Genomic DNA, 56,616 nt, shown 5'->3' with positions numbered 1-56,616 from the left:
CCCTGACGCCGCTGGCGGCGGTCGCGGCGTTTGTGTTTGATGGGATATTCGTTGGCGCCACGGCCAGCCGCGACATGCGCAACATGATGGCGGTTTCGGCGGCGATCTATGCCGTGGCGGTTCTTGTTCTGGCCCCGGCGTTTCAGAACCATGGGTTGTGGGCCGCGCTGATGATCGCCTTTGTTGCGCGGGGGGTGACGATGGCCCTGCGATATCCGTCAGTCCTGCGGGGAGCCGAGGCTTACAGCCAGTCGTTGCGCCCGGTGCCCACGGCATCGGCGACCGAGGAAAATCCGTCGCGCTTTAACAACAGGTCCAGCCCCCGGACGATGTCACTGACCAGCGACAACCCGCCATAGACCAGCGCGGTGTAAAGCTGCACCGCTGTGGCTCCGGCGCGGATCTTGGCATAGGCCTGATCCGCCGAGCCGACACCGCCGACGCCGATCAGGGGAACCGCGCCGTCGGTGAGCGCCGACAGCCGGGCCAGAACCCTTGTTGAGCGGTCGAACAACGGCGCACCCGAAAGCCCGCCTGCCTGACCCCTGTGCGCAGAGGTCAGACCTTCGCGGGACAATGTGGTGTTGGTGGCGATGATCGCGTCGACCCGGGCGGCCTGTGCAACCTTGGCCAGATCGCTCAGGTCGGTATCGCTCAGGTCCGGGGCGATCTTCAGGAACACAGGGATGGGCCGGTCCAGCGCGGCACGGGCGCGCATTACACCCTCCAGCAGCGCCGCCAAAGCCTCGGGGCCTTGAAGATCGCGCAGGCGTTCGGTGTTCGGCGATGAGACATTGACCGTGGCGAAATCCACATGGGCGCCACAACGCGTCAGCACGGCAGCGAAATCGGCGGCGCGATCGGCGCTGTCCTTGTTCGCGCCAAGGTTCAGCCCCACGGGAATACCGGGAGAGCGTTTTGCAAGGCGCGCGGCAATAGCGTCGGCACCGTCATTGTTGAACCCGAACCGGTTGATCGCCGCCTTGTCTTCGGTCAGGCGGAACAACCGGGGGCGGGGATTGCCGGCTTGCGGGCGCGGGGTGGCTGCGCCCATCTCGACAAAGCCGAAACCGGCGCGCGACAAGGGGGCAATCGCCTGGGCGTTCTTGTCAAACCCGGCGGCCAGACCAACCGGATTGGCAAGGTGCATCCCGGCCAACGTCACCGCCAGACGGGAAGAGGTGATCGGCCCGGGTCTTGGCCCAAGCCCGTATTGAACGGCCTTCAGCGCAATTCCGTGGGCCGTTTCCGGATCGATCTGCCGCAGCGCCGCAAGTGCCGCGCCTTCGGCAAAGCTCACACCACGCCTTCGGGCAGAGTGTGATCGTCACCGATCGGGCGCTGCCATTTGACATCGGCCAGCGACAACCCGCTATACAGGTGCGGAAACAGCGCGCCGTCGCGGGCCGGTTCCCACTTCAGGCTATCGCCCATCGCGTCGGCCTCCAGCGCCAGCAACCGCAGCCCGGTTTCTCCGGTAAAGTGGGCGTCCAGTGTTCCGGGCACCTGTTCGGCGGTGGAAAAGTGGACAAAACCATCGGCGACATCAACCGGCGCACCGGCAGTTGTTCCGATCTCGGACAGGGCCGCCCATTCGTCGGCCCTCAAAATCTTGTAAATTTGCATGGGGTGCATGTGCCTTGTTCGCGGTCCATGGTCAAGCGGTCAGGAACGATCATCCGGCCTGACGGTCTTTGTGGCGTCCATTCTTCTTTGACAGGTGGCCTGCGCCGGGCCAATCTGAATTTCAGAACGTTGTAACCAACTCTGGGGAATATCATGAACCTTCGTCTTTTGTCATCCGCCGCGATCCTGGCGCTGGGCGCCGGTGCGGCCAACGCCGAATATTCGCTGACCGTCCTGCATACGAACGATTTTCATGCCCGTTTCGAACCGATCAGCAAATACGACGCGGGATGTTCCGCCGAAGACAACGCCGGGGGCGCGTGTTTTGGCGGATCGGCCCGTCTGGTCACTGCAATCGCTGATGCGCGGGCGCGGTCGAACAACGCGATTCTGGTCGATGGCGGGGATCAGTTTCAGGGCACGCTGTTTTATACTTACTACAAGGGTAAGCATGCCGCCGAGATGATGAACAAGATGGGATATACCGCGATGACCGTGGGCAACCACGAATTCGACGATGGTCCCGAAGTGCTGCGCGGATTTGTCGATGCGGTCGATTTTCCGATCCTGATGTCGAACGCCGACTATTCGGGCGAACCGCTGTTGAAAGACGCGATCAGCAAATCGGTGGTCATCGAACAGGGTGGCGAAAAGATCGGTCTGATCGGTCTGACACCGCAGAACACCGATGAATTGGCCTCGCCCGGGCCGAATGTGATTTTCACCGATCCCGCCGAAGCTGTGCAGGGCGAGGTCGACAAACTGACCGAGCAGGGCGTCAACAAGATCATCGTGCTGTCCCATTCCGGCCTGAACGTCGACAAGGCAGTGGCCGAAAACACCACCGGCGTCGATGTGATCGTCGGTGGCCACGACAACAGCCTGCTGTCCAACACGATTGAGGGTGCCAAGGGCCCCTATCCGGTGATGGTCGGCGATACGGCCATCGTGCAGGCCTATGCCTATGGCAAGTTTCTGGGCGAATTGAATGTGACTTTCGACGATGCGGGCAAGATCACCGAGGCCATGGGCGAGCCGATCATCATGGACGGCACAGTGGTCGAAGACGAAGCCACCGTGGCGCGAATCAGTGAGGCGGCGATCCCGCTTGACGAAATCCGCAACGAAGTGGTTGCCGAAGCGACAGACGCCATCATCGGCGACCGCGAGGTTTGCCGGGTCGAGGAATGCGCCATGGGCAACCTGATTGCCGACGCAATGCTGGCGCGGACCGCCGATCAGGGCGTCACCGTCTCGCTGCAAAACAGTGGCGGTGTGCGGGCCGGGATCGACGCGGGCGAGGTGACAATGGGCGAGGTTCTGACCGTGTTGCCGTTCCAGAACACCCTGTCGACCTTCGAGACCAGCGGTGCAACGATCGTCGAGGCGCTGGAGAACGGCGTCAGTCAGATCGAGGATGTTGCCGGGCGCTTCCTTCAGGTGGCAGGGATGACCTATGCGTTTGATGCTTCTGCCGAAGTCGGCAGCCGGATCAGTGACGTGATGGTCGGCGGTGCGCCAATCGATCCGGCGGCGACCTATGGCGTGGTATCCAACAACTTTGTGCGCAACGGCGGTGACGGATTCTCGATGTTCCGCGAGGCCGAAAACGCCTATGACTTCGGACCGGATGTGGCCGATGTGCTTGCCGAATATATGGCGGCCAGCGGCCCGGTATCCCCGGTGATCGAGGGACGTATCGTCAAGAAATAATACCGTCACGCGCCCCGGGCCAGCTGAGGTTCGGGGCGCGATCCATCCTGTTTTGACCTTTCACGCCCGACATCGGGCGCGTGCTGACCCAAGGTGTCCCGATGTGCGGACGTTTCGCAGTCACCCTGCCGCCTGATGCGATGGCGCAACTGTTTCAGGCCGTGCCGGGCAACGACCTGCCCGATGTGCCGAATTACAACATCTGCCCGACCAACCGGGTGCATGTGGTGGTGTCGGATGACAGTCGCCGCCTGACCGCCATGCGCTGGGGGTTTTTGCCGCATTGGTACAAGGCAGAAAATGACGGTCCGTTGCTGATCAATGCCCGGGCCGAAACCATCGCCGAGAAACCTGCGTTCCGTGCCGCCGTGCGGGAAAGGCGCTGTTTGATTCCGGTGACAGGGTTCTATGAGTGGACCAAGGACGCCGAGGGTAACCGCCTGCCATGGTATATCCACGCGGCTGAAGGCGCCCCGCTTGCCTTTGCCGGTATCTGGCAAATGTGGGGGCACGATGATCCTGTTGCGACCTGCGCCATCGTCACCACCGCAGCCAATCAGCCGATGTCGGCGATTCATCACCGGATGCCGGTGATCCTGTCACCCGGTGACTGGCCGCTCTGGCTTGGGGAGGCGGGTCATGGTGCGGCGCCGCTGATGCGGGCGGCGCCCGACGAGCTTTTGGCTTGGCACCGGGTGGACCGGGCGGTGAATTCGAACCGCGCCAGTGGGGCTGAGTTGATTGCTCCCAACGGCGAGGGAGCAGGCGGGCATTTGTAACCCGCTTGGATCTGGTCAAAAAAAAGCCGCACCGAAGTGCGGCCTGTCCAGTCAGGGAGGAACTGGGTACCACATTTGCCCACCGGGCAAAGCGACGTGAAACCAATCTTGCACTGTCCGAATCTGCTGCGGTTACCGGATCTGTGCCCGCATTTCCGCTGCGTCGATCTGATGACGCCTTGATTTCAGGATAGCGCGAAAATCGTTTCCAAAACAAACACAGGGTGCAAGAGGCGCGATTTTCGGGCTTCGGTCTGGACCTTCCGCCGGATTTGGTGCGAAACTGCCACACTTTTCCCCTGACCGGAGCCTGACGATGACCGAACGATCCCTTGCTGCCCTCATCGACACCGCGCGAGGGATCACGCCCTGCGATCTGGTTCTGCGCGGTGGGCGGGTGTTCGACGTGGTCACTGGCGCGCTGATTTCCGGAGATGTGGCGATCACGGCCGGGTGCATCGTCGGGATCGGCGCGGATTATGACGGGACCGAAGTTAGGGATGTGGCCGGGTTGATCCTTGTGCCCGGGTTTATCGACACGCATCTGCATATCGAAAGTTCGCTTGTCACCCCCTATGAGTTTGACCGCTGCGTCGCGCCTTTGGGGGTCACCACGGCGATCTGCGATCCGCATGAAATCGCCAATGTATTGGGCGTGCCCGGGATTCAGTATTTTCTGGATGCGGCACTTGAGACTGTGATGGATATCCGGGTGCAACTGTCGTCCTGCGTGCCGTCAACCGACATGGAAACCTCGGGCGCCGAAATTTCCGCAGCCGAGCTTTTGCCGCTGCTTGAACATCCGGCGGCGCTGGGTCTGGCCGAATTCATGAATTACCCCGGGGTGATCCACCGAGATCCGGGATGTATGGAGAAACTCGAAGCCTTCGCAGGGCACCACATCGACGGTCATGCGCCGCTGTTGTCGGGACGCGATCTGAACGCCTATGTCGCCGCAGGCATCCGCACCGAACACGAGGCGACCAATGCCGCCGAGGCGACGGAGAAAATGCAAAAAGGTGTGCGCATCCTGATCCGCGAAGGTTCGGTGAGCAAGGATCTGGCCGCGCTATTGCCAATTTTGAACGATGCGACCAGCGCATATTGCTGTTTTTGCACCGACGACCGTAATCCTTTGGATATCGGCGAACAGGGGCACCTTGACTATATGATCCGCACCGCGATTGCCGGGGGCGTGTCGCCGCTGGCCTGTTACCGGTCCGCGTCGCTGTCGGCGGCCGAGGCGTTCGGGCTGAAGGATCGGGGTCAGATCGCTCCGGGCAAGCGTGCGGATATCGTCGCCATCGGTACCCTGGAAGCCTGCGATGTGCAGGCGGTGTGGTGCGAAGGTGTCGAAGTCGGCGAGGCGGCGTTCGCGGGACGCCGGGTGATCGACCCGATCGGGCGCCACTCGGTCAAGGCGCCGGCAATCACGGCGGCATCGTTTCGGACCTCGTCGAACCGGGAACAAAGTGATGTGATCGGGATACTGCCCGGCAAGATCATCACCGAACATCTGCATTTCGACATTCCTGTGGTGAACGGCGACAAGGCACCCGATATTGCCCGTGATCTGGCCCGCATCACGGTGATCGAGAGGCACGGGCGCAACGGCAATATCGCCAATGGGTTTGTGCAGGGGTTCACTTTAAAGGCCGGAGCGATCGCTTCGACCGTCTGCCACGATCACCACAACATTGCGGTGGTCGGTGTCGATTATGACGATATGGCGATTGCGGCGACCCGGCTGGGAGAGATCGAGGGCGGGTTCGTTGTGGTGCGCGATGGCGTCGTGCTGGCCGAACTGGCGCTGCCCATGGCGGGATTGATGAGCCTTGAGAGCTTTGAGCATGTTCGCGCGCGGCTGGTGAAACTGCGTGAGGCTGCGGTTTCGCTGGGTGTAGAGCTTGAAGAGCCATTCCTGCAACTTGCCTTTGTCGCGCTGCCGGTGATCCCGATGCTGAAGATAACGGACCGCGGCATGGTCGATGTGACCCGGTTCGAGATCATCGCGGGCTGACCCGACCCTGGCCCCCACCGCTGCCGGTGGGGCGGTTTCGGTTTGGCGTGGTTGTAGATTTTGCGCAATTCTGATCGATTTCGGCGCAAATATCGATCCACACCGGCACTAATCCCACATTTCGGGAGATCAGCGTCCAAAAGCTGCGCGGTGTCCTGAGCCGAGATCCGACCCCGGCAATCCAATTGGATGTGGCATGTCTGGCTGTTTTGCCACGCGTTAATCGGACGCATCACGCGAACTGATTTGACAATGCCGCCTCTTGGCCTTTGATGCCCGGGGGAGAATGCGCCATGAAAATTGTGATAAACGGATTTGGCCGGATCGGCCGCACCATTCTGCGGGCGCTGGCCACCACGCGCGCGGGTGAGCCTGTCGAAGTCGTGGCGATCAATGATATCGCCGCGCCTGATTTGTTGGCGTATCTGTTTCAATACGACAGTGTTTTCGGCCCCTTTCCCGGTGATGTGACGCTGGATGGCAATATCCTGACGGTAAACGGACGGGCGATCAGTATGTCGCGCTCGGACAGCCTTTCGGGTCTTGATCTGACCGGGATTGATCTGGTGCTGGAATGCACGGGCAAGGCCGACGACCGCGAAGTGGCGATGCGCGGATTGCGGGCCGGGGCGGCGCGGGTGCTGATTTCAGGCCCGTCCGATGCGGCGGACGTCACCGTGGTGCTGGGTGCGAATGATGCGGCGGTCAACGGTCAGGAAATCGTCAGCAACGCGTCCTGTACCACCAATGCGCTGGCACCGCTTCTGGCGCTTCTGGACGGGGCTTTCGGTATCGAGCAGGGGCATATGACGACGATCCACTGCTATACCGGCAGCCAGCCGATGATTGATGCGCCGCGCGGCGATCCCGCCCGTTCGCGCGCCGGGGCGTTGTCGATGGTGCCGACGACGACCAGTGCGACACGGTTGATCGACCGGGTTCTGCCGCAACTGGCAGGCCGGATCACCGGTGCCGCGGTGCGGGTTCCGGTGGCGAGCGTGTCGGCTGTTGATCTGGTGGTGCGATTGCGCGGCGATCCGGGGCCGGATGAGATCCGCGCGGCGCTGCGTCAGGGCTGCGGGCCGATTTTGGGCTGGACCGATCTGCCGCTGGTGTCGTCGGACCTGCGGGCGCGACCGGAATCTCTGGTCATTGCCGGGCCCGAACTGATCGTTCAGTCGGGCGGAATGGCGCGGGTGTTTGGCTGGTATGACAACGAATGGGGCTTTTCGAACCGGATGATCGACCTTGCGCTGCGAATGGTCTGAGCAAGCGCCAGCACAAGGTTCGGCAATTTGGGGAATTTGCCACGGGGTTGCCGGAATTACAGGTTGCATCAAATCGTGACTGCACAGTCCTTCGCAGGCCTGTTAAACGCGGAATGTCGCAATGATCGGACCCCAGTTGAACGAACCTGTCGCCACCACAGCCGCACCGGAGGACGGTCCGGAAGAATGGATCGCCTGCCCGCAATGTGACGCGCTGTTCACCGCGACGGTTCCGGCGCTGGGCGAACGGGCCTGTTGCACACGCTGTCAGACCGTTCTGATCGCGCCACGGCGTGGCGCGTTTCTGCGGGTCATTGCCTTTGCGATCACCGTGATGATCCTGATGATTGGCGCCACGTTTTTTCCGTTTCTGCAGGTCCGGGTGGCTGGGATGAGAAACGCGGCTTCGGTGTTTGACGCTGTTCTGGCCTTTGTCGATGGGCCGATGGTTGCGCTTTCGGTTGCGGTGGCGGCGCTGATTGTGCTGATTCCGGTGATGCGCGCTGCGCTGGTGGTTTACGTTCTTTTCCCTCTGACGATTGGCCGCGCGCCGTATCGCGGTGCGGCCTGGGCATTCCGGCTGGCCGAAGTGCTGCGCCCTTGGTCCATGGCCGAGATTTTCGTCATCGGTTGCGCGGTGGCGCTGGTCAAGATTTCCGATCTTGCCCATGTCGATTACGGTCCGGCATTCTGGATGTTCGGATCGCTGGTGGTGGTGATCGGATTGCAGGACAGCTCGATGTGCCGCTGGACGATCTGGAAAGCGCTGGACCCGGAGACAAGGGCATGACCGGCACTGATGTCGTCACGGCCCGGGATCGCGGGCTGGTTGCCTGTACCCGCTGCACCCGCGTCTGGCCGATGGATACGGAAACCTGCGCGCGTTGCGGCAGCACTCTGCGGTCGCGGCGGGACAGACACCTGCAACGGGTCTGGGCCTGGCTGTCGGTGGGGATCGTCTGTTATATCCCTGCAAACCTGTATCCAATGCTGAAAACCCGCACATTGTTTGTCGAACAGGACAGCACGATCATTGCTGGCGCTGTCGAAATTGCGCAACACGGCGGGTATGGGATCGCTCTTGTCATTCTGGTTGCGTCCGTTTTGATTCCGATCGGCAAATTCATCTCGATCGCCTATCTGGCGCTGTCGCTGAAACGTCAGGTGAAAATGTCGCGCCACCGCCGTCACCAACTGTACGAAGTGGTGGAATTTATCGGCCGATGGTCGATGATCGATGTATTCGTGGTGGCAATTCTGAGTTCACTTGTGCAATTAAGTGCAATTGCGTCGATCAATCCCGGACCCGCGGCGATCACCTTTGCGCTTTCGGTGATCTTTACCATGCTGGCCGCACTCAGCTTTGACCCCAGAATGATCTGGGATGGCCCGGAGGACAGACAAGAGTGACCGACACGCCGCCTAACCCCGACGTCAAGCCTGCGCGCCGTTCACTGCGCGACAGGTTCTCTCTAGTCTGGTTGGTGCCGATCGGTGCTCTGGCGATATCGCTGGGGGTCGTCTGGCACAGCTATAGCGACCGGGGGCCGCTGGTCCAGATTGCTTTTCCCAACGCTTCCGGGGTCAAAGCGGGCGAGACCGAGCTTCGCTACCGCGATGTCGTGGTCGGGCTGGTTGAAAACGTGACCTTCTCGGAAGAGCTGGCCGATGTGGTGGTCCAAGTGCGGCTGGACAAGGAAATTGCCGCCTATGTAGATGCCGACTCCCAGTTCTGGGTGGTGCGACCCGAGGTTTCGGCGCGTGGCGTGTCGGGGTTGCAAACCGTGTTGTCGGGCGTTTTCATCGAAGGCAGCTGGAACACCACCATCGACGCGCCTGCTACCCGGTTTGATGGATTGGACAAGCCGCCGCTGGTCCGGTCGGGCGAGAAGGGCACAAGCATCATCCTGCAATCCGCAAGCATCAAGGGGCTGAGCGAGGGAACTCCGATCCTGTATCGCGGGATCGAAGTGGGCAACGTCGCCAACCTTCGCCTGTCGGAGGACGGGATATCGGTGATTGCCGACGGTTTCATCCGTGCGCCCGAGGACCGGCTGATCACCACCGCCACCCGTTTCTGGGACACGTCGGGGTTCAAATTCTCGTTCGGGGCGCAGGGCGCGCAGCTGGATGTATCATCGCTGGCGTCACTTGTATCGGGTGGCGTGGCCTTTGACACCATCGTTTCGGGGGGCGAAGCGGTTTCGCAGGACACCGGTTTTGAACTGTTCGTTGATGAAGATTCAGCGCGCAACAGCGTCTTTTCGTCGGGTTCTACCGGGGTGACTGTCAATATGTCGGTGGTTTTTGAAGGATCCGTGTCGGGCCTGACCGCAGGAGCTGCGGTGGAATTTCAGGGGATCAATGTCGGTAAGGTGACTGCAATCACCGGTGTCGTTGACGAGGCGCGGTTCGGTGACCGGGCCGTGCGACTGCTGGCCACTCTTGGTCTGCTTCCAGCCAAAATGGGGCTGGATTCGGAATCGAGCGAGCAAGACGTGCTGGATTTTCTGGACGACGCGGTGCAGCGGGGCCTTCGTGCCCAGCTGCAGAACGCATCGATCCTGACCGGCGGATTGAAAGTGGCGTTTCTTGTGCCCGATTCCATCGGCCCGCAACTGCCCGTGACCATCGACCGGAACGCCGATCCTTATCCGCAAATTCCCAGCGTCACGGCAAATCTTTCGGATTTCAACGACACTGCCGAAGGTGTGTTCAACCGGATCAACGAATTGCCGGTCGAAGAATTGCTTGGATCGGCGATCAGCGTGATGGACAGCGTGAACCGACTGCTGAACGACGATGGCACTACGGGCACCCCGTCGCAGGTTCTGGCGCTGATCGGCGAAATCCGCACCCTTGTCGGATCGCCGGGCGTGCAGGGCATCCCCGATCAGGCGGCGGGTGTCATGGAATCGTTGCAAACCAGCGTTGCCAGCCTTGAAAACCTCATGGGCAAAATCGAAGAGGCGGGCGCGGTCGACAGCCTTGTCGCCGCTCTGGACAGCGCCAGTGCCGCAGCAGATGCGGTCAGTGCGGCTATGGTGGATGTACCTGACCTGATCGTCAGCATCGAACAGGCGGCAATCAGCGCCGAAACCCTGATGAACACGGCCAACGATCTGCCTCTGGCCGATCTGATGGCACGGGCGGAAACCCTGTTGAGCAGCATCGACGCTCTGGTCACTGCACCCGCGACCCAAGCCCTGCCGGGCGAACTGACCGCCACGATCGCCGAGGCACGCGGCGCCATCGCCGATCTGCGCCAAAGCGGCGTGATCGAACAGGTCTCGACGACGCTGGACACCGCCAAGACGGCAATTGGCGATGTGACGGCGGCGCTGACTCCGGTGCTCGAGTCGGCGCGGGGGGCTGTGGATTCAGTCAATGCATCGGTTCAGGGCGTGCCGGAACTGGTTGCCCAGCTTGAAACCATAGCCACCAGTGCACAGGCCCTGCTGACCTCGGCCAATGCGCTGCCACTGGAGGATCTCGTGGCGCAGACCAGCGCGGTGATCGTGAGCGCCAATTCCATCCTGAATGATCCGGCGACAAAGGCACTGCCGGCACAGGTTGGCGCGGCGGTCGATGCGGCCCGGGGCGCGGTCGAGGATCTGCGTGCCAGCGGAGTGATCAACAACGCCGATGCGACGCTCGATTCTGCCCAGGCCGCAGTGACGCGGATCACCGAAGCGCTGATGCCGGTACTGGAATCGGCCCGCACCGCCGCCGACAGTCTGAATGCCGCCACCACTGACCTGCCGCGGATCGTTGAACGGGCCGACTCCATCGCCGCCCAGATCGAAACGCTGGTGGCCAGTGCCGCCGAAATTCCGCTCGAGGAACTGGCCGCCCGCGCCGGTGCGCTGATTGACAGCGCCAATGTACTGCTCGCTTCGTCGGACACACAGGCGGTTCCCGGCGCGCTGAACTCTGCCCTTGCCCAGATCGAGGGCGTGCTGGCGGACATGCGCGCAGGCGGGTTGATCGACAATGCAAACGCCACGCTGGCCGCGACTGGCAAGGCGGCAGATGCCATCGCCCGCGCCAGCGACGAATTGCCCGCGCTGGTCGCCCGGATGAACCGCCTGCTGGCCGAGGCGGAAGCCGTCGTGGGCGGATATCGCACCGACGGGACCCTTGGCAGCGAGGCGAAATCCACCCTGCGCGATATCAAGGCCGCCGCGAAATCCGTCAGCTCGCTGGCCCGACAGATCGAGCGCAACCCCAATTCCCTTCTGTTTGGACGTTGACATGAAACTTGTGCCCTTTGCCGTTGTCCTGATCGCCCTTGGCGCCTGCTCCACTGATCCGACGCTGCGCTATCCCGTGCCGGCACCGGCAAGCACTGAAAAGATCGGGATTTCGGTTGGTTCGGTCGAAGTGCGCGACGTCAACCTGCCGCTCTACGCCGAGCTTGAGACGATATCGCTTGAAGGGGCGGGCGGCGAACTGACCACCGACAAAAATATGCTGTGGGCAGACGATCCGGTGCGGGCCGTCACCCAAGGGTTGGCCGACGCATTGTCGGGGCTGACCCGGGCGCAGGTCGCTGCCGAGCCATGGCCGCTGAGCGATTCGCCTGCCGCAAGGGTCGAGGTGCGGTTTTCCCGGGCGCTGGCCGGTGCCGACGCACAGTATCGCATGTCGGGCCAGTATTTCGTCGCGTTCCCCGATGGTGCCCGGCGCGACGTGGCGCGAAGATTCGACATAGCGGTGCCGTTTGCAGTGGCGAGCCCGGCAGGCGTGGCCGCAGCGCAGGGGCAGGCGATCGCCGAACTGGCCCGCAAGATCGCCCGCGACGGGCTTTGACGGCTGAGCGCATGTTGCAGGGTTGGGTTTCGGCCTATCAGCGCTAAACGGCGCGATCTGTCCTCGTGGTCAGTGCGGGATTGAGTATTTTTGCAAAGAAGAAGCCGCAAGAGCAGTGACAGGCTGAACGGGTCCGGGCGGCTTTTGAGCAGCTTTGATCCGAAATTGTCCTGCGCCTGCCTGCCATTCGTGCAGGCAGGCGCATGGAATTCGCGCACTTCGGTTTCGGGGTCTTCCCCCCTTCGTGATACGCGACCGGTCCTGATTTCCGACCGGAGACATCCGGATTGTCCGGGTGGGTCAGTCATAGTCCGGTGACAATGAAATCTTAGTTAACCGCTTTGGAATCGAGCCAGATCGTGACCGGTCCGTCATTGATCAGCGCCACCTGCATGTCGGCGCCGAACCGGCCCGTGGCCACGGCGATGCCCTGCGCCTGCATTGCGGCGGCAAAATGGAGATACAATCGCTCGCCTTCGTCGGGTGGGGCGGTGGCCGAGAATCCGGGGCGGTTGCCCCGCGATGTATCGGCGGCCAGCGTGAACTATAATACGACCAAAGCGGCTCCGCCGGTATCGCGCAGGCTCAGGTTCATCTTTCCCGCGTCATCGCGAAATATCCGCAACTTGGCGATCTTGGCGGCCAGTGTATCGGCGGTGGCTGTGGAGTCGCCCTGCATGGCGCAGATAAGGATCATCAGGCCGGGGCCGATTTCACCAAGGACGGCGCCATCGACGCTGACCCGCGCCTCGGCCACACGTTGGACCAGCGCCCTCACAACTCGGCGCGGGTGGGCGGGTTGGCTCCGGCGCGCGACACGGTGATCGCGGCGGCCTGCACGCCCAGTTGCAGCGCCTGTTCGACGACTGCATCCGGCAGGTCGGACAGCGCGGATTTGCTCAGCGCGCCGGCATCGTCCAATGCGGCCAACACGCCTGCGTTGAACGTGTCGCCCGCGCCCACAGTGTCGACCACAGAGACGCGGCGCGCGGCAACGCTGACCTGTCCCCGCGCGGTGTATCCGGTGGCCCCCTTCGCGCCTTCGGTGATGCAGACCAGGCGCGGACCGGTGTCCAGCAGCCCGCGCGCCAGATCGGCCATATCGCCCGGACCGGCCAGCCAGTGCAGATCGTCGTCCGACAGTTTCACGATATCCGCCGCCGCCATCATCCGGGCAATCCGTGCGCGATAGGCGGGTTCGTCGGTGATGAACCCGGGGCGGATGTTCGGGTCGATCATCACCACCCGGTCGCGTGCCGCCCGGAGCGCCAGCGTTTCATAGGCATGGCCGCAGGGATCGGGCACCAGCGAGATCCCCCCGAAGAACAGCGCCTGCACGTCGTCGGTCAGGATCGGCAGATCGTCCACCGAGAGCATCCGCCCGGCGGTATTTTCATCATAGAAAGCATAGGTCGCCTGCCCATCCACCAGTTTGACAAAGGCCAGCGTGGTGGGGCGCGAAGACCGGTGCGCGGGCGCGGCATCGACACCCGATGCGGTCAGGGTTTCGGCCAGAATCTCGCCGAACAGATCGTCGGACAAACCGGTGAAGAATCCCGTATCCGCCCCCAGCCGCCCCAACGCGATGGCGGTGTTGAACACCGCGCCGCCCGCGTGGGGCGCGAATGCCGGTTCGCCCGTCGCAGTTTCGCGCGGCAGCATGTCGATCAGCGCTTCTCCGCAGCACAGGATCATGTCGGTTCCCCCCTATGACGACGCTCCGTTGTTACCGGTAACGCGATCAATTTTCCAGCCTCAACTGTTCTGGGCATAGACAAAGCCAACGGCCGCCGCGACAATCAATCCGGCAATCACCGCCAGTGTGACCTTGATCTTCGACCATGGGCGTTCGCCCTGCACCCGGCCCGATTGACCGTTGACGACAAAGCGGTATGTCTTGCCGTTGTATTTATAGGCGGCCAGCCAGACTGGCAGCAGCACATGTTTGAATGTCACATCCGACAGTTGGGTCTGCACATCATGCACCCGCTGGCGGTCGCCGCCGATGTCGAACCGCACGTCACGCTCGATCACCCGGTCCATGATCGCGCGGGCTTCGACAAAGCCCTCTTCCAGGGGCACCTGATATCCCTCGGCGCGGAATCCGGCAAGAAATTCGGGCGCATAGGGGGTCAGCGCCGACAAATCCCAAGGGGCGAGCCCATCGGTAAAGGTCTTGGGCAATGATCGCGACGCCAGGACCAGCACATCGTCGAAAAACCGTGCCACCCGGCCCGAAACGCCGTTCCAGCGGACCTTTTGCACCTGTACTGTCTGGCGCTTTCCATCGCGCACGACGGTTCTTGATTCGTAATATACCGTGCCCCGTTCGCCGCGGTAACCGCTGCGTGTATCGGCGTCGAACGTCCAGAACGGCACATAGATGCCCTGCATCCTGCGCCCTTTTCGGGCATATTCCTTCAACCCGTTCGGGGCGAACCACAGGTTGCCGAGCCAGTCAGTCATTGCCTTTTTCGCCGCCCCTTCATCCATTGCAAAGGGCATGACGCCGCGCGGTTTGATGTGGCGGTGTTCGCCGGTATCGGTGACCAGCGGCGTCGCGCAGAATGGGCATTCGGTGGCATGGACATCACGGCTGATCTCGATCTGGGCGCCGCAGTTGGTGCATTGGGTGACGCGGGTGATCTCGATCTCGGAGTCGGGCAGTTTTGCGTCGATGGCGGCGCGGAAGTCCAGCTCGCGGATCGGTTGCAGCGTCGGGTGGGGGGTGGTCAGCGTTTCTTCGTTGCCGCAGAAATCGCAGATCAGTTTTCCCTGCGCCGGATCGAACCGCATGTCAGCCCCGCAGGTGTCGCAGGGAAACCGATGTTCTTCGGTGATTGGCGTGTCAGTTTCGGTCATCGCTGCGGTCCGTGCAATTCGCGCGTCGGGGTCATCGAGTCACGCCAGAGGTGGGCGCACAATGTCGCTCCTTTGGGGGAAGAGCAAGCGGGCAGTCCGGCCCGGATAAGGCTAGGGGGACGGCCCCGTGGTGTCGAAGGCAGCGGTGCAGCGACCGGGGTGCAGGAGCAGATATCCGACACTTCTGGCAGTTCCGAACGTCGGCGGGAGCCCGTGCCGCCCTTTGGTTCGTGCAAGACGCCGTGGAACCGGATCAAAATTTACCGCAAGCTCGGCGAGGTTTCGATCTGGCCTTTTCGAGATAAGGTCATCTCGCGTCAGACTCCCGGCGGTGGGGGTGGCGGCATGACGGTGAACAATTGCGCGAGTTCCGCCACATCGCCTGCGGGGATCCAGCCGTCCTGACCTTGGGTCCAGACCATGGTTTCGCGCTGCAATGCGCCATCCATCACCATTCGGCCCATGGAGGCGCGGGAGAACGGCCCCTTGGTCGCGCCATTTTCGGCGATGTGCCAGACATGTTCCACGGGCGGAGGCGGCGGAGGTGCCGCAGCGGCAGGGCGCGGGCCCCACGGGCCGGACTGTGCCATCGCCCCGCCCATGGTCATGCCCAGCCCGGCCCCCATGCCGGTGGCCATGGCGTTTCCGGCGGCGCTGTCGGCGCGGCCAAGCGCCTCGGCTGCTTGAAATTGAGTGTAGCGGTTCAGATCGCCCACCACGCCCATCGATGTGCGCTTGTCCATCACGGCCTCGACCTCGGCCGGGAGAGAAATGTTTTCGACATACAACTCGGGGATCGTCAGGCCATAGCCGGTGATCGTCGCGCTGATCTGTTCGGCCACCAGTTTGCCCAGATCACGGGTGTTGGCGGCCATGTCGAGCACAGGGATCCCGGATGTGGCGAGCGTGCGCGAAAATTCCTGCACGATGATGTTGCGGATCTGAAAGCTGATTTCGTCCATCGTGAACTCACCGTCGGTGCCGACGATTTCCGACATGAACCGGGCCGGATCGCTGACCTTGACGGTATAGGTGCCAAAGGCGCGCACGCGGGTCGGACCGAATTCGGGATCGCGCAGGATGATCGGATTCTTGGTGCCCCATTTCAGATCGCCGAACCTTGTGGTGTTGACGAAATAGATCTCGGATTTGAACGGGCTTTTGAAACCATGATCCCAATGTTGCAGGGAGGTCATGATCGGCATGTTGTTGGTTTCAAGCATATAAAGGCCGGGGGTGAACACATCGGCCAACTGGCCTTCGTGCACGAACACCGCCGCTTGCCCTTCGCGCACAGTCAGTTTGGCGCCGTATTTTATCTCGTGGCCCTGACGTTCGAACCGCCAGACCATGGTGTCGCGGGTGTCATCCGTCCAGTGGATGACATCGATGAATTGACCCGAAAGGAAATCGAAGATTGACATGGCACCCGCCGCTTGTTGATCGCTTTGCGCGAGTGAACCACGAAACACACCGTGGGAAAAGGGCCGCAGCGCAATCCTGCCCCTGACAGCAGCGGCAGAAAATCAGCTTTCGCCGCCCAGCAGTTCGGACGCGATGATCTGGGCCTGCGCGCGGGCCTCGGGTTCGGACATGCCGGGGCGCATGCGGGGGTCATAGAGCATCCGCAGCAGCAGTTCGTCGTGCGAGGTCAGCAGCGCGAATTCCTCGTCGTCATTAAAGATCGAGGGACGGGCGGCGGGGCTGTCGTTGGACAGGCCCAGCCCTTGGGCGACTTCCTCGTGAATGCAGGACAGGCGCAGCAGATCGGGGTGTTCGGCGCGGATCACCGCCACCGCCTGACGATAGGCGCCGTCGCTGCCGCCATCCAGCGCGAAGACCAGACAATAGGACGATTGCGGCATGTCGGTCACCGTGCGCACAGCCAGTTCGCTGATGCCGGGAACCATGCGGCGCAACCGAGGCCCCAATGCGCGACGCTCGTTCTCGTTGACGATGAAAACGTTAAAGTTGCCGCCCGAGGTCACCTGCCGGATCGGCAGGCCAGTGATGCGCGACAATCGCGACGCATAGCCGGTGACGGCGGCGCGATCCGTTGCCTGCTTCTCCGGCGATACCGTGGCGCCGAATTCCAGTTGCATCGTGATCGGGCGTTCCCAGCGATGCAGACGGCTGGCCGTTGCGCGGGCGACAAGACTGCCGCCAACGCTGGAGTATTCCTCATACAATGCGATGCGGATGAAATTCTCGACCAGCTGCCGGGTGCCAAACGGCGCGTCCCGTATCCCACCGTCGCGACGCAACAGGCCCTGCGCCAAAAGTCCGTTTTGCACCCGCTGATAGTATTTTTGCAGCTCGAGGCTTTGTTCCGACCGCACCACAATAGGCTTGATCACCGGTTTCGGCTTTGCCAGAGCGGCAGGGCGCGCCAGTGGGCGTTGAACCGGATCGACGGCGCTCACCGGAGCTTCGCATGCAGAAAACGCGATGCTGGCCGTCAGGGCTGCGATCCAACTGATCGGGCGCCGCATGGTTCAGCCGTCGATCTGCGCGCCGGCCGCGCCCTGCGTCGGGGCCGGACGGCGTGCACTGGCTGACGAGAGCGTTTCCTTCAGCTCGGACTCCATCCGCTTCAGATCTTCTTCGGCGGCGGCGCGTCTGGTCTTGCCCTCATCGGCAATTTGCAGACTTTCCTGAATTGTCGCGATCAGGTCGGCGTTGGCGGCTTTCACGGCTTCGATGTCGAACACGCCACGCTCCATTTCTGTGCGAATCACCTTGTTGCTGTCGCGCAGGTTCTTTGCATTTGCCGTCAGCAATTCGTTGGTCAGATCGTTTGCCTCGCGCACCGCTTCGGCGGCTTCGCGCGACCGCTGGATCGTGACGGCCTGCGCCAACTGGGTTTCCCACAGCGGAACGGTATTCACGAGCGTGCTGTTGATTTTGGTGACCAGTGACTTGTCGTTTTCCTGCACCAGCCGGATCGAGGGCAGCGATTGCATCGTTACCTGGCGGGTCAACTTCAGATCATGGACCCGGCGTTCAAGATCGTCGCGGGCGGCGCGTATGTCGCGAAGTTCCTGTGCGTCCATCACGCCGTCCTGCTCGGTGGCGGCGGCGACTCCGGCCTCTTTCGCGGGAATGTCGGTGGTATCCAGCCGCTTCACTTTTTCCTCGCCTGCCGCGATGTACAGCGCCAGTTCGTCATAGAACGCCAGCGTTTTATCATACAGCATATCGAGCGATCTGATATCCTTCAGCAGTTTATGCTCATGGCCCAGAAGGGTGTCGGTAATACTGTCGATCTGTTCCTGCACATCTTCGAACCGGGCAACAAATTTGGCCATCGGCGCGGCGCGGCCGAGCAGTTTTTCCCACCAGGACCGGTCACGGCGCACGTCTAGTTCCGACACCGAAAACCCGCGGATTGTGGTGACGATCTGGCGCAGGCTGTCACCCGCAGGGCCAACATCCTTGTTCCGGACATCCGCTAACATCGCTTGGCTGATCTCTTGCAATTCGCCTTGGGCGGACGAACCGAAGGACACGATCGAATTCGTGTCGGACATGTTGATTTCGGCGATGCGTCTTTCAATCTCGGCGGCGACGGGGGCTTCGGCCATTTCAAAGGGTACCACTTCGGCGTCAGGCTCGGACAGGACAACGGCTGCGATCTCGTCAATTTCGGTCGCGTTGCGTTCGGCCGTTTTGCGGGTTGTTTCGGACATGGTACGTCAGTCTCCCTTGCGGATCGGCGTTTGCCTGTTTGGTCTTTTGCCACTGTGGCCGTTACTCTGCGACTACTCCTGTTGCGATTTCGACGCCAGCCCCTCGCGTGCCAGACGGTCGCGCAACACGTCGATTTCCACATCCAGATCGGAGCGGTTATCGATCAACAGCTTTTCACGCCGCAGCGTAAATCCCTGTTCCAGATCATCAAGCAGAGCCAGATAGTCGGTCCGCGCTCCGGCGTCGCGGCTGCGGGCATAAAGATCGGCAAATTTCACCGTCGCGTCCCGTGCGCCCAGAAGATAGACACCCAGATACTTGCGCGCGGCGCTTAAATCACGCGGGTCTTCCTCGACCGTGCGGCACATTTCACGCGCGGTGGTTGTAAAGCTTGCAACACGGTCGGTGATTTCGCGATCCTTGGCCCGCAGAATGGCGGCGTTCATTTCGCCCAAGTGTTTCTCGGCCTCGTCAACCACACGCGCAACACGGTCGGCCTGAAACTTGTCTACACCCTCGGCTCCCTTGTCGCTCAGCGGGTCGGGACCGAAAGACATCAGGTGCAGACCGGCGCCCAGAACAGCAAAGATCGCCGGGGCAAGAAATCCGTCACCAACCAGCCCGGCCACGGCCAGACCCAGCCCGGTCAGCGCCGCCGCGAACAGCTTGCGCGGGATGGCAGGGCGGCGGGCAACCTTGCGGGCGTCATAGGCTTCGTGGGCGATCACACCTTCCCGGGTCAGCCAGGCGGCCAGCATGAGAATGCCGAATGCCGTCAGGTTCAGACCAAGCCCGACCGGATCTTTGAAAAACGCCAGCGGCAACAACGGAAATGGCGCGACGAACAATGCGTTGACCCGCCCACCGGCGCGGGCGCGCTTGCGCCCAGACCAGCCGCCCGCCGATGCATTGCCGCTGGTTTTTGTGCTGTTCGCTGACTTGGGTCCGGAATTCTGGCCCGGACTGTGTTCGCCGCCAAAGCGCTGCGCCATATCAGGCGCCTCCCCAGACCGAAACATAGAGGATCAGTGCCACCAGCAGCATAAAGGAAAGCTTTTGCATCGTCCGGTTCCCCAATTCCGCCTGGGCGACCCGCGCCTTTGCACCACGCATTGCCGAACCCGCCATGGACGCTGCGCCGATGGCCAGCCCCGCCAGCACGGCAAGGAACAGCACAACGATCATCAGTCTGGCCATATCACCCGCACCTACCGGTCCAATCCAGTTATCTTATGCTAAACCACAGCATTTTCCCAGAGCCGGGAATGCAGGCTGGCCCGCAGTCGCCATAAAAGGCAGTCGCCGCAAAACACATACGCCTGTGGTCTGGTCGCCTGTAACGATGTGTTTCCAGACATGCCCAACGATCCAGAGGCGATCCGCCGCCTTAGCACAGTAGCAACACCCGACTGGAGAAAAGGTTCACCTGCGAGGGGGTTTTCCCGGCTTGCCGCTGGTCGGCCGCCTGCCGGATTCGCCGCGTGCGGGCGGTTTCGGGCCAGTCGCGCGGGATTGGCGGGGCTTCAGCACAGGCGCGCCGCTTTCGCCCAACTGGTCGCGCAGAACCCGCGCCTTGACCTCTTCGACAGCGCCCTGCGCCAGATCGTTCAGCCGGAATGGGCCATAGGAAATCCGGATCAGCCGGGACACCTTCAGCCCCACCTCCTCCATGACACGGCGGATTTCGCGGTTGCGTCCTTCGCGCAGGCCCAGAGTCAGCCAGGCATTCGCGCCCTGTTGGCGGTCAATCGTGACATCCATGGCCTGAAACCGTTCGCCGTCAATAACCATACCCCGGCGCAGCGGAGCCAGTTCGGCGTCGGTCGGGTTGCCGTTCACCCGCACGCGGTATTTGCGAAGCCAACCGGTCGAGGGCAATTCGAGACGCCGTTTCAGGGCGCCGTCATTGGTCAACAGCAACAGCCCTTCCGAGTTCAGGTCAAGCCGTCCGATCGACATCACCCGGGGTAAATCGTCGGGCAGCGCTGCGAACACCGTGTCGCGGCCCTTTTCGTCCCGCTCGCTTGTCACAAGGCCCGATGGCTTGTGATACAGCCACAGACGCACCGGTTCCGGGTCGCCCAGAGGCTCGCCATTCACGACGATCCGGTCGCGGTCCGTGACATTCAGCGCGGGCGAATCAATCACCACACCGTTGACCGAGACAAGCCCGGCGGCAATCATTCGCTCGGCCTCGCGGCGGGAGGCGACACCGGCACGGGCCAGAACTTTGGCGATCCGGTCGCCGGCGGGAGTTGGGGTATCTGACATACTGTTTCGATATCCTGCCGCAGCGCGGGTGGAAAGGGCAGAAGCTGCTAACGTCATCCTGCCCGCCTTATGATGCAGCCATGCCACCGGGCCGGAAATGCGCCCGCGTCAAACAATCAAGGCGGTCCTCGGATGTTCTCGGCGGCGGTGGATGCGCAAATTTGCGAAAACGATCAAGTCACGGAAAGCGTAAAACGGCGGGCGTGGAGTCACTGCGCAGAATAGGACCTTTGCAACAAATCAAGCGGAGAGAGGCGGGGCCGCGCGAAATAACCTTGGGTGTTTGCGCAAGCTGATCCCTCCAGATCAAAGAACTTGCCAGAAAATCCGTGGTTGCGGGTCGAAGTGCGAGGCAGGGGGCGCAGCGGGCTGTTGAAACTTTGACATCTTCGGCCAGACCGGGCATCGCTTTGGTGGTCAAATTTCCCAATTCTCCGCCCGAAAGGTTTGCGCAATGTCCGATCTCCGAATTGTCCCTGTTCTGCTGTGCGGCGGATCGGGTACGCGCCTTTGGCCCGTGTCGCGCAAAAGCTTTCCCAAGCAATTTACACCGCTTCTGGGAACCGAAAGTCTGTTTCAGGCCTCGGCCCGACGGATGGCAGGTGTGGCAAGCGGGAACCCGGGCGAGCAATCAGAGGGTTTGGCCTTTGCGCCGCCCGTGGTCGTTACGGGGGCTGACTATCGGTTCGTCGTGGCGGAACAACTGCTTGAGGCGGGAATCGAACCGGGGACAGTGTTGATCGAACCGTCCGCGCGCAACACGGCACCAGCAGTTCTGGCCGCGGCGCTGCATGCGCTGGCAGGTGATCCCGATGCGGTTCTGCTCGTTGCGCCCTCCGATCATGTGATTCCTGATGCGGCGGCCTTCCGTGCCGCCGTGGCGCGGGGTTTGCCGGCGGTGGCAGAGGGCCGTCTGGTGACCTTTGGCATTGCGCCGGACCGGGCCGAAACAGGGTATGGCTGGCTGGAATTGGCTGCGCAACCCGATGGCGACGGACCTGTACCGCTGACCAGATTTATAGAGAAACCCGACGCGCCACGGGCCGAAGAGATGCTGGCGGCGGGAAATTTCCTGTGGAACGCAGGCATTTTCCTGTTCGCGGCAAAAGACATCGTTGCGGCATTCGAACGCCACGCCCCGGGATTGATCAAGCCGGTTACGGCGGCGCTGGCGCAGGCGCGGACCGATCTTGGATTTCTCAGGCTCGATGCAGAGGCCTGGAGCGGTGCGACGGCCGAATCACTGGACTATGCCGTGATGGAAAAGGCGGATTCGCTGTCTGTGGTGCCATTTCGCGGAGCTTGGTCGGATCTGGGAAGCTGGGATGCGGTGGCACAGGAAATGCCGGGCGATGGGCGCGGCGCGGTCACTTCCGGTCCGGCTTTGGCGATCGATTGTGACCGGACCCTGCTGCGAGCCGAAAGCGAAGACCAAGAGCTTGTTGGTATCGGGCTGCGAGATCTGATCGTGGTGGCGATGCCCGACGCGGTGCTGGTGGCCGACCGGTCCCGCGCGCAAGATGTAAAGCTGGTGGTCGAGCGGCTGAAGGCCAAAAAGGCCAAACAGGCCGAATCCTTTGCCCGCGATCATCGCCCATGGGGTCACTATGAAACCATTGCCTTGTCCAACCGGTTTCAGGTGAAACGCATCGTCGTGAAACCCGGCGCTGCGCTGTCTCTGCAAAGCCATTTGCACCGTTCAGAGCATTGGATCGTGGTGTCGGGCACGGCGCGGGTGACGGTCGGGGATGAGGTAACGCTGCTGACGGAAAATCAGTCGGTCTATGTCCCGTTGGGGGCGGTGCACCGCATGGAAAACCCCGGCCGCGTGCCCATGGTGCTGATTGAAGTGCAGACCGGCGCCTATCTGGGGGAAGACGATATCGTCCGCTATGAGGATGTCTATGCCCGCGGGCAGGTGTCTGACGGCTGAGCATGCTCGATATTCCGATGTGCGGCGCGGAATGCTGATCGTCAGTTAATTACTGGCGAGGACAGCGCCGCCCGTCTAGGTTTCGCAATTCACATCGCAGATTTAGCCGAGTGGGCTTTCTGATCGCGTTGTCGGCTATCGATCGGCGACAGGTGTTCGCGTCACCCCGCCAGGGCGCGGGCAAGTCGGTTTTGATGTTCGATGGCGCGCGGCAGGTTCAAGGTGGTCAGCACTCCGTCAGCCACCACCTGTCGCCCTTCGACAAACAGGTCGCGCACCCGCGCCGGACCTGCGAGCAACAGCGCGGCCTTGTCCCAACTGCCTGCCGATTTGATGCCCGAAACGTCCCAGATTGCCAGATCGGCGCGCAGGCCGGGGGTGATGGCGCCGATGTCGTCGCGCCCCAGCACCGCCGCGCCACCGCGCGTTGCGATCCAAAGCGCCTCTCGGGCGCTCATCGCGTCGGCGCCACGGGTGACACGTTGCAAAAGCATGGCCTGACGGGCCTCGGCGATCAGATTGCCGGTGTCATTGCTGGCTGAACCATCAACCCCCAGTCCGACCCGCACGCCCGCGTCGCGCATCGCCCGCACCGGAGCGATCCCCGATCCCAGACGACAGTTTGAACAGGGGCAGTGGGCCACGCCAGTACCGCTGCGGGCGAACAAAGCGATTTCGGGCGTGTCCAGCTTGACGCAATGGGCATGCCAGACGTCGTCGCCGGTCCAGCCCAGATCCTCGGCATATTGGCCCGGACGGCATCCGAAAGTGGCAAGGGAATACGCGACGTCTTCATCGTTTTCGGCCAGATGGGTGTGCAGCCGCACGCCCTTGTCCCGGGCCAGCAGCGCCGCGTCGCGCATCAGATCGCGGCTGACTGAAAACGGCGAGCAGGGCGCGACGCCGACACGGCACATCGACCCCGGTGCGGGGTCGTGAAAGGCATCAATCACGCGGATCGTGTCGTTCAGAATTGCCGCCTCACGTTCGACCAGTGAATCGGGGGGCAGGCCGCCGGCGCTTTCTCCGATGGACATTGCACCCCGGGTCGGATGAAACCGCAGTCCGATTTCGCGCGCCGCATCAATCGTGTCCTCCAGACGGGCGCCGTTCGGGAAAACATAAAGGTGGTCAGAAGAGGTCGTGCAGCCGGACAGCGCCAGTTCGGCCAGACCAATGGTTGCCGACCCCCGGATTTCATCGGGGCCGAAACGCGCCCAGATCGGATAGAGCGTCTTTAACCAGCCGAACAACAGCGCATCCTGCCCACCTGGAACAGCGCGGGTCAGGGTCTGAAACAGGTGGTGATGGGTATTTACAAGACCCGGCGTCACGACACAGCCGCGCGCCGACACCTGTTGCGCATCACCGGGCTGCAGATCCTGGCCAATTTCGGCGATCACCCCGTTGCGCAGCCTGATGTCGCAATCCGCCAGTTCGGTGCCTTTGTCGTCCATGGTCAAGACGGTTTCGGCACCACGGATCAGGACATGGCTCATGCGGGGCCGCTTTGCAAAAGGGCTATTGCTTCGGCGTGGATCTCGGCGTTTGCGGCGGCGATCACCCGGCCGCCGCGATGGGCCGGTCCGCCCTGCCAGTCGGTAACAATGCCGCCTGCCGCCTCAATCACCGCGATGGGCGCTTGAATGTCATAGGCGGCCAGACCGGCCTCGATCACCAGATCGACCTGCCCGGTGGCGACCAAAGCATAGGCATAGCAATCCATGCCATAACGCACCAGCCGCGCGCGATCGGCGACGCGGCGAAAGGCGGCCAGATCGTCTTTTGTGCCGACTTCGGGAAAGGTGGAGAACAGGATTGCCTCGGACAAGGGGCGGGGCGGTCGGCAACGCAGGCCCAAAAACCCGCCGGGTCCATCGCGCCATCGCTGGCCCAGCCCGCCGACGAAACGTTCGCCGATATATGGCTGGTCGATGATCCCAAGCAGGGGGCCGCTGTCGTCGCCCACCGCGATCAAAACGCCCCATGTGGGCGTGCCGGCAATATATCCGCGCGTGCCGTCGATCGGATCAAGCACCCAGGTCAGCCCCGTGGTGCCTACAGATTCGCCGAATTCTTCGCCGAAAATGGCATCATTGGGGCGCAGGTGTCCTAGGGTGGCCCGCATGGCAGCTTCGGCGTTGCGATCTGCCACGGTGACCGGGTCGAAACCCTGCGTTCCCTTATCGTCGGTTTCCAGTGTGTCAGACCGGAAATACCTGAGCGTTTCGGGCCGGGCTGCATTGGCAAGCGCCAGCGCACAGGCAAGAAGTTCGGCTTTCAGCGCGTCGTCCATGCAGCATCTCCCGGGTTCGCACAGGCGGGTGACTAGGCCCGCAGCGTCCGCCGGTCAAGCACGTCGTCAGGCAACGTCGCTGAGCACGCGGGCCAGTTCGAACAGGCGCCGCCGCTGGTTCTCGGGGATGGCATAGTAGGAGCGCACGAGTTCCAGAGCTTCTTTGTCGGCGAGGATGTCACCGCGCACCATGGATCTGGGCGTCTGACGATCAGCTTCGGCTTCGGCCATGCCGTCAAAGAAGAATGCCACTGGAACGTCCAGAGTTTCAGCGATGTCCCACAAACGCGAAGCGCTGACCCGGTTCATTCCGGTTTCATACTTCTGGATTTGCTGGAATTTGATGCCGACCTTTTCGGCCAACTGCTGCTGCGTCATGCCCAGCATCCAACGACGATGGCGGACCCGCTTGCCCACGTGCACATCTACTGGATGTTTCATTACCGTCACTCCCTACCTTTTGCTTGTATGCAGTGAAACGATGAAAGAAGGATCAACTCAACCTGCCTTTTAGGACAGGTGTGGTAGTTTAAATAATTAATTACATATTAACAGACGGTTACGGTGGCATCTTTGAAGCTCTGGCCAGTAATATTTTCCCAAAAACTCGCCTTTAACGTGTTTTTCGCCGTATTTTTCCGGCGACGAAGCGCAACCACCGGTTGCACGGTGTCCGTAGTTCGTGCGTGCTTCGGGTGAAAAACACACTAGGATTAAGGTTAGGAATCAGATCAGCCACAAAGGAGCCGTCATGCTGGCCTTTCAGGTCGAATCCTACGACAGGCCGCCAGTTCTGCGCCGGGTGCAGGCCGGGCCAACGGGTGCGGGGCAGGTCGCGCTGGATATTGCCGCCTGTGGATTGAACTTTGCCGATCTGTTGATGGCGGCGGGCAAGTATCAAGAGCGCCCTGCGCTGCCGATGACATTGGGGATGGAACTGGCCGGGACGGTATGCGCCTTGGGCGCCGGGGTCGACCACCTGAGCACGGGGCAACGTGTGGCGGTCTTTGCGGGGCAGGGCGGGCTGGCGCAGAAAGGTGTGTTTGACGCGGCGCGCTGTGTGCCCTTGCCCGATGCCATGCCGTTTAACCACGCAGCAGCATTTCAGGTCGCCTATGGCACGGCCCATGTGGCGTTGGATCACAAGGCGCGACTGCAACCCAAGGAAACTCTGCTGGTGCTAGGCGCTGCCGGTGGTGTCGGGCTGGCAGCGGTCGAACTGGGCAAGCTGATGGGCGCGCGGGTCATCGCCTGCGCCCGGGGTGACGAAAAGCTGGCCGTGGCGAAGGCCGCCGGCGCGGATGAGCTGGTCGACAGCGAAACACGTGACCTGCGCGGTGCGCTCAGGTCACTTGGCGGCATCGATGTGGTGTTTGACCCGGTCGGAGGCGATCTGTTTCGCGCCGCCATGCGCGCCTGCAATCCCGAGGCGCGGATCGTCATCGTCGGATTTGCCAGCGGCGACATTCCGCAGGTTCCGGCCAACCACCTGCTGGTCAAGAACATCACCTTGATGGGGTATTACTGGGGTGGATACATGAGGTTTCGACCAAAGGTGCTGACCGACAGCCTGACACGGCTGTTCGAATGGTACGCAGAGAGACGACTGCACCCACATATCAGCCATAGCCTGCCGTTGGAACGCGCTGCCGAGGGGTTGGAGCTGCTGCGCACGCGCGTATCGACGGGTAAAGTGATCATCACCATGATCTGAAGCGCTGTGCGAGATACCCGCCGGGGATGCCTCCGGCGGGAGTATTTGGGCAAGGAGAAGCCGAACAGGACGTTGTGTCCGCTGGGGGGGCGTGCCGCGTTCAGATCAGGCGGTAATACTGGCGGATCACCTCGGCCATGCCGTGCGGCACCTCGCCCTGATTGATCTCGCTTGAGTAGAGGTTGATGCGCTGGCGCTTGAGCTCGGGCAGGGCGCCGCCGTGGGGAATCAGCTCCATATACACCGGCGCCGTCCCTTCGATCATGGCGGTGACGGCAAGATCGGCGCTGACCGTTGCCTCGACTGCCGGTTCGGAATCCGAATCGACGCCCATTTCCCAAGGGATCCCCGCCTCGTCGAGGGCACGCTGGGCTCCGCCGCGAAAGATGCAGTTGGAACAGAAGGCAAGCCGCAACGGGCGCTGCCGCCAGGCCGAGCCACCGGGCGCGCCGAACCAGACCAGTGGCCTTTCGGCAAGGGTTTCGCCCCCGGTCTCTACACCGTCCTCGGTGGTCAGGATGAAATCGCATTCACCGCGCGCAAACATCTGCTTCAACCGCCGGGTGTGGGCCGATTTCAGATGCACACGCACCCGCGGATAGTCTTGGGCAAACCGCTGGAGCACCTTTGGCATGGCAGGATGTACGATGTCATGGGGCAGGCCCACCACGATCTCACCCTCGAACGCCTTGGCGGTCATCCGCGCCATCACTTCGTCATTCAGATCCAGCATCCGCCGGGCATAGGACAACAGCTGTTCCCCCGCCGAAGTGAGTGCGATTGTGCGCGACGAACGGTCCAACAGGCTGAGGTCCATCGAATCTTCGAGCCGCTTCAGCTGCATCGACACTGCCGATTGCGTGAGGTTCAGAAAGCCGCTGGCCCTGGTCACGCCGCCAGTTTCGGCCACGGCCACGAAAGAACGCAGGGCGGTCAGGTCAAGGTTTCTCGGCACATCACGTTCCTTGATGTCAGAGGTCAAAAACATTCGTTTTTCATATTGAACATGCTCGGCCATATACATCAACATCGATGATGCATTTCGCTTCTCGGATCACTACTTTGAAAGGATCGGGCCATGTCCGCCCTCGTTCGCCGTTCTGTCATATTCACTGCGCCGCGCGGAGTGTTGGCTTTGGTTGCCATGGTTGCGTCGGTGCGCCGGCAGCGCAAAGCGCTTCGCCGTATGGATGACGCGACGCTGTCGGATATCGGGTTGAGCCGGCGAGAGGCCGAACTCGAGTCTCTCCGTCCGCTGTGGGACATTCCGACAGGCCGCCAATATTGATGCAACTTGCCTCCACAGCGATAAAAACCTGTACGATTGCGGCAAATACGATCTTGAAAAATGCCCCGCTGCTGCCAATATGAAGCGATGAGGGCCGTCTGCGATCTGCGGCGCCCTAGACAAGGTTTTATTTGGAGGCGACCTTATGGCTGACTATCAGACGATCCGCGCCGGGGCCGGTGTCCGGACCGCTGCGTTAGACGAAGGGCTTCGTGCCCACATGAACAAGGTGTACAGCACCATGTCCGTGGGGCTTTTGCTGACGGCCGGCGTTGCCTGGGCTGTCGGGACCAACGAACAGATGGTGTCGGCGATATTCGGAACGCCAGTAAAATGGCTGGTGATGTTCGCACCCCTGATCATGGTTTTCGCCCTGGGCGCGGTGATCAACAAGCTGTCGGCAGCTGGCGCACAGCTGTTCTTCTATGTCTTCGCGTCATTGATGGGGCTTTCGATCAGCTATATCTTCGCGGCTTACACCGGGATTTCCATCGCGCAGGTGTTTTTGGTGACCTCTATTTCGTTTGCCGGACTTTCTTTGTGGGGATACACCACCAAGAAAGACATCTCTGGCTGGGGCTCCTTCCTCATCATGGGTGTGATCGGTCTGATCGTGGCGTCCATCGTCAACATCTTTCTCGGATCCCCCGCGATCATGTTCGCGATTTCCGTCATCGGGGTGCTGATCTTTGCCGGGCTGACCGCCTATGACACCCAGCGGATCAAGACCGACTACATCGCCCATGCTCAGGCGATGGACAAGGAATGGCTGGGCAAGGCTGCCATCATGGGTGCGCTGAACCTGTATCTGAACTTTATCAACATGTTCATGATGTTGCTGAGCATTTTCGGCAACCGCGAATAATCGCAATCGCAGTACATGAGAAACAGGCCCGGGTTCGCCCGGGCCTTTTTTTGTGCGTGCGCCTTGGACGTCCAGCGCGGCGCGGAGACGTTCCATGGGAAGCTGACACCGATACTGAGTAAGACGCGGGCATAAGAGACCTGCATCATGCATGACCCGAAAATCAGAACCGCGTTGTCGAATCAGAATGGCGCAGGGAGGCCTCGAAATCATTGCATCGAGGTGTTTTTGGATAAGGCATCTCGTTGGGCATGGGGGGCAATCGACACACACAGGCAATTCAAGCCAGTGTCCGCGTTGCGCAGATCCTGGCCGGCTGGCCGGTACTGACTGGCGAACCTTGAGCGTGGAATAAGCATTTCTCGGGCGGGCAACTTTACGGCCGAGATTCCGAGAGCTCTTGAAAACGCGGTGGAGGGCTGGAGCGCCAGTCGGAAGCCGGGTTGTGAGTTATTCAGTTAACCGTGGGATGGAAGCCCGCAACTTGCCGAGGAATTGCCGACATGGCCAGTATGGGTGTTAATCTTTTCGGTGCGATGGCCAGCGTCGCTGCCGCAGAGGCTTGGAAGCAAATGCCCGGGGGAGCAGCCGAACTGTCGACGAAGTCGCGACGGTGGCGTTTGAGAGCGTCTGCCACGCGCCTCATCCTGTCATGGGATACGCGCAACGGATGCACGGGAAGAAGGCAGCAACCCGCAGCCAAAGAACTGCAAAACAGGGCGTGCAGAGAAGGCTGAAGGGGTCGGAAGTCGGAAATGCCGTGGGGTGTCTTATCCCAATGAATCTGGGGGGCCATACAGCCCAGTGTCTTGCACGACCAGGATCGAACTGTCGGGGTGGAAGTGGAAAACGAAAGGCCGCGCAGGAATTTCCAGACGCGGCCCAAATCGTTAAAAAATTCTGGAAGGCTTACTTGATCTTGCCTTCCTTGTACTCGACATGCTTGCGCGCGACGGGATCGTATTTGTTCACGACCATCTTTTCGGTCATGGTGCGCGCATTTTTCTTGGTCACATAAAAGTGCCCGGTGTCCGCCGTCGAGTTGAGACGGATCTTGATGGTGGTCGGTTTTGCCATTTGGTCTCTCCTCAACGCGGGCCTGCCCCGAAGGCGACCCAACCGTAATTCTGAACCATCGCTTTTAACCGGGGATGGGCCACTGTCAACCGCGATTCGCGCAAGTTTGCTCTAAAACGGGGCTGGTGCTTGGGACTGAACATGTGCACTGTCATGCTATGCCAGTCAAATTCTCCTTGCCCATCGCAGATATCCAGGTTCCCGGTAAACGGAAGAAGACGCTGGAGCCAGATAAGGTTTCTGCACTGGCCGAAGATATGCTTGAAAATGGTCAGACGACGCCGATCTCGGTGCGGTCTGCCAAGGATGGGTATGTTCTGATCGAGGGGTATCACCGGCTGGAAGCGCTGCGTGCCTTGGGCGAAAAGACGGTCGTGGCGTTTGAGGTTCGGGCCCGGCTGCACTGACTGCGCGATATTCGCCGCGAACCGGGCGCCGCGATAATTGTGGTGAACCGTGTGCCGCCCGGCCCCGTGCGTACTGCAATGACGGACCGTCAAAATCTGATCCGCCCCGAATCGCTTGTGCCTTGGGTCATTCTGATTATCGCGGAAATTGTCGTGCTGGATGGCTGACATCACGCCAACGGCGGCGGTGATCGGGGGAGAGTTTGCGCGGACGGCCTGTAAGCCGGATTTTGTCCTCCGCTCCGGTTGCCCGTCACGGATGGATGACCATTCCTCTGGCCCTGCCGTTGCCGACAGGGTCAAGCTGCCTACCCGGATTTCGGGGCAGAAACGGCCCTGGGGAAACCCCTTGAAATCCCTATTCGGCATTGCTCCCGGTGGGGCTTGCCGTGCCACCCCCGTTGCCGGGGGCGCGGTGCGCTCTTACCGCACCGTTTCACCCTCACCATTGCCGATCGCAAGCGACCGGCTAAGGCAGTCTGTTCTCTGTGGCGCTTTCCGTCGGGTTGCCCCGCCCGGGCGTTACCCGGCACCGTTGTTTCTGGGAGTCCGGACTTTCCTCGCACCCTTTTGCAAGGGCACGCGGCCATCCAGCCATCCGCGCGTCGCTGGCCTAGGCCGTAGCTTGCGCGCCGTCAACGGGAAAGCGTGTAGCGATGTCAGCGATAGCCGCGAGATCAGCGCCACAGAGCGGTCCGGCGCCCCATGGACGGAACCGCAGGCGCACTGCGGACAGCAGTGTGAGAGGGTCCACAGGGGCGGTGAACCCGGCGCGGCGGGCGAGGACCGCAAACTGGCCCTCCTCGGTCCCTTGCGGGCCCTCTTCGGGCGAGGAGGGACCGCAAGGGACCGAGGAGCCGCCGCTCGCGTTCGGCCAGACGGCGAGGCCGCGCCGTGCCAACCGCTGCCAGTCAAATCGCGGTCCGGGATCGATCTTGCGCCCCGGCGCCATGCAGGAATGGCCGATCACCCGTTCCGGTCTGATCGACCGGCGGTCGATGATCTCGGCGAGTAGCAGCTCCAGCGAATCCATCAGCGGTGCGGTGAAGGGTTCATTCCCGGGATTGGCCAGTTCAATGCCGATGGAATGTGAGTTCACGTCGCTGACCCGACCCCAGCACCCGGCGCCCGCATGCCAGGCGCGGTGCGCCTCGTCCACCATCTGTACCACAGCGCCGGTTGGATCGATCAGGTAGTGCGCCGACACCTTTGCGACTGGATCACACAGCCAGTCCTGCGCCGCGCGCGCCGAAACCATCGCCGTGTAATGCAGCACCACGATATCGGGCGTCGCGCCAAAGCGGTCAGTTTCGAAGTTCGGCGAGGGTGTCCAGTTCACGCGCGTCGGACTCAGTTGCGTGCCACCTTGCGGAACGGAGTCGGGTCCCAATAGCAGGCAAATCCGTCGCCATCCGGATCGACGCCCTTGCTGTCTTTCTGCGGGCCGCCGTTCTTCAGGAAATCCTCCTGAGCGCGGTCGGATGACGGATAGGATGCACAGGCGCGCAGGAACTTGGATTCGGCATTGAACCCCGAACGGTTATAAATCTTTTGACCCACGGCATTCGTCGTCGACAGGGCAAAGGCGACGATGTTCGGCCCATTGCTGCCTGGGCGGGTGGGCACAGCGGTCGGCTGAACCACCTCATAGGCGGCGCGCTGACGGGCGATACGCTCGGCGTTGGATTCGATGGATTCCCGACCCGAAACCGCGCCGAAATCCTGTTCGTCAGAGATCCCGGTCGAGCCGCTACCCACAGGGACGGGGGCGGTCGTGCTGCCGGTGGCATCAAGCGGTGCGCTGGATACCGGGGATGTCACGGGCAGGGCGGCAGAGTTGCCGCCTGTCGGCAGACCGGCCGAGCGCAGTTCATCACCCGAAATCACCGGTTGTCCCGACGCGGCGGGCGCGACCGTGGCAGTGGTGCCCAATCCGGCGGGAACACCAAGACCCGAGGGCGGCGTGGATCCACCGCGGTTGAGCGCCGCATCCCGATCAATACGGCTGCGCTCGTAGTTGTTATAGTCGGCAAACCCGACACCCGAGCCGCTGTCGGGAACGGCAGGCTGACACGCCGCCAGCCCAACCACTGCGAACAAAAGCACCGCGTGTGTCACGGAATTCTGCATCATACCTCTGCCCATATTCTCTGATCGCGCATCGGGCACGACCTGCTTTTCTTGTTGAAAGGCAGTTTCCGTTACCACCATTTTGCCGGTTTGGCCACAAAACCTGCCGCACGTTCCAGTGAGAACGCAACGTTCAGCAGGTCGCCCTCTTCCCAGGGACGCCCGATCAGCTGCAACCCCAAAGGCATCCCCTGATGGTCGAGCCCGGTCGGAACCGCAACGCCGGGAAGTCCGGCAAGGTTCACGGGAACGGTGAAAACGTCGTTCAGGTACATCTGCACCGGATCGTCGTGTTTGATACCCAATGGAAACGCCGCCGAGGGCGTGGCGGGCGTGAGGATCGCATCGATGCCATCGGCGAACACAGTGTCGAAATCTCGTTTGATCAGTGCGCGCACCTTGCGGGCGCGGTTGTAATAGGCGTCGTAAAACCCGGCTGACAACACATATGTGCCGACCATCACCCGGCGCTGAACCTCGGGGCCAAAACCTTCGGCGCGGGTCTTTTCATACATCTCGGTGATGCCGTCGCCGGGGGCCAGTTTGGCGCGATGGCCGAATCGCACGCCGTCATAGCGGGCAAGGTTCGACGACGCCTCGGCGGGGGCGATGACGTAATAGGCGGGGAGGGCGTATTTCGTGTGCGGCAGGGTGATATCGGCGATCTTTGCGCCGGCATCCTTCAGCATCGCAGTGCCATCTGACCAAAGTTTTTCAATCTCTTCGGGCATGCCATCCATGCGATATTCACGGGGTATGCCGATGGTCTTGCCGCGAATGTCGCCGGTCAGGGCTGCCTCGAAATCGGGAACGGGCAGGTCGACGCTGGTGCTGTCCTTGGGGTCGTGACCGCACATCGCGCCCAGCATGATTGCAGCGTCGCGGACATCGCGCGTCATCGGCCCGGCCTGATCGAGCGAGCTGGCAAAGGCGACAATGCCCCAGCGCGAACACCGCCCATAGGTCGGTTTCAGGCCGGTGATGCCGGTAAAGGCAGCGGGCTGCCGGATCGACCCGCCGGTGTCGGTGCCGGTGGCCGCCAGACACAGATCGGCGGCAACAGCGGCAGCGGACCCGCCCGAGCTTCCGCCCGGTGTCAGATCGGTGCCATCGGCGGCCTTCCAGGGATTAATGACATTGCCATAGACGCTGGTTTCGTTCGAGCTTCCCATGGCGAATTCGTCCATGTTCAGCTTGCCCAGCATCACCGCGCCGGCGTCGAAAAGGTTTTGCGTGACGGTGGATTCATATTCCGGGCGAAACCCGTTCAGAATCGCGCTTCCGGCCTGGGAGGGAACGCCCTTGGTGCAGAACAGATCCTTGATCCCAAGAGGGATGCCGCACACTGCGGGGGCCTCCGCGCTGTCTTGCAGACGCTTGTCGGCAGCACCCGCCTGGACCCGAGCGCTTTCGGCGGTGTGGTGTACGAATGCGTTCAGCGTTCCCGCACCGTCGATGGCAGACAAGCAGGCGTCGGTCAGTTCGGTTGCGGTAAAGTCACCGGCGCGCAATCCCTTGCGGGCGGCGGCGATGGTCAGCGTGTTCAGAGTGCTCATTCGACCACCTTCGGGACAGCAAAGAAACCTTCGCGGGCATCGGGCGCATTGGCCAGAACCGCCTTTTGCCGGTCACCGTCGGTCACCGTGTCGGTGCGCCGTTTCAGACGCATCGGCGTTACGCTGACCATGGGTTCGATTCCGGTCACATCCACCTCGTTCAATTGGTCGATGAACCCGAGGATGGTGTTGAACTCGCCCGCCAGCGCGGGCAGGTCGGCCGGATCGACTTTGATCCTTGCAAGTTTCGCCACCTTTGCGGCGGTCTCGGTATCGATGGACATGGGGCGGCTCCGTTTCGCTTTGCTCGCGTTTAGCCGGGTGCGCGTCCGGTTTCAATGGCGCGTGCCCTTGTCGAGGCGGGGTGAGGTGCCACATAATCGTCAGAAATGAATGGAGTGTATCGGATGGACATCACATGGCTGGGGCACGGCAGTTTCCGCATCGCGGTAGGCGATCAAGTGCTGCTGATCGACCCGTGGTTTACCGGCAACCCGGTGTTTCCCGAAGGACGGCGTGACGAAGCTGTGGCCGGCGCAACCCATGTTCTGCTGACCCACGGGCATGGAGATCACGCGGGCGATGCCGCCACGTTGGGACTGCCGGTGGCGGGCATGGTCGAGCTGATGGCATGGCTTGACGGTCAGGGCTGCACCACGACCGGGTTCAACAAGGGCGGAACGATCCGGCTTGGCAATGTTGCGGTGACGATGGTGAATGCGGTGCATTCGTCGACTGCGCCGGACGGATCGAATGCCGGTTCAGAGTCGGGGTTCATGATCGAACATGGCGGGCGGACACTGTATTTCAGCGGCGACACGGACATCATGGCCGATATGGAGTGGATGGGCGAGCTGCACCGCCCCGAGATCGGCATCCTCTGCGCCGGGGGCCATTATACGATGGATATGGCGCGAGCGGCCTGGGCGGCAAAGCGGTACTTTGATTTCAAGACAGTGATCCCCGGACATTACCGGACGTTCCCGTTGCTGGAGCAATCCGCCGACGCCCTTGCCGCCGGATTGCCCGGGGTGGCTGTGCTGACCCCCGAGGTGATGGAGACGGTGAGCGTGTGATTTCCGCTCTCGTTGGAGAGGCGGACGCCGCCGCCTAACGCCGCGCCGCGAAAAATTCGCGCAGCAGGGCGGCGCAGTCAGCGGCGGCGATACCGTCATAGACCTCGGGCGAATGATGCGCTTGGGGGTGGGAAAAGATTCGCGGCCCTTGGGCGACGCCGCCGGATTTCGGGTCGGCGGCACCGTAGTACAGCCGTGCGATTCGCGCCGCCGAGATCGTCGCCGCGCAGGCCGGGCAGGGTTCGAGCGTGACATAGAGATCGCAGCCAGTCAGCCGTTCGGACCCGACAATGGCACAGGCGGCGCGGATCGCAAGGATCTCTGCGTGCGCGGTGGGGTCGTGCGATTCCCGCGTGCGGTTGCCCGCCCGGGACAGGATACGGCCATCGGGTGCGATGATCACTGCGCCCACCGGCACTTCACCCCGGGCCGCGGCGGCGCGCGCCTCGTCCAAGGCGATTGTCATATGCGAGCGGAAAGTCATCGCGCGACAATGCCGGATCGGTGCGCTGCGGCCAAGCGGGATAACGCTGCCTCTGGCGGAAGCTGTTAAAGATTCATCAAGCGTAGGGGTTTGCGATTGCGCAGGTTCCGAAGGTGTCGCGCCGATGTGTCACGAGTCGATGCGGATAAATCGATGTGATCGCTCGATTCGGAAAGCGTTGCGGGTAAACAACTCCACCTTTTCCGGCGGTCTTGCAAGGTGCACCATCTCTGCCGAATATCTCATCGGGTCGTGCGACCCAAAGGGGCGCGATCATTCAGGTCTGGATCGCTCCAGTGGCGTACAGAACGGCGCGGATATTGCCGCGTGCTCGCCCGAAACTGAAAGACCAGCCAGGCGGCTGGCACCATCCCAATTCCGCCTGAAAACAATCGCGCACCGTCGGCCATGACAATCTCGCGGCGCTGCTGCCCAGAGCGGCGCGCGGCCGCCGCAGGCCTGCCAGTCCCCTGAAAAACAATCGCAGAATACGGAACTATTCGCGGCGAAGAAATCTCGGAACCTCCCGCGACATCGGCAGTTAGAACCATACGAACAGGGCCTCAACCATCTTGAAGGGACGAATTCAATGAACGGCATCATCTATATTATCGGCCTTGTCGTAATCGTAGTCGCCATTCTCAACCTCGTCGCATGACCGAAAGGACCGATGACATGACCTCTCCCAGAACTTCTTCAGGATCGACGGCGAATGAAGCGATCGCCGATACCAAAGATGCCGCAACAGACGTCGCCGAGACCCTCAAGTCGAGCGCGCAAGACGTGATCGGCAAGGTGTCCGGCGAAGCATCTCGCGCCGCGCATCAGGCGCAGGACAGCGCAGCCGACGAGGTTCAGGGCGTCGCCTCTGCCCTGCGGACGGCCGCTGACGAGTTGCGCAGTGGATCGCCACAGGAACGCACCTTCAGCCAATTGGCCGACGGACTGGCAGACGCATCCGACGCCATGCGTGACAAGGATCTCGGCGAAATGATGGGCGATTTGAATTCCTTCGCCCGCCGCAATCCGCTGGTGTTCCTTGGTGGCGCCGCCCTTCTGGGCTTTGCCGCAACCCGTTTCGCCAAGGCCAGCACGCGGACCGACCATTCCTCGGCTCGGCAGGATGATGACTCCTCTCGCTATGCAGGAAGCACGGGATCGCCTGCGACCTCCCCGGCACGTCCGGCACCATCGGGTGTGACGGCAACACCATCGGCCGCGCCGTCCTCGGCCGCGTTTCGTGCGACAGACCCGCAGCGTGACACGGGAATGACCCCCGGCAGCACCGCAAACCGCCCCAGCAACAAGACGGGAGCCTGAAAATGACCACTGAGAAATCCACCGGCAGCCTTCTAAGCGATGCCTTGACCCATGTAAGCAGTCTTGTGCGCAGCGAGGTCGATCTGGCCCGCGCGGAGATCAATGAGAACCTCAACAGTGCCGCAGTGGCACTGGGGCTGATCGTGGGCGCAATCGTCGTGTTTCTGACGGCGCTGAACGTCCTGTCAGCCGCATTGGTTGTGGCCCTGACCAACGCCGGCATTCCCGGCGGCTGGTCGGCGCTGATCGTCGGCGTGATCTTTGCCGTCATCGGTTACGCAATGCTTAAAAAGGGCACCAGCGATCTGAAACTCAGCTCGCTTGCGCCGACCCGCACCGCCAAAAATGTAAAGCGTGACGCCAATGCCGTAAAGGAGGCTTACAATGACTGACAACCGCTCTCCCGAGGAAATCGAACGTGAGATCGAGCGCGAGCGCGCCGGTCTGAGCTCTACGCTGGAAGACCTGCAGGACCGGTTTTCGATCGACGGCGTTGTGCGTCAGATCAGCGATCAGTTTCGCGAACACGGTGGCGATATCGGCGCTTCCGTCTCGCGCTCGGTCAGGGAAAATCCCATGGCACTTGCGCTGACCGGTGTTGGTTTGGCGTGGATGATCTTTGGCAACCGGCCCAGCGACAAACGGGTTCACGACCGTGGATACGTTGCGAACCGTCGCGTTTCCAGCAATGCCGGTTATCGTGACTATGACTACAGGCCTTATGGCTCGTACGGCGACACCTCGTACGACGACACAGAGACGGACCCAAGGCAATACGACTCCCGCCCCGGTCGGGCGCGCGGCATTGCAGGGCCGGGCGTCACACCGGCCTGGGCGCGCGATCACGACGATACCCATGATCGTCATGATCACCGGACCTTTGGTGACAAGGCACGCGCAACCGGTGACACTGCCGGAAACCGCGTTTCCTCGGTTGCCGGATCGGTATCGGATACGGCGTCTGGTGTCGCCAATACGGTGTCGGACAAGGCGTCGGGTGCGGTGCATGCGGTTTCGGACGCCGCCGCGCGTGCCAAGGACGGTGTGCATCACGCCGGTGATGCGGTGGCGTCAGGAGTACGCGGTGCCCGTGACCGGGTGGCCGAGGCGACTGAACATGCCGCGGATCGTGCCGCTGCCCTGCGTGCACGCCTGTCGGAAGGCACCGAAGCCCTGAGCGAAGAGGCGCGCGAACGGGTGATTGCCGCCCGTCACCGCGCAATGGAAGCACGCGACGCTGCCGCACGTTATACGCGTCAGGGTCGTGAGCGGGCGGTGGATCTGTTCGAAGAGCAGCCACTGATCGCCGGGGCATTGGCCATCGCGGTGGGTGCCGCCATCGGTGCGGCGCTGCCCCGCACCCGCACCGAAGACCGGTATTTCGGCGAACAGAGTGACGAGCTGATCGAAGAAGCCGAGCGGATCTTTGCGGAAGAGCGCGCCAAGGTCACCGAAGTTGCCCATGCTGCCATGGACGAAGCGAAACAGGTGATGAGCGAAGCCCGCGACGAGGTGAAGGACAAGGCCGCCAAGGCCAAGGCTGACGCCGACCGCGATGCGCCGGCCGATACTGCTGCAGAGGCGGTGGCAGAGCGGGCCAAGCAGGCGGGACAGCGGATCGCCGATGCGGCGAAAACCGAGGCCGAAAAGCAGGATCTGGGCAAACCCAACGCCTGACCCATGCCGATCCCTGTCGTGCGGCCCGCCCCGGAAACCCGAGGTGGGCCGCATGCAATCGAGTAAACCGCATGCAATAGAGTAAGTCGTACACTCAATCAGACGGAGCCCTTTACATGTCACGTGGACGCGCCGCTGAGACCCCGACCGAGATCCCGGCATCTGGCTGGAAGGATATTCTGCTGCGCGTCAAGGACCAGATCGGCAAGGATCACGTCGGACTGATCGCTGCGGGCGTTGCGTTTTATTGCCTGCTGGCCATGTTTCCCGCGATTACTGCACTTATGGCGCTGGCTGGCCTTGTATTGGAACCTGCCGAGGTGACGCAGCAGATCCAGTCTCTCGCCACGCTGATCCCCGAACAGGCCGCTGACATCATTCTGACCCAGGCTGTGGCAGTCACCGGATCGCAGGATGCAGGGCTTGGGCTGGCCGTTGTCCTCGGGGTCGGACTGGCACTTTATTCCGCGTCCAAGGGCATGGGCAGCCTGATGGAGGGGCTGAACATCGCCTACGACGAAGTGGAAGATCGCGGGTTCATCAAGGTAACCCTGATCAAACTCGGGCTGACGCTTCTGCTGATTGTTGGGCTGGTGGCGGGTCTGGGCGGCGCGCTGGCGGTGCCTGCTGTGCTGTCTTTCATTGATCTGCCGGGCTGGCTGGCGACCACGCTGGGACTTGGTCGCTGGGTCATCCTTGGGGTGTTGACCCTTGGCGGTCTGGCGGCGCTCTATCGCTGGGGGCCGGCCCGCGAGGGTGCAGATTGGCGATGGCTGACCCCCGGGGCGTTGCTGGCCTGCGTGCTCTGGTTGATCGGATCGCTGGCCTTGTCCGTCTATGTGGGAAACTTCGGCAGCTATAACGAAACCTTCGGAAGCATGGCCGGGGTCATCGTCCTGCTGATGTGGCTTTGGCTGTCGGCCTATATCGTTCTGCTCGGGGCCGAGCTGAACGCCGAGATCGAAGCGCAAACCACCCACGACACAACAACCGGCCCCGATGAGAAGATGGGGCAACGCGGAGCCAAGAAGGCGGACCACCTCGGGAAGACCGGCGGTGATGCCTGATCGCCGATCCGTTGCGCGGTGCCTTGCGCCCATCGGGCCGGTATCGCGTTTTATTCGCCCACAGACGGGCCGGGCCTATGCATCGGGCAGATCTGAAGGGGGCCCTCCCAAGGTCCGACAGATCCAACGCCCTATGGAAACCGATCATAGCTTAGGGAGATCACCCGGAGATGTTCATTTCATCCGAACCGCTGGATACGATCATAAGGGCGCTGGCTTTGTCGTCAGTCGCGGTTTTCTGGATTGTCATCGTCGTGCGGATCGTTGGCCTGCGGTCGTTTTCAAAGATGACAGCCTTCGATTTTGTCGTGACGGTCGCCATCGGTTCGCTTTTGGCGGGAGCGAGCCAGTCCACGTCGTGGACCGGTTTCCTTCAGTCAACCATGGGAATGGCAAGCCTGCTGGGGGTTCAATACGCAGTCTCGCGGCTGCGACGGTCGTCCGACCGGTTCGAGGCGGTCATCCAGAACTCCCCGGTCCTGTTGATGCGTGATGGAAAAATCCTTGATGCGGCAATGCAAGCGACCCGGGTGGAAGAGGATGACCTGATAGCCAAGCTGCGCGAGGCGAATGTGCTCGACCTCTCAGAAGTGCGCGCAGTGGTTCTGGAGGCCACGGGCGATATCTCGGTCCTCCACGGTGGCAAGTTGCAAGAGCGACTGCTGGACGGTGTGCGACGCATCCACTGACGACACAGACGCGCCTGAAACATATCCCTGCCATGCTTCCACTCGACGATGCGCGGAAGGTGGCTCCAGACCATTCACCCTCGGTCAGGTTAGCGAAAGCTGCGGAGCAGGCTTCACTCCACTCGGGCCGCTCTGGAAAGATCGTGCATGGCCGGATAACCAAGGAGCATCAGCTTCGGGAAATTCCGGCGCGGTTCGATAGGGTTCATATGCGCATCATCAGACATTCCGGCCTTGTGGAAACGCGGTGGAAGAATGGCAGGGGCATCACCCGAGACATCGCCTTTGAAATGCTCGAGGGATCCCTGCTGTGGCGGCTCAGCATGGCGGATGTGGCTGTCGATGGCCCGTTTTCCAGCTTTCCCGGCTTGACGCGGGTGCTGACGGTTATTCGGGGCGGCGGTTTGATCCTGCACGGACCCGACAGAGATTTGCGCGGCGACTATGCCAAGCCTGTTGTCTTTGACGGTGTCACGGCGATTGATGCCGAACTGACCGAAGGTCCGCTGCGCGACTTCAACCTGATGTATGACACTGTGCGTTGCGAAGCGGATGTCTGCGTCGTCCATGGACCTGCCGAGACCAGCGCTGACGCAGGCGGCCAGACCTTTGTTCATCACTGTATTGCGGGCAAGGCGAAACTGGGTGGCGCAGATCGGCTGGAGGCAGGCGACACCGCAATTGTCACCGGCACGCCGGTCCGGTTGACGCTGGACCCGGGTGATATCGTCCTTTCTGTCGGCCTGCGCATCCGGGCCTAGATTGAGGCGAGCAAATCGGCGATGGCCCTGCGATAATTCGCCACGATTCCGTCGCGCGCGATATGGCGTCCGGCTTTGACGGAATGGCGTCCGGCAGACCACAGATCGGTTATGACACTGTCCTTGGCGGCAAATATCAGCCCGTCAAGGATTTGATCCCGCGACAGGGCGCAGAGCGTAGGATCGGTGCTGTCTATGGCGACCAGATCGGCCAGACGGCCTGCCGCGATCTCGCCCGCATTTCGGCCAAGCGCCTGCGCGCTGCCCTGTGCCGCGCCAGTATAAAGGGTATGGCCCACCGATCCCTCGCCCACGACCATCACGTTGCGCGCCAGATCGCGCAGACGTTGCGAATATTCCAACGTGCGCAGTTCCTCGGTCAGCGAGATGTTGACGTTTGAATCCGAGCCGACGCCAAAGGCACCACCGGCAGCAAGATAGGTCGGACCGTTGAAGGGGCCATCGCCCAGATTGGCCTCGGTGACCGGGCACAATCCGGCAACGGCACCTGACGCGGCCATAGCGCGCGTTTCGTCATCGGTCATATGGGTCGCGTGGATCAGGCACCAGTTCCGGTCGACGTCTGCGTGGCTTAACAACCACTCGACGGGCCGCTGGCCAAGCCAGCCCCTGATATCGTCCACCTCTTTCGGCTGTTCGGCGATATGGATGTGGATCGGGCCGCCGGAATGGCCGCGCAGAACGGTTTGCAGATCACCGGGTGCCGTCGCCCGCAGAGAGTGCGGTGCAATGCCGATCTTTGCGTCAGAGGGCAGGGCGTTCAGACCCGCGCGCGCAGAGTCCACCAATGACAGAAACGCATCCACATCGTTACCGAAACGCAACTGACCCTCCGTCAGAGCGGTCTGATCCGCTCCGCCATAGGTATATAGGACCGGCAGGTGGGTCAGCCCGATGCCGGTATGTGATGCCGCGGCAAAGATGCGGTGGGAAAGCTCGGCCAGATCGTCATATCGCGCACCGCCGGTTTGATGATGGACATAGTGGAATTCGCCGACCGAGGCATATCCGGCTTCCTGCATCTCGACAAAAACCAGCGCGGCGATCGCTTCGACCTGCGCAGGGGTCAGTCGGTCCATAAAGCGATACATCAGGTCGCGCCACGTCCAGAAACTGTCACGCCCGGCTTTGCGAAATTCGGTCATGCCCGCCATGGCGCGCTGGAAGGTGTGGCTGTGCAGATTTCCAAGCGCGGGCAGCAGGGTATCAACGCGCGTATCACCGGCGACAGGCGGCACGCCCGGTTCGATACCGGCAATAATCCCGTCCTGAATGGTCACCCGGACATTTTGCGCCCAACCCGAGGGCAGCAATGCATGACTTGCGTGTATCACAGACTGTAACCCGTGCTTAATGAGTTTATGTGTAGACATATAAAACACGCTTCGATAATAGGAAAGGAAATTCTTGCAAGGTGAGGGACGGATCATGGCCGATAGCAGGCAAGTGTTGACGGATCTTCGCGCCGCGACTCTTCTCGGAACGGATGCACCCTACGGCATGATCGAAGATGCCGCGATCGTGCTGGAAGATCGGCGGATCGCCTGGGTTGGCCCGCGCGATGAACTGCCCGACAGCTATCGCGATATTGCGGCGACCTCGCTGAGTGGCCGGTTGGTGACGCCCGGTTTGATCGACTGCCACACCCATATCGTCCACGGCGGCGACCGCGCCGTCGAATTCGAGATGCGGTTGAACGGAGCCTCCTATGAAGAGGTCGCGCGCGCGGGGGGTGGCATCGTGTCCACAGTCACCGCCACCCGCGCCGCGTCAGAAGATGTGTTGCTGGCGGATGCGTTGCGCCGGGTGGACGTGTTGATCGCGGAGGGCGTGACCTCAATCGAGATCAAGTCGGGCTATGGTCTGGATATCGATACTGAATTGCGGATGCTGCGTGTGGCGCGCGCGGCGATGGCGAACCGGCCGATCCGTGTGGTCACATCCTTTCTGGGCGCCCATGCCACGCCCGCCGAATTCAAGGGCCGCGACGACGCCTATATCGATGAGATCTGCATCCCCGCCCTGCGCGCGGCCCACGCCGAGGGATTGGTCGATACGGTCGACGGGTTCTGCGAAGGCATCGCGTTCTCGACCGTACAGATCGCGCGGGTGTTCGACGTGGCCAAGGCGCTGGGCCTGCCGGTCAAACTCCATGCCGAGCAGCTGTCCAATCTCGGGGGCGCGAAACTTGCGGCTAGCTATGGCGCGCTTTCTGCCGATCATCTGGAATATCTGGACGAGGATGGCGTCAAGGCGATGGCCGATGCAGGAACTGTCGCCGTCATCCTGCCGGGTGCATTCTATACCCTGCGCGAAACTCAGGCGCCGCCGATTGCGCTGTTTCGCAAGCACGGCGTTTCCATGGCGCTGGCGACCGACATCAACCCCGGCTCGTCGCCGCTAAATTCATTGCTGCTGACGTTGAACATGGGCTGCACCCTGTTCCGCATGACCCCGGAAGAGGCGTTGTGCGGCGTCACCATGAACGCTGCCCGCGCGCTTGGCCTGAGCGATGTCGGGACAATCGCCAAAGGCCAGCGCGCCGAACTGGCGGTCTGGGACGTCAAACACCCCGCCGAGCTTGCCTATCGTATCGGTTTCAACCCTCTTCACACGCGGATTTTCGGAGCGTTGCAATGACCACACTGACCCTGACCCCCGGCTCCGTCACCCTTGCCGATCTGGCGCGCGTGTTTCGTGATGGGGCCGCCGTCAGGTTGGACCCGTCCTGCCACCCTGCAATGATCGAGGCGCAGTCACGGATCGAAGCCGCAGCCAATGGCAGTGCGGCGGTCTATGGCGTGAATACCGGTTTTGGCAAACTGGCCAGCGTCAAGATCGCATCCAAGGATACGGCGACGCTGCAGCGCAACCTGATCCTGTCCCATTGCTGTGGTGTGGGCGATCCGATCCCGCGCGGCCATGCGCGGCTGATGATGGCGCTGAAACTGCTGAGTCTGGGTCGCGGTGCCTCGGGCGTTCGGCTGGAACTGGTTGATCTGATCGAAGCCATGCTGGCCCGCGGCGTGACGCCGTTGATCCCCGTGCAAGGCTCGGTCGGCGCATCTGGCGATCTTGCGCCGCTGGCACATATGGCTGCCGTGATGATGGGCCATGCCGAGGCCGAATACAAAGGCGAGACTCTGCCCGGTGCCGAGGCGCTGAAAAGGGCTGGGCTGACACCCATCGTGCTGGGGGCCAAGGAGGGGTTGGCGCTGATCAACGGGACTCAGTTCAGCACCGCCTTCGCACTGGCGGGTCTGTTCGGTGCGTGGCGCGCGATGACCAGCGCCTTGGTGACTTCGGCACTGTCCACCGACGCGATCATGGGCTCGACCGCGCCGCTGCAGCCCGAAATTCACACCCTGCGCGGCCACGCGGGGCAGATCGACGCTGCGGCGTGTATGCGCGCTCTGCTGGAGGGGTCGGTCATTCGTGAAAGCCACCGCGAGGGTGATACCCGCGTGCAGGATCCGTATTGTATCCGCTGCCAGCCACAGGTCACTGGCGCGGCGATGGACGTGTTGCGCATGGCCGCCCGCACGCTTGAGATCGAAGCGAACGCCGCGACAGACAATCCATTGGTGCTGGTCGGCGCTGACCTGATCGTTTCGGGTGGCAACTTTCACGCCGAACCGGTGGGTTTCGCCGCCGACATGATCGCGCTGGCTGTGGCTGAAATCGGCGCGATTGCGCAGCGCCGCATCGCGCTTATCGTCGATCCGGTGCTGAGCCACGATCTGCCGCCGTTCCTGACGCCAAATCCGGGGCTGAACTCGGGCTATATGATCGCCGAAGTCACCACCGCAGCCCTGATGAGCGAAAACAAGCATCTGGCGAACCCCTGCGTCACCGACAGCACCCCGACCAGCGCCAATCAGGAAGACCATGTCAGCATGGCGGCCCACGGCGCGGTGCGTTTGGGCCGGATGGTCGCAAATCTTGAACGCATACTTGGGGTCGAGCTGTTGTGCGCCGCTCAGGGTATCGAGTTCCGCGCCCCCCTGACCACCAGCGGGCCATTGGCGCGGGTGCTTGCAGTCCTGCGCAAGTCGGTCGCAACGCTGGGCGAGGACCGCTATCTTGCGCCCGATCTGGAGCAGGCGGCGACGCTGGTGCGCGACGGATCGGTTGTCGCCAGCGCCGGTGTCGCGATGCCGGAACTGTCGGCATGATGCCGGTCGAAGTCATCCGTGGCGATGGTCCGGTTGTGCTGGGCCTGCCGCACACCGGCACCCATGTGCCCGACGAAATCATGGCGCGGTTGAATGCGCGTGGTCGCGGGCTGGACGATACCGACTGGCATATCGACCGGCTGTATGGCGGTCTTTTGCCCGGTGTCACGACCGTGCGCGCCACATTCCACCGCTATGTCATTGACGCCAATCGCGACCCGTCGGGTGACAGCCTCTATCCCGGTCAGAACACCACAGGGCTGGTGCCGCTCACCGATTTTGACGGTCATGACATCTGGGACACTCCCACCACCGAGTCGGAAATCGAAGCGCGGCGCGTGGCGTTCCATAGCCCCTATCATACCGCGCTAAAGGCCGAATTGCAGCGCGTGCGCGACCGGCATGGCGTGGCGATCCTGTATGACTGCCATTCGATCCGCGGGAATATCCCGTTCCTGTTCGAGGGCACGCTGCCTGATTTCAACATCGGCACCAATTCGGGTGCAACTTGTGATCCCCGTATCGAAGCCGCGACACAGCGGATCTGCGCCGATGCGGCGGCGTTTTCCAGCATCACCAACGGACGTTTCAAGGGCGGCTGGACGACGCGGCATTACGGCCAGCGGGAAACCGGCATCCACGCGATCCAGATGGAACTGGCGCAATCGACCTATCTGACCGCCGAAAGCCCGCCGTGGACCTATGACGAGACGAAGGCGGGCAAGCTGCGCCCCCATCTGACCAGAATCCTGACCACACTGGCCGAGCTGGCGGCCAACCTGAAAGGCACACCATGAGCGATCCCCGCAAGAACTCCCGCGATGTCTATCCTGCAACCGGAACCGAGATTACCGCGAAAAGCTGGCTGACCGAAGCGCCGATGCGGATGCTGATGAACAACCTGCACCCGGATGTGGCCGAAAACCCCCATGAACTGGTGGTCTATGGCGGCATCGGTCGCGCGGCGCGGACGTGGAAAGACTTTGACCAGATCGTCGCCAGCCTGAAAGAGCTTGAAGACGACGAAACGTTGTTGGTGCAATCGGGCAAACCTGTGGGTGTTTTCAAGACGCACAAAGACGCGCCGCGCGTGCTGATCGCGAACTCCAACCTCGTGCCCCATTGGGCGAACTGGGATCATTTCAACGAGTTGGATAAAAAGGGTCTGGCGATGTATGGCCAGATGACTGCCGGTTCGTGGATCTATATCGGCTCTCAGGGCATCGTGCAGGGCACCTATGAGACCTTTGTCGAGGCCGGTCGCCAGCATTACGAGGGCAGCCTGAAAGGCAAGTGGATCCTGACCGGCGGCCTTGGCGGAATGGGAGGCGCGCAGCCATTGGCAGCGGTCATGGCCGGGGCCTGCTGTCTGGCGGTCGAGTGCAACCCCGACAGCATCGATTTCCGCCTGCGCACCCGCTATGTCGATGAAAAGGCCGAAACGCTGGACGAGGCGCTTGCGATGATCGACCGCTGGACCCAGGCGGGCGAGGCGAAATCCGTAGCTCTTCTGGGCAATGCCGCCGACGTGTTTCCCGAACTGGTCAAACGGGGCGTGCGCCCTGATATCGTCACCGACCAGACCAGCGCCCATGATCCGATCAACGGATATCTGCCTCAGGGCTGGACCATGGCGCAGTGGCGCGAAAAACGTGAAAGCGCACCCAAAGAGGTGGAAAAGGCCGCTCGTGCCAGCATGAAGGTGCAGGTCAAGGCGATGGTCGATTTCCACAGTCGCGGCATCCCCACCGTCGATTACGGCAACAATATCCGTCAGATGGCGCTGGAGGAAGGGCTGGAAAATGCCTTTGACTTCCCCGGTTTCGTACCGGCCTATATTCGCCCGCTGTTCTGTCGCGGCATCGGTCCGTTCCGCTGGGTGGCCCTGTCCGGCGATCCCGAGGATATCTATAAGACAGACGCCAAGGTGAAGGAAATCCTGTCCGAGGACAGCCACCTGCACAACTGGCTTGACATGGCGCGCGAGCGTATCGCGTTTCAGGGTCTGCCCGCGCGGATCTGCTGGGTCGGTCTGGGCGTGCGTCACAAGCTGGGGCTGGCGTTCAACGAAATGGTCCGCACCGGCGAACTGTCGGCTCCCATCGTGATCGGACGTGACCATCTGGACTCGGGCTCGGTGGCTTCACCCAACCGCGAAACCGAAGCGATGAAGGATGGATCGGACGCCGTGTCAGACTGGCCGCTGCTGAACGCGCTATTGAATACGGCATCGGGTGCAACATGGGTCAGCCTGCATCACGGTGGCGGTGTCGGCATGGGCTTTTCCCAACACTCCGGCATGGTGATCTGCTGTGACGGGACCGAGGATGCCGATCGCCGCATCGCCCGCGTGTTGTGGAACGACCCCGCAACCGGCGTCATGCGCCATGCCGATGCGGGCTATGATCTTGCCAAGGATTGCGCCCGCGAGAACGGCCTGAATCTGCCGGGCATCCTTTAAGGATGAACCGCTCCGCCGCCCTTTCGCCCGGGCGGCGGCGTCAGGACCGGATGATGGGGCAGGGCGCGGTTGAACCCGGTTCAATACCGCGTGGTCATCCGGTGCCCCTTGCGAAAGGTCAGCCGGACAAAAGTGATCGCCTTGCCGTCCCACCAGGTCGAGCGTTCTGCCTGAAACAGCGCGTCGCCCTTGGAACAGCCCAGATGTTCGGCAAGCTCAGCGTCCGCCATAGTGGCCAGAAGACTGATCTCGGCGTTCGAAAATGGAATGGTTGCAACCAGCCATTCGTTCGGGCCAGTATCGGCAAAGTCGATCTCGGCCGCATTGGGCAGCAGGTCCAGATTGATCCAGCGATCTTCATATTGATAAGGGGCTCCGTCAGCATAATGCATGCAGATCAGATGCAACACCGCGCCGCCGTCGTTCAGCCTTAGCCGTGCGCGCAACCAGTCGGGCGCCTGCTGCCGTTCTTTGCGAACCAGCGCATAGCGGTATTCGGTGCCCTTGTCTTCGATCTCTTTGCGCACTATCGGAATTTCAAAACGCGCTTGGCGAACAGGCGCCATACGCACCTTCGTACCGGCCTTGCGTTTGCGTTCAACGATACCGTCTTCGGCAAGTTCGCGCATGGCCCGGTTCACGGTGGCCCGCGCGCAATCATAGATTTCGGCCAGTTCGATCTCTTTCGGGATCGTGCTTCCAGGAGGCCATATGCCCAGCGTGATCTTTTCGAGTATGTCCGCTTTCACGTCGCGATATGTCGCTGTCATCCTGCCACATCCTGTCTTGTTCGCGATCTGTGATGGCCGTGAGGCGTTTCGCAGTTATGCTAAACAGCGACCCAGAAACGCCAAACCAATCGAGCCTGTGCAGATCTGCCGCCTCAATCTATAAATATAGACATAATGGAAAAAATCCATACAATAAAGCGAGTCCGATGCAGCCGATCCTGAAGATCATCCTTTCGCGGCTCATGATGGGCCTTCTTACGCTGCTGATCGTGACGGTCGTCATTTTCTCGGCTGTTGAACTTTTGCCGGGCGATATAGCGACAGAGACTCTGGGGCAATCCGCAACGCCCGAGACGCTTGCCGCGTTTCGCTCCAAGTTCAATCTGGATCAGCCGGTCCATGTCCGCTATGGATTATGGCTGGCAGGGGCGGTGCAGGGCGATTTCGGCGTTTCGCTCTCGAACCAGCGACCGATCGCTGAGCTGATTCAGTCACGTGCGGGAAACACCTTCTTTCTGGCCGGTTACGCCGCCGCGATTGCGGTGCCTCTGGCGATCTTGCTTGGGTTGGTCGCGGCGCTTTACCGCAACTCGGCGTTTGACCGGATGATTTCCGGCACGACGCTTGTGGCAATCTCGTTTCCCGAGTTCTTCGTCGCCTATATCCTGATCCTGATCTTTTCGGTCACCTTGGGTTGGTTCCCCAGTCTCGCTGACGTGGACGGCAGCGCGCCGTTGCCGGAACGGCTGTATCGGACATTTTTGCCCGCGTTGACGATGACGCTGATCGTCATGGCGCATATGATGCGGATGACGCGGGCAGCGATCATCAATCTACTGGCGTCACCCTATATCGAGATGGCCGAGTTGAAGGGCATCAAGCGCTGGCGGGTGATTGCGGTGCATGCGCTTCCGAATGCCATGGCCCCGATCATCACGGTGGTCGCGCTGAATCTGGCCTATCTGATCGTTGGCGTCGTATTGGTCGAGGTGGTGTTCGTCTATCCGGGTCTGGGGCAATTGTTGGTCGATGCCGTGTCGAACCGCGATGTGACCGTGGTGCAGGCCGCCTGCCTGATCTTTGCTGCGACCTATATTCTGCTGAACATGGCTGCCGATATTCTGTCGATCATCGCGAACCCAAAACTCCTGCATCCAAGGTAAAAGCATGTATTATTGGCTCAGCCAGTTGCGCGAGGCGCCTGTATCCGCGTGGATCGGCATCGTGCTGATCGGGTTCTTCTCGATCCTTGCAATTTTTGCGCCGCTGATCGCGCCGTTTCCGGAAATCGCCGTTGTCGGCCCGCAGTATCATGCATGGGCGGCGCCGCATTATCTTGGCACGGACGGGTTGGGGCGGGATGTCATGTCGCGGCTGATCTTTGGCGCACGGAACACTGTCGGCATTGCGCTGGCCACGACGATCCTCGCGTTTTTGCTGGGCGGAATAACCGGCCTTCTGGCGGCGACGCTGGGTGGCTGGTTTGATATGATCTCGTCGCGTATCGTCGATATCCTGATGGCGATCCCTTCGCTGATCTTTGCACTGATGATCCTGACCATCACCGGCACATCGGTTCTGTCGCTGATCCTTGTGATCGCGGTTTTGGACAGTACACGGGTTTACCGCCTGTCGCGGGCCGTCGCGCAAGACATCCTGACGATGGATTATATCGAAGTTGCGCGCATGCGCGGCGAAGGCCTGCCTTGGCTGATCCGCCGCGAGGTTCTGCCCAATGCAGCGGCCCCCCTGATCGCCGAATTCGGCCTGCGGTTCTGCTTTGTCTTCCTGTTCATCTCGGCTTTGTCGTTCCTTGGGCTGGGGCTGCAACCGCCGACGGCGGACTGGGGATCGATGGTGCGCGAGAGCGCCAAACTGATCTCGTTTGCCAATTTCTCAACATGGCAGACGGCGACATTCGGGCTGGCTCCGCTTTTGCCGGCCGGGGCCATCGCGCTTCTCACTGTCGCGGTCAACCTTGTCGTCGATTGGGTCCTGCATATCTCCAGCGGCTTGAAGGAATAGGCGATGACCGACACAGCGCAGCAGGACGATCTGCTTCTGGACATCCGCGACCTCAGAATCGAGGGCCGGTCCGGCGGCCAGTGGCACCAGATCGTCAAGGGCATCGATCTGACGCTGAAACGAGGCGAGATCATCGGTCTGATCGGCGAGAGCGGCGCGGGAAAATCGACGCTTGGACTGGCCGCCATGGGCTACACCAAAGGCGGGTGCCGGATCAGCGGAGGCTCGATCAGGTTTGATGGTCAGGAGCTTGTCGGCGCCAGCCGCGAGCAGTTGCGCAAGCTGCATGGCGCGCGCATCGCCTATGTCGCACAGTCAGCGGCGGCAGCGTTCAATCCAGCCTTTCGTCTGATCAACCAGTATTGCGAGGCGCCGGTACGCCACGGCATCATGTCCCGGGCGCAGGCGAAAAAGGATGCCGTGCAGCTTTACCGTGCGATGCAATTGCCCGACCCCGAACAGATCGGCTTTCGCTATCCGCATCAGGTGTCGGGTGGCCAGTTGCAGCGCGCGATGACGGCGATGGCGATGGCCTGTCGTCCCGATCTGATCATTTTCGACGAACCGACAACCGCGTTGGATGTGACGACCCAGATCGAGGTTCTGTCGGCAATCCGCAGGGTCGTGCGCGAACATCATACGGCGGCAATCTATATCACCCATGATCTTGCGGTGGTCGCGCAGATGGCCGACCGGATCAAGGTTCTGCTGAAGGGTGACGAGGTCGAAGAGGCCGACACTCGCACCATGCTGGCAGATCCGCAGCAGGACTACACCAAATCCCTGTGGGCCGTGCGTGCGTTTCGCCGCGACCCGATGCCCGAAGTGCCGCAGGGCGAGCGGCCGCTGTTACAACTTGAAGGCATCAGCGCCTTCTATGGTCCGCAGAAGGTTCTGGACGATATTGACCTGACTGTTCATCGCGGCCGCACTGTCGCCGTTGTCGGCGAAAGTGGCTCGGGGAAAACCACGACGGCGCGGGTGATCATGGGGCTGCTGGCGCCGACGAAAGGCGTGGTCCGGTTCGAGGGGGTCGATCTGCCAGCCACCAGCCGTCAGCGCGCCCCGACCCTGCAACGCCGTGTGCAAATGATTCACCAGATGGCCGATACCGCGCTTAACCCACGGCATCGCATCCGCGAAGTGATCGGACGTCCGCTGGAGTTTTTCCTTGGCCTCAAGGGGAGGGCGAAAGAGGCGCGGATCCGCGAATTGCTGACCCTGATCGAACTGGACCCGGATGAGTTCATCGACCGGCTGCCGGCCGAATTGTCGGGCGGTCAGAAACAACGGGTCTGCATCGCGCGGGCGCTGGCCGCAGAACCGGAATTCATCATCTGCGATGAGATCACATCGGCACTGGATCAGCTTGTCGCCGAAGGGATCCTGCGGCTGCTCGACCGGTTGCAACGGGAAATGGGGCTGACCTATTTGTTCATCACACATGATCTTGCCACGGTAAGATCCATCGCAGACGAGGTTGTCGTGATGCAGGGCGGCCGGATCGTCGAACAGGGTTCAAAGGACGAAATCTTCAGCCCACCACATCAGGAATACACCGAACTTTTACTGTCATCGGTCCCCGAGATGGACCCTGACTGGCTCGACACTGTCTTGGCCGGGCGTGAGACAGCCACACCTGCCTGAGGATTTGAACACGATGCGTGTGCGATACGGCCCCGTCAGCAGTGATTTTGATTTGCAATCCTCCAGCGAACGCTCGGGCCATTTTCGGTTCGGAAGGGCCGCGCCGCAGCAGACACGCTTTCTGGTTATGGGGGACTGTCAGGCAATTTTGAGCGCCGATCATCACGGGCTGGTCGAACCTCCGGTGAAAATCGGTGAAACGGTCAAATCTGGTCAGACCACTCCTTTGCTGCGCGACGGGTACGACATGACACGGCCCGCGTTCCGCTGGCCGCACCTGTTCAAAGGCCTATGGGCTTGCGGGAATTCGCGTTGGATATGGGATTGCTTCGGACAATCTGTTGATCACTGCGCTGATGAAAACCCGAAATCCATTCGGTGTGAACGCGCCGGCAGTGGAAGCGGCGACGGAGGCGTTGACTGATGATGCGCATCGGGACAAGTTCGTCGAAATTGCAACCGCCGAACGTCATCGCGTGGCGAATGCGTTGAACGCCATTGGGCATACCTGCGCGCCAAGCCAGTTTCTTATTCTTCGCACGGGCACAGAGACATCAGACTTTGCAGAAAACCTGCGCAAAAGGGGCATTTTGATCAAGGCATGGCAGGAAGAGCCATTTTGAAACTCGGCATGCGTTACCATGGGCAGCGCATCGGAGAATGACGCATTTCTAGCCGCGGTTGCGCCGGGGAAATAACCAACGCGGGCAACTGCAAATGAACGCTCGGGCAGGGGGACCATAGCGGGCCTGCCGCCAACCATATACTGACAACAAGGAGACGACACGTGACCATTTCGCCAAACAGACGATCCTTGCTTCTTGGCGCAAGCGCGCTTGGAGCGACCGGGCTTCTCGGCCTCAGCGGACAACCCCTGCGCGCCCAGACTGCACCGGTTAAGGGGGGCGACTTCCGGCTTGCCATCGCCGATTTCGACAGCGGCGAGACACTTGATCCACAGCGCAACGAAAGCAAGTTCATGCTGAACCTGCAGTGGCAGATCAGGAACAACTTGATCGAGGTCGGCCCCGGCGGCGTTCTGATCCCCGAACTTGCAACCAGCTGGGAGGCGAATGACGATCTGACCGCTTGGGTCTTCAAACTGCGCGAAGGCATCGAGTTCCACAACGGCAAGACCATGGATGCCGATGACGTGGTGTTTTCGCTGAACCTGCACCGCGGCGAGCAGTCTGTTTCGGAAGCCAAGTCGCTGATGGATCAGGTCACCGACGTCAAGGCAACCGCGCCGAACGAAGTCACCGTTTCGCTTTCCGGCCCGAACGCCACTTTCCCGGCAATCATGACGATCACCACCATGTTGATCGTTCCGGCTGACGATCCGGATTTCGACAAGGGCATCGGCACTGGCGGCTATATCCTTGAAACCTATGAACCCGGTGTGAAGTCCTTGGTGAAACGTGCGCCGAACTATTGGAAAGAGGGGCGTGCCCACTTCGATTCCATTGAACTGCTGGCCATTCGCGATGTAAACGCCCGCACCACCGCGCTGCAAACCGGCCAAGTCCACGCGATGAACTTTGTCGATCCGACCACGGCAGTTCTGCTCAAAGCGATGCCGGGCGTCGATCTGGTTCAGACTCAGGGCAAGGTCCACCTGTGCTACAGCATGAATACCTCGATGGACCCCTATACCGACAATGATGTTCGGATGGCGATGAAGCTGGCGATCGACCGCGAGGATTTTGTCAACAAGATCCTTGGCGGTTTTGGCTCCGTTGCCAACGATCAACCGATCTCCGAGGCCTATCCCGACCATAACCCCAATCTCGAACAGCACAGCTATGACCCCGACAAAGCGCGGTCACTGATGAAGAAGGCTGGTCAGGAAGGCACGACCTTCAAACTGCATGCATCGGAAACGCCGTTTGCCGGGGCCGTCGATGGCGCGCAACTGTTCAGCCAGCATGCCGCCAAGGCCGGGATCAAAATGGAAGTCGTGCGCGAGCCGGAAGATGGTTACTGGTCCAACGTCTGGGGCAAGACCGAGTTCTTTGCCGAGCGCTGGTCGGGCCGTGCGAACACCGATCTGATACTCACGTTGCCCTATTCGCGCGAAGGCATCGGTGGCTGGAACGCTACCCAATGGGACAACGACGCCTTCAACACAGCGCTTGTCGCAGCGCGTGGCGAAAAAGACGACAACAAGCGCAAGGAGCTTTACTGGGAATGTCAGGCGATCCTGCACGATGAGGGTGGCATGATCGCGCCGGTCTGGGCCGATTATCTGGATGCCAAATCCAGCAAGATCTCGACCGGTGAAAAGGTCGCGGGCGACTGGGATCTGGACGGGGCCCGCGCATCCGAACGTTGGTGGTTCAACGCGTAATCCAAAGCAGCCCGGCGGCCATGACGCGCCGCCGGGATCACGCCGTGGTGTTTCCGTGAATTGGCGTCCGCGCTTGCGCTGTTGTCGCAATCGCTGCCACGCAAATTCGCGCTAGCGCCTCGTCCCGACGTTCGGCGCATCGGAAGGGCATTTGGAATGTCATATGCAAGGCGAGACTCATGCTGCGGTCATGTCGTCCTCGATGTGATTGGGGATGATGTCGCCAAATTCCGCGTCGCGCCTGAGCCCGAGCGCCTCGGCCTTGGTAGTAACATAGTCAAAACGCCAGCCAGCGACCATCTGCTGAATCTCTACCTGCGATTCCCAGCGGATCAGCTTTGCAGGCTCCGGCCCCGCCACTTCGCTCATCGCCGCCACCCCCTAGCGGATCGACAGCGTCAAGCCCGGCATCGTCATGCAGCGGTTCATGCCAAGCGCCTCTGCGCTCAACTCCTGTGCCGGACATTTTTCGAACAAGGCACCGGCAATTACCCGGGAAGAAGGTCTATCAAAAGATCCGGCACCGATTGCCCCGTGACAACCACTGACCGCGTCCCCCCGTGCAACACGCCAAATTGAAAAAGGAATATTGAGATGACCGAAAAAACGATCCTGATCACCGGCGCAGGCAGTGGCATCGGCCGCGTCACCGCGCAGCATTTTCTTGAAAACGGCTGGCGTGTCGCACTGGTTGGACGTCGAAGCGAACCGCTGGAAGAAACTGCGGCGGGTTCCACGAACGCGTTGATCCTGCCCTGTGATGTTGCGGACGAGGCGGCGGTCGATGCGGCATTCGCACGGCTGTCGGACACATGGGGCAGACTTGACGCCCTGTTCAACAACGCAGGCGTCAATACTGTCTCGGCACCCATCGATGAAATCCCGGTCGCCGAATGGAAGCGGGTCTGCGATATCAACATCACCGGCATGTTCCTTATGGCGCGGGGGGCGTTTGCACTGATGCGCCGGCAGAAACCGCAAGGTGGGCGGATCATCAACAACGGCTCGATCTCGGCCCATGCCCCGCGCCCGGGAACGGTGCCCTATACGATGTCAAAACACGCGGTCACCGGCCTGACCCGCTGCCTGTCGCTTGACGGGCGCGCTTTCAACATCGCCTGCGGTCAGATCGATATCGGCAATGCCCTGACCGACATGTCCCGCCGCAAGACAGCGGGCGTGTCTCAAGCGGACGGGTCGACACGGGTCGAAGCGGTGATGGACGTATCTCATTTGGCGTCGTCGGTGTATCACATGGTGACCTTGCCACTGGATGCCAACGTTCAGTTCATGACCGTGATGGCAAGAGACATGCCCTATATCGGACGCGGATGACATTTTTGCAGACTACGGGTGTCCGATCCGCTGCACCAGCGCGGTGTGGTCCGAACGTTCCGAGAGCAGTTTAAGCGCGATGTCGATTCACAAGAAACGACGCAGCGCAGCTCTGAACACCTGCGAGCCGCAAAGTTACTGCATACTATAGTAGGACAGAGGGCGGGGAACGGGGGGGCGGCCTGCAGGGCAAGTCCACCATCCAGGGAATCGCTGTGTCGGCTTTCGGCTGCTGCAAGTTCAAACGCTGGCCAGTTTGAACGCACTTCGAATCGTTAAGGCCTGCTTTGCCGCGACCAACGAGGTCACTCAGACGCCGCAAACCCATGGATGAGGCCATGTTTTCCTTTGTTTTCAACGAATACACATTTTCTTCAAGAATGTGCTTGCGCCTCTGTGCCACTAACCGTAGAACCCCTCTACCGGCGGCGCAGAGATGCGGTGGCGGGCACCAGACGGGGCGGACGGAAGCGGAGACGCGGAGGTTTGCAGA

General features: G+C 61.5%; 53 protein-coding genes, 1 other RNA gene and 2 pseudogenes (1 of these 56 only partly in view). 31 read left to right on the top strand and 25 right to left on the bottom strand.

Features of this window, described 5'->3' with window-relative positions; all coding sequences use genetic code 11:
• On the top strand, positions 1-359 hold the 3' end of the coding sequence (locus tag FQ320_RS14535; protein WP_148473486.1) for an MATE family efflux transporter. It extends 1,069 nt beyond the left edge of the window; 359 of the gene's 1,428 nt are visible here — the last part of the coding sequence; the start codon falls outside the window, past its left edge; it ends in the stop codon at positions 357-359.
• Here the strand turns inward: FQ320_RS14535 and FQ320_RS14530 are convergent.
• Together FQ320_RS14530 and FQ320_RS14525 are read right to left on the bottom strand one after the other, a co-directional pair.
• Positions 242-1,300, bottom strand: coding sequence for a quinone-dependent dihydroorotate dehydrogenase (locus tag FQ320_RS14530; protein WP_148473484.1), 1,059 nt, complete (start codon positions 1,298-1,300; stop codon positions 242-244). The two genes, FQ320_RS14535 and FQ320_RS14530, sit on opposite strands and share 118 nt — an antisense overlap.
• Positions 1,297-1,626 (bottom strand): DUF952 domain-containing protein, encoded by a 330-nt coding sequence (locus tag FQ320_RS14525; protein WP_148473482.1) that lies wholly within the window; start codon positions 1,624-1,626, stop codon positions 1,297-1,299. The genes FQ320_RS14530 and FQ320_RS14525 overlap by 4 nt, the downstream gene beginning before the upstream one ends.
• 153 nt (positions 1,627-1,779) lie before the next feature.
• Between FQ320_RS14525 and FQ320_RS14520 the strand changes: the two genes are divergently transcribed.
• The 8 genes from FQ320_RS14520 (at position 1,780) to FQ320_RS14485 (ending at position 12,218) form a co-directional block, all read left to right on the top strand.
• A complete protein-coding gene (locus tag FQ320_RS14520) occupies positions 1,780-3,339 on the top strand; it encodes a bifunctional UDP-sugar hydrolase/5'-nucleotidase (RefSeq protein ID WP_148473480.1) in 1,560 nt (519 codons plus the stop codon).
• Between the two features lie 101 nt (positions 3,340-3,440).
• A complete protein-coding gene (locus FQ320_RS14515; protein WP_148473478.1) occupies positions 3,441-4,118 on the top strand; it encodes an SOS response-associated peptidase in 678 nt (225 codons plus the stop codon).
• A 316-nt stretch (positions 4,119-4,434) separates the two neighbouring features.
• Positions 4,435-6,138, top strand: a complete 1,704-nt coding sequence (gene ade / locus FQ320_RS14510; protein WP_148473476.1) for an adenine deaminase — start codon at positions 4,435-4,437, stop codon at positions 6,136-6,138.
• A gap of 293 nt (positions 6,139-6,431) precedes the next feature.
• Entirely contained in the window at positions 6,432-7,406 is a 975-nt protein-coding gene (locus tag FQ320_RS14505) for a type I glyceraldehyde-3-phosphate dehydrogenase (protein WP_148473474.1), read from the top strand.
• Between the two features lie 121 nt (positions 7,407-7,527).
• The gene (locus tag FQ320_RS14500) at positions 7,528-8,196 is read left to right on the top strand and encodes a paraquat-inducible protein A (protein ID WP_148473472.1); all 669 of its coding nucleotides are present in this window, start codon (positions 7,528-7,530) and stop codon (positions 8,194-8,196) included.
• Positions 8,193-8,816, top strand: a complete 624-nt coding sequence (locus tag FQ320_RS14495; protein ID WP_148473470.1) for a paraquat-inducible protein A — start codon at positions 8,193-8,195, stop codon at positions 8,814-8,816. The genes FQ320_RS14500 and FQ320_RS14495 overlap by 4 nt, the downstream gene beginning before the upstream one ends.
• Positions 8,813-11,659, top strand: coding sequence for a PqiB family protein (locus tag FQ320_RS14490; protein ID WP_148473468.1), 2,847 nt, complete (start codon positions 8,813-8,815; stop codon positions 11,657-11,659). The genes FQ320_RS14495 and FQ320_RS14490 overlap by 4 nt, the downstream gene beginning before the upstream one ends.
• 1 nt (position 11,660) lies before the next feature.
• Positions 11,661-12,218 (top strand): membrane integrity-associated transporter subunit PqiC, encoded by a 558-nt coding sequence (locus tag FQ320_RS14485; RefSeq protein ID WP_148473466.1) that lies wholly within the window; start codon positions 11,661-11,663, stop codon positions 12,216-12,218.
• Between the two features lie 328 nt (positions 12,219-12,546).
• Here the strand turns inward: FQ320_RS14485 and dtd are convergent.
• From dtd to FQ320_RS14440, 9 genes and pseudogenes are all read right to left on the bottom strand, one after another.
• Positions 12,547-12,996: pseudogene (gene dtd, locus FQ320_RS14480) on the bottom strand (D-aminoacyl-tRNA deacylase).
• Positions 12,993-13,913, bottom strand: coding sequence for a carbohydrate kinase (locus tag FQ320_RS14475; protein ID WP_148473464.1), 921 nt, complete (start codon positions 13,911-13,913; stop codon positions 12,993-12,995). Before FQ320_RS14475 ends, dtd begins: the two are co-directional and overlap by 4 nt.
• Positions 13,914-13,973: 60 nt before the next feature.
• Entirely contained in the window at positions 13,974-15,080 is a 1,107-nt protein-coding gene (locus FQ320_RS14470; RefSeq protein ID WP_148473462.1) for a TFIIB-type zinc finger domain-containing protein, read from the bottom strand.
• A 317-nt stretch (positions 15,081-15,397) separates the two neighbouring features.
• Positions 15,398-16,504 carry an SPFH domain-containing protein gene (locus FQ320_RS14465; protein WP_148473460.1) on the bottom strand — a complete coding sequence of 369 codons (1,107 nt, stop codon included), beginning with the start codon at positions 16,502-16,504 and terminating at the stop codon, positions 15,398-15,400.
• Positions 16,505-16,606: 102 nt separating this feature from the next.
• A complete protein-coding gene (locus FQ320_RS14460) occupies positions 16,607-17,572 on the bottom strand; it encodes a DUF2927 domain-containing protein (RefSeq protein WP_148473458.1) in 966 nt (321 codons plus the stop codon).
• Between the two features lie 3 nt (positions 17,573-17,575).
• Positions 17,576-18,769, bottom strand: coding sequence for a toxic anion resistance protein (locus FQ320_RS14455; protein WP_148473456.1), 1,194 nt, complete (start codon positions 18,767-18,769; stop codon positions 17,576-17,578).
• A 72-nt stretch (positions 18,770-18,841) separates the two neighbouring features.
• On the bottom strand, positions 18,842-19,762 hold the full coding sequence (locus FQ320_RS14450) for a 5-bromo-4-chloroindolyl phosphate hydrolysis family protein (protein ID WP_148473455.1): 921 nt from the start codon (positions 19,760-19,762) through the stop codon (positions 18,842-18,844).
• Between the two features lies 1 nt (position 19,763).
• On the bottom strand, positions 19,764-19,967 hold the full coding sequence (locus FQ320_RS14445) for a hypothetical protein (RefSeq protein ID WP_148473453.1): 204 nt from the start codon (positions 19,965-19,967) through the stop codon (positions 19,764-19,766).
• Between the two features lie 225 nt (positions 19,968-20,192).
• The gene (locus FQ320_RS14440; RefSeq protein ID WP_148473451.1) at positions 20,193-21,041 is read right to left on the bottom strand and encodes a pseudouridine synthase; all 849 of its coding nucleotides are present in this window, start codon (positions 21,039-21,041) and stop codon (positions 20,193-20,195) included.
• A 454-nt stretch (positions 21,042-21,495) separates the two neighbouring features.
• On the opposite strand from FQ320_RS14440, the gene FQ320_RS14435 reads away from it, so the two are divergent.
• Positions 21,496-22,974, top strand: coding sequence for a mannose-1-phosphate guanylyltransferase/mannose-6-phosphate isomerase (locus FQ320_RS14435; protein ID WP_148473449.1), 1,479 nt, complete (start codon positions 21,496-21,498; stop codon positions 22,972-22,974).
• Positions 22,975-23,135: 161 nt separating this feature from the next.
• Here the strand turns inward: FQ320_RS14435 and FQ320_RS14430 are convergent, their stop codons facing one another.
• The 3 genes from FQ320_RS14430 to FQ320_RS14420 form a co-directional block, all read right to left on the bottom strand.
• Entirely contained in the window at positions 23,136-24,473 is a 1,338-nt protein-coding gene (locus FQ320_RS14430; protein ID WP_148473447.1) for an 8-oxoguanine deaminase, read from the bottom strand.
• Positions 24,470-25,270, bottom strand: coding sequence for an inositol monophosphatase family protein (locus tag FQ320_RS14425; protein ID WP_148473445.1), 801 nt, complete (start codon positions 25,268-25,270; stop codon positions 24,470-24,472). The genes FQ320_RS14430 and FQ320_RS14425 overlap by 4 nt, the downstream gene beginning before the upstream one ends.
• Before the next feature lie 66 nt (positions 25,271-25,336).
• On the bottom strand, positions 25,337-25,711 hold the full coding sequence (locus tag FQ320_RS14420; protein ID WP_148473443.1) for a helix-turn-helix domain-containing protein: 375 nt from the start codon (positions 25,709-25,711) through the stop codon (positions 25,337-25,339).
• Positions 25,712-26,021: 310 nt separating this feature from the next.
• Between FQ320_RS14420 and FQ320_RS14415 the strand changes: the two genes are divergently transcribed.
• A complete protein-coding gene (locus FQ320_RS14415; protein WP_148473441.1) occupies positions 26,022-26,984 on the top strand; it encodes an NADPH:quinone oxidoreductase family protein in 963 nt (320 codons plus the stop codon).
• Positions 26,985-27,084: 100 nt separating this feature from the next.
• Here the strand turns inward: FQ320_RS14415 and FQ320_RS14410 are convergent, their stop codons facing one another.
• Positions 27,085-27,939, bottom strand: coding sequence for a LysR family transcriptional regulator (locus FQ320_RS14410; RefSeq protein WP_148473785.1), 855 nt, complete (start codon positions 27,937-27,939; stop codon positions 27,085-27,087).
• A gap of 123 nt (positions 27,940-28,062) precedes the next feature.
• Between FQ320_RS14410 and FQ320_RS14405 the strand changes: the two genes are divergently transcribed.
• Together FQ320_RS14405 and FQ320_RS14400 are read left to right on the top strand one after the other, a co-directional pair.
• Complete coding sequence (locus FQ320_RS14405; protein WP_148473439.1) at positions 28,063-28,272, top strand: DUF1127 domain-containing protein; 210 nt, start codon at positions 28,063-28,065, stop codon at positions 28,270-28,272.
• 145 nt (positions 28,273-28,417) lie between these two features.
• Entirely contained in the window at positions 28,418-29,137 is a 720-nt protein-coding gene (locus tag FQ320_RS14400; protein WP_148473437.1) for a Bax inhibitor-1/YccA family protein, read from the top strand.
• Positions 29,138-30,046: 909 nt separating this feature from the next.
• Here FQ320_RS14400 and rpmG read toward each other — a convergent pair.
• Complete coding sequence (rpmG, locus tag FQ320_RS14395) at positions 30,047-30,214, bottom strand: 50S ribosomal protein L33 (RefSeq protein WP_108482833.1); 168 nt, start codon at positions 30,212-30,214, stop codon at positions 30,047-30,049.
• 158 nt (positions 30,215-30,372) lie between these two features.
• Between rpmG and FQ320_RS14390 the strand changes: the two genes are divergently transcribed.
• Positions 30,373-30,621, top strand: a complete 249-nt coding sequence (locus tag FQ320_RS14390; RefSeq protein ID WP_148473435.1) for a ParB N-terminal domain-containing protein — start codon at positions 30,373-30,375, stop codon at positions 30,619-30,621.
• Positions 30,622-30,824: 203 nt separating this feature from the next.
• Here the strand turns inward: FQ320_RS14390 and rnpB are convergent.
• The 5 genes from rnpB to gatC form a co-directional block, all read right to left on the bottom strand.
• An RNA gene (gene rnpB / locus FQ320_RS14385) (RNase P RNA component class A) lies at positions 30,825-31,223 on the bottom strand.
• 11 nt (positions 31,224-31,234) lie between these two features.
• Positions 31,235-31,960 (bottom strand): N-acetylmuramoyl-L-alanine amidase, encoded by a 726-nt coding sequence (locus tag FQ320_RS14380; protein ID WP_255509518.1) that lies wholly within the window; start codon positions 31,958-31,960, stop codon positions 31,235-31,237.
• Between the two features lie 11 nt (positions 31,961-31,971).
• Positions 31,972-32,754 carry a hypothetical protein gene (locus FQ320_RS14375; RefSeq protein WP_255509517.1) on the bottom strand — a complete coding sequence of 261 codons (783 nt, stop codon included), beginning with the start codon at positions 32,752-32,754 and terminating at the stop codon, positions 31,972-31,974.
• Between the two features lie 68 nt (positions 32,755-32,822).
• Entirely contained in the window at positions 32,823-34,307 is a 1,485-nt protein-coding gene (gatA, locus tag FQ320_RS14370) for an Asp-tRNA(Asn)/Glu-tRNA(Gln) amidotransferase subunit GatA (protein WP_148473433.1), read from the bottom strand.
• A complete protein-coding gene (gene gatC, locus FQ320_RS14365; RefSeq protein WP_148473431.1) occupies positions 34,304-34,591 on the bottom strand; it encodes an Asp-tRNA(Asn)/Glu-tRNA(Gln) amidotransferase subunit GatC in 288 nt (95 codons plus the stop codon). The genes gatA and gatC overlap by 4 nt, the downstream gene beginning before the upstream one ends.
• A 123-nt stretch (positions 34,592-34,714) precedes the next feature.
• On the opposite strand from gatC, the gene FQ320_RS14360 reads away from it, so the two are divergent.
• Positions 34,715-35,383: a metal-dependent hydrolase gene (locus tag FQ320_RS14360; protein ID WP_148473429.1), complete on the top strand. Its 669-nt coding sequence runs from the start codon at positions 34,715-34,717 to the stop codon at positions 35,381-35,383.
• Positions 35,384-35,417: 34 nt separating this feature from the next.
• Here FQ320_RS14360 and FQ320_RS14355 read toward each other — a convergent pair whose 3' ends face one another.
• Positions 35,418-35,867 (bottom strand): nucleoside deaminase, encoded by a 450-nt coding sequence (locus FQ320_RS14355; RefSeq protein ID WP_148473427.1) that lies wholly within the window; start codon positions 35,865-35,867, stop codon positions 35,418-35,420.
• Positions 35,868-36,542: 675 nt separating this feature from the next.
• Between FQ320_RS14355 and FQ320_RS14350 the strand changes: the two genes are divergently transcribed.
• From FQ320_RS14350 to FQ320_RS14325, 6 genes are all read left to right on the top strand, one after another.
• On the top strand, positions 36,543-37,187 hold the full coding sequence (locus FQ320_RS14350; protein WP_187393908.1) for a hypothetical protein: 645 nt from the start codon (positions 36,543-36,545) through the stop codon (positions 37,185-37,187).
• A 2-nt stretch (positions 37,188-37,189) separates the two neighbouring features.
• Positions 37,190-37,579, top strand: a complete 390-nt coding sequence (locus FQ320_RS14345; RefSeq protein ID WP_148473424.1) for a phage holin family protein — start codon at positions 37,190-37,192, stop codon at positions 37,577-37,579.
• Complete coding sequence (locus tag FQ320_RS14340) at positions 37,572-38,864, top strand: DUF3618 domain-containing protein (RefSeq protein WP_148473422.1); 1,293 nt, start codon at positions 37,572-37,574, stop codon at positions 38,862-38,864. Before FQ320_RS14345 ends, FQ320_RS14340 begins: the two co-directional genes overlap by 8 nt.
• A 116-nt stretch (positions 38,865-38,980) precedes the next feature.
• Entirely contained in the window at positions 38,981-39,931 is a 951-nt protein-coding gene (locus FQ320_RS14335; protein ID WP_148473420.1) for a YihY/virulence factor BrkB family protein, read from the top strand.
• A 170-nt stretch (positions 39,932-40,101) separates the two neighbouring features.
• A complete protein-coding gene (locus FQ320_RS14330) occupies positions 40,102-40,620 on the top strand; it encodes a DUF421 domain-containing protein (protein ID WP_148473418.1) in 519 nt (172 codons plus the stop codon).
• Positions 40,621-40,829: 209 nt separating this feature from the next.
• Entirely contained in the window at positions 40,830-41,381 is a 552-nt protein-coding gene (locus tag FQ320_RS14325; RefSeq protein WP_187393907.1) for a HutD family protein, read from the top strand.
• Here the strand turns inward: FQ320_RS14325 and FQ320_RS14320 are convergent.
• Positions 41,378-42,775 (bottom strand): formimidoylglutamate deiminase, encoded by a 1,398-nt coding sequence (locus FQ320_RS14320; RefSeq protein WP_148473414.1) that lies wholly within the window; start codon positions 42,773-42,775, stop codon positions 41,378-41,380. The genes FQ320_RS14325 and FQ320_RS14320 overlap by 4 nt on opposite strands.
• 55 nt (positions 42,776-42,830) lie before the next feature.
• On the opposite strand from FQ320_RS14320, the gene hutI reads away from it, so the two are divergent.
• The 4 genes from hutI to hutU are packed head-to-tail and all read left to right on the top strand — an operon-like array spanning position 42,831 to position 48,038.
• Positions 42,831-44,042: an imidazolonepropionase gene (gene hutI, locus FQ320_RS14315; RefSeq protein WP_148473413.1), complete on the top strand. Its 1,212-nt coding sequence runs from the start codon at positions 42,831-42,833 to the stop codon at positions 44,040-44,042.
• Positions 44,039-45,577 (top strand): histidine ammonia-lyase, encoded by a 1,539-nt coding sequence (gene hutH / locus FQ320_RS14310; RefSeq protein ID WP_148473411.1) that lies wholly within the window; start codon positions 44,039-44,041, stop codon positions 45,575-45,577. Before hutI ends, hutH begins: the two co-directional genes overlap by 4 nt.
• Positions 45,574-46,374 carry an N-formylglutamate deformylase gene (gene hutG, locus FQ320_RS14305; protein WP_148473409.1) on the top strand — a complete coding sequence of 267 codons (801 nt, stop codon included), beginning with the start codon at positions 45,574-45,576 and terminating at the stop codon, positions 46,372-46,374. Before hutH ends, hutG begins: the two co-directional genes overlap by 4 nt.
• Entirely contained in the window at positions 46,371-48,038 is a 1,668-nt protein-coding gene (gene hutU / locus FQ320_RS14300) for a urocanate hydratase (RefSeq protein ID WP_148473407.1), read from the top strand. Before hutG ends, hutU begins: the two co-directional genes overlap by 4 nt.
• Positions 48,039-48,118: 80 nt before the next feature.
• On the opposite strand, the gene FQ320_RS14295 is transcribed toward hutU, so the two are convergent.
• Positions 48,119-48,808: a GntR family transcriptional regulator gene (locus FQ320_RS14295; protein WP_148473405.1), complete on the bottom strand. Its 690-nt coding sequence runs from the start codon at positions 48,806-48,808 to the stop codon at positions 48,119-48,121.
• Positions 48,809-48,975: 167 nt separating this feature from the next.
• On the opposite strand from FQ320_RS14295, the gene FQ320_RS14290 reads away from it, so the two are divergent.
• The 5 genes and pseudogenes from FQ320_RS14290 (at position 48,976) to FQ320_RS14270 (ending at position 54,788) form a co-directional block, all read left to right on the top strand.
• A complete protein-coding gene (locus FQ320_RS14290; protein ID WP_148473403.1) occupies positions 48,976-49,932 on the top strand; it encodes an ABC transporter permease in 957 nt (318 codons plus the stop codon).
• Positions 49,933-49,936: 4 nt separating this feature from the next.
• On the top strand, positions 49,937-50,794 hold the full coding sequence (locus FQ320_RS14285) for an ABC transporter permease (RefSeq protein ID WP_148473401.1): 858 nt from the start codon (positions 49,937-49,939) through the stop codon (positions 50,792-50,794).
• A 3-nt stretch (positions 50,795-50,797) separates the two neighbouring features.
• The gene (locus FQ320_RS14280; protein ID WP_148473399.1) at positions 50,798-52,441 is read left to right on the top strand and encodes an ABC transporter ATP-binding protein; all 1,644 of its coding nucleotides are present in this window, start codon (positions 50,798-50,800) and stop codon (positions 52,439-52,441) included.
• Positions 52,442-52,725: 284 nt separating this feature from the next.
• Positions 52,726-53,064 (top strand): annotated as a pseudogene (locus FQ320_RS14275) (aminotransferase class I/II-fold pyridoxal phosphate-dependent enzyme); the annotation flags it as partial.
• Between the two features lie 164 nt (positions 53,065-53,228).
• Entirely contained in the window at positions 53,229-54,788 is a 1,560-nt protein-coding gene (locus FQ320_RS14270) for an ABC transporter substrate-binding protein (protein WP_148473395.1), read from the top strand.
• A gap of 177 nt (positions 54,789-54,965) precedes the next feature.
• On the opposite strand, the gene FQ320_RS14265 is transcribed toward FQ320_RS14270, so the two are convergent.
• Positions 54,966-55,157 carry a hypothetical protein gene (locus FQ320_RS14265; RefSeq protein ID WP_148473393.1) on the bottom strand — a complete coding sequence of 64 codons (192 nt, stop codon included), beginning with the start codon at positions 55,155-55,157 and terminating at the stop codon, positions 54,966-54,968.
• A gap of 225 nt (positions 55,158-55,382) precedes the next feature.
• Here FQ320_RS14265 and FQ320_RS14260 point away from each other — a divergent pair, with 225 nt between their 5' ends.
• A complete protein-coding gene (locus FQ320_RS14260) occupies positions 55,383-56,123 on the top strand; it encodes an SDR family oxidoreductase (protein WP_148473391.1) in 741 nt (246 codons plus the stop codon).
• Positions 56,124-56,616: the final 493 nt, after the last annotated feature.

It is taken from the genome of Oceaniovalibus sp. ACAM 378, from assembly GCF_008085915.1.
Classification (GTDB): Bacteria; Pseudomonadota; Alphaproteobacteria; order Rhodobacterales; family Rhodobacteraceae; genus Oceaniglobus.
The sequence above is the reverse complement of the archived record's forward strand: the minus strand, read 5'-3'. Positions and strand labels throughout refer to the sequence as shown.

Excerpts from the sequence above, each read along its gene's own strand:
- FQ320_RS14525 (WP_148473482.1), bottom strand. The coding sequence starts at position 1,626 with ATGCAAATTTACAAGATTTTGAGGGCCGACGAATGGGCGGCCCTGTCC.
- FQ320_RS14520 (WP_148473480.1), top strand. The coding sequence starts at position 1,780 with ATGAACCTTCGTCTTTTGTCATCCGCCGCGATCCTGGCGCTGGGCGCC.
- FQ320_RS14515 (WP_148473478.1), top strand. The coding sequence starts at position 3,441 with ATGTGCGGACGTTTCGCAGTCACCCTGCCGCCTGATGCGATGGCGCAA.
- ade (WP_148473476.1), top strand. The coding sequence starts at position 4,435 with ATGACCGAACGATCCCTTGCTGCCCTCATCGACACCGCGCGAGGGATC.
- FQ320_RS14505 (WP_148473474.1), top strand. The coding sequence starts at position 6,432 with ATGAAAATTGTGATAAACGGATTTGGCCGGATCGGCCGCACCATTCTG.
- FQ320_RS14500 (WP_148473472.1), top strand. The coding sequence starts at position 7,528 with ATGATCGGACCCCAGTTGAACGAACCTGTCGCCACCACAGCCGCACCG.
- FQ320_RS14495 (WP_148473470.1), top strand. The coding sequence starts at position 8,193 with ATGACCGGCACTGATGTCGTCACGGCCCGGGATCGCGGGCTGGTTGCC.
- FQ320_RS14485 (WP_148473466.1), top strand. The coding sequence starts at position 11,661 with ATGAAACTTGTGCCCTTTGCCGTTGTCCTGATCGCCCTTGGCGCCTGC.
- FQ320_RS14475 (WP_148473464.1), bottom strand. The coding sequence starts at position 13,913 with ATGATCCTGTGCTGCGGAGAAGCGCTGATCGACATGCTGCCGCGCGAA.
- FQ320_RS14470 (WP_148473462.1), bottom strand. The coding sequence starts at position 15,080 with ATGACCGAAACTGACACGCCAATCACCGAAGAACATCGGTTTCCCTGC.
- FQ320_RS14465 (WP_148473460.1), bottom strand. The coding sequence starts at position 16,504 with ATGTCAATCTTCGATTTCCTTTCGGGTCAATTCATCGATGTCATCCAC.
- FQ320_RS14460 (WP_148473458.1), bottom strand. The coding sequence starts at position 17,572 with ATGCGGCGCCCGATCAGTTGGATCGCAGCCCTGACGGCCAGCATCGCG.
- FQ320_RS14455 (WP_148473456.1), bottom strand. The coding sequence starts at position 18,769 with ATGTCCGAAACAACCCGCAAAACGGCCGAACGCAACGCGACCGAAATT.
- FQ320_RS14450 (WP_148473455.1), bottom strand. The coding sequence starts at position 19,762 with ATGGCGCAGCGCTTTGGCGGCGAACACAGTCCGGGCCAGAATTCCGGA.
- FQ320_RS14445 (WP_148473453.1), bottom strand. The coding sequence starts at position 19,967 with ATGGCCAGACTGATGATCGTTGTGCTGTTCCTTGCCGTGCTGGCGGGG.
- FQ320_RS14440 (WP_148473451.1), bottom strand. The coding sequence starts at position 21,041 with ATGTCAGATACCCCAACTCCCGCCGGCGACCGGATCGCCAAAGTTCTG.
- FQ320_RS14435 (WP_148473449.1), top strand. The coding sequence starts at position 21,496 with ATGTCCGATCTCCGAATTGTCCCTGTTCTGCTGTGCGGCGGATCGGGT.
- FQ320_RS14430 (WP_148473447.1), bottom strand. The coding sequence starts at position 24,473 with ATGAGCCATGTCCTGATCCGTGGTGCCGAAACCGTCTTGACCATGGAC.
- FQ320_RS14425 (WP_148473445.1), bottom strand. The coding sequence starts at position 25,270 with ATGGACGACGCGCTGAAAGCCGAACTTCTTGCCTGTGCGCTGGCGCTT.
- FQ320_RS14420 (WP_148473443.1), bottom strand. The coding sequence starts at position 25,711 with ATGAAACATCCAGTAGATGTGCACGTGGGCAAGCGGGTCCGCCATCGT.
- FQ320_RS14415 (WP_148473441.1), top strand. The coding sequence starts at position 26,022 with ATGCTGGCCTTTCAGGTCGAATCCTACGACAGGCCGCCAGTTCTGCGC.
- FQ320_RS14405 (WP_148473439.1), top strand. The coding sequence starts at position 28,063 with ATGTCCGCCCTCGTTCGCCGTTCTGTCATATTCACTGCGCCGCGCGGA.
- FQ320_RS14400 (WP_148473437.1), top strand. The coding sequence starts at position 28,418 with ATGGCTGACTATCAGACGATCCGCGCCGGGGCCGGTGTCCGGACCGCT.
- rpmG (WP_108482833.1), bottom strand. The coding sequence starts at position 30,214 with ATGGCAAAACCGACCACCATCAAGATCCGTCTCAACTCGACGGCGGAC.
- FQ320_RS14390 (WP_148473435.1), top strand. The coding sequence starts at position 30,373 with ATGCCAGTCAAATTCTCCTTGCCCATCGCAGATATCCAGGTTCCCGGT.
- FQ320_RS14375 (WP_255509517.1), bottom strand. The coding sequence starts at position 32,754 with ATGATGCAGAATTCCGTGACACACGCGGTGCTTTTGTTCGCAGTGGTT.
- gatA (WP_148473433.1), bottom strand. The coding sequence starts at position 34,307 with ATGAGCACTCTGAACACGCTGACCATCGCCGCCGCCCGCAAGGGATTG.
- gatC (WP_148473431.1), bottom strand. The coding sequence starts at position 34,591 with ATGTCCATCGATACCGAGACCGCCGCAAAGGTGGCGAAACTTGCAAGG.
- FQ320_RS14360 (WP_148473429.1), top strand. The coding sequence starts at position 34,715 with ATGGACATCACATGGCTGGGGCACGGCAGTTTCCGCATCGCGGTAGGC.
- FQ320_RS14355 (WP_148473427.1), bottom strand. The coding sequence starts at position 35,867 with ATGACTTTCCGCTCGCATATGACAATCGCCTTGGACGAGGCGCGCGCC.
- FQ320_RS14350 (WP_187393908.1), top strand. The coding sequence starts at position 36,543 with ATGACCTCTCCCAGAACTTCTTCAGGATCGACGGCGAATGAAGCGATC.
- FQ320_RS14345 (WP_148473424.1), top strand. The coding sequence starts at position 37,190 with ATGACCACTGAGAAATCCACCGGCAGCCTTCTAAGCGATGCCTTGACC.
- FQ320_RS14340 (WP_148473422.1), top strand. The coding sequence starts at position 37,572 with ATGACTGACAACCGCTCTCCCGAGGAAATCGAACGTGAGATCGAGCGC.
- FQ320_RS14335 (WP_148473420.1), top strand. The coding sequence starts at position 38,981 with ATGTCACGTGGACGCGCCGCTGAGACCCCGACCGAGATCCCGGCATCT.
- FQ320_RS14330 (WP_148473418.1), top strand. The coding sequence starts at position 40,102 with ATGTTCATTTCATCCGAACCGCTGGATACGATCATAAGGGCGCTGGCT.
- FQ320_RS14325 (WP_187393907.1), top strand. The coding sequence starts at position 40,830 with ATGCGCATCATCAGACATTCCGGCCTTGTGGAAACGCGGTGGAAGAAT.
- FQ320_RS14320 (WP_148473414.1), bottom strand. The coding sequence starts at position 42,775 with ATGTCTACACATAAACTCATTAAGCACGGGTTACAGTCTGTGATACAC.
- hutI (WP_148473413.1), top strand. The coding sequence starts at position 42,831 with ATGGCCGATAGCAGGCAAGTGTTGACGGATCTTCGCGCCGCGACTCTT.
- hutH (WP_148473411.1), top strand. The coding sequence starts at position 44,039 with ATGACCACACTGACCCTGACCCCCGGCTCCGTCACCCTTGCCGATCTG.
- hutG (WP_148473409.1), top strand. The coding sequence starts at position 45,574 with ATGATGCCGGTCGAAGTCATCCGTGGCGATGGTCCGGTTGTGCTGGGC.
- hutU (WP_148473407.1), top strand. The coding sequence starts at position 46,371 with ATGAGCGATCCCCGCAAGAACTCCCGCGATGTCTATCCTGCAACCGGA.
- FQ320_RS14295 (WP_148473405.1), bottom strand. The coding sequence starts at position 48,808 with ATGACAGCGACATATCGCGACGTGAAAGCGGACATACTCGAAAAGATC.
- FQ320_RS14290 (WP_148473403.1), top strand. The coding sequence starts at position 48,976 with ATGCAGCCGATCCTGAAGATCATCCTTTCGCGGCTCATGATGGGCCTT.
- FQ320_RS14285 (WP_148473401.1), top strand. The coding sequence starts at position 49,937 with ATGTATTATTGGCTCAGCCAGTTGCGCGAGGCGCCTGTATCCGCGTGG.
- FQ320_RS14280 (WP_148473399.1), top strand. The coding sequence starts at position 50,798 with ATGACCGACACAGCGCAGCAGGACGATCTGCTTCTGGACATCCGCGAC.
- FQ320_RS14265 (WP_148473393.1), bottom strand. The coding sequence starts at position 55,157 with ATGAGCGAAGTGGCGGGGCCGGAGCCTGCAAAGCTGATCCGCTGGGAA.
- FQ320_RS14260 (WP_148473391.1), top strand. The coding sequence starts at position 55,383 with ATGACCGAAAAAACGATCCTGATCACCGGCGCAGGCAGTGGCATCGGC.